Annotated in this window: 55 protein-coding genes, 2 tRNA genes and 1 riboswitch (2 of these 58 only partly in view); of the genes, 23 read left to right on the top strand and 34 right to left on the bottom strand. The window is 69.9% G+C overall.

Annotated features, from left to right (window positions below; genetic code table 11):
- The 4 genes from OG978_RS27340 to OG978_RS27325 form a co-directional block, all read right to left on the bottom strand.
- Positions 1–1,118, bottom strand: partial view of a glycoside hydrolase family 3 protein gene (locus OG978_RS27340; RefSeq protein WP_326767752.1) — the 5' portion only. The gene continues 424 nt to the left of window position 1, outside the view; the window shows 1,118 of its 1,542 coding nt (coding positions 1–1,118); it begins with the start codon at positions 1,116–1,118; its stop codon lies beyond the left edge, outside the window.
- An 8-nt stretch (positions 1,119–1,126) separates the two neighbouring features.
- Positions 1,127–1,957, bottom strand: coding sequence for a carbohydrate ABC transporter permease (locus OG978_RS27335; protein ID WP_326767751.1), 831 nt, complete (start codon positions 1,955–1,957; stop codon positions 1,127–1,129).
- On the bottom strand, positions 1,954–2,946 hold the full coding sequence (locus OG978_RS27330) for a carbohydrate ABC transporter permease (RefSeq protein WP_326767750.1): 993 nt from the start codon (positions 2,944–2,946) through the stop codon (positions 1,954–1,956). Before OG978_RS27330 ends, OG978_RS27335 begins: the two co-directional genes overlap by 4 nt.
- A gap of 99 nt (positions 2,947–3,045) precedes the next feature.
- Positions 3,046–4,329, bottom strand: a complete 1,284-nt coding sequence (locus tag OG978_RS27325) for an extracellular solute-binding protein (RefSeq protein ID WP_326767749.1) — start codon at positions 4,327–4,329, stop codon at positions 3,046–3,048.
- A 279-nt stretch (positions 4,330–4,608) separates the two neighbouring features.
- Between OG978_RS27325 and OG978_RS27320 the strand changes: the two genes are divergently transcribed.
- The 5 genes from OG978_RS27320 to OG978_RS27300 all read left to right on the top strand — a co-directional run bounded on the left by OG978_RS27320 (position 4,609) and on the right by OG978_RS27300 (position 11,349).
- Positions 4,609–5,373, top strand: coding sequence for a GntR family transcriptional regulator (locus tag OG978_RS27320; RefSeq protein ID WP_326767748.1), 765 nt, complete (start codon positions 4,609–4,611; stop codon positions 5,371–5,373).
- 225 nt (positions 5,374–5,598) lie between these two features.
- A complete protein-coding gene (locus OG978_RS27315; RefSeq protein ID WP_326767747.1) occupies positions 5,599–5,853 on the top strand; it encodes a DUF3311 domain-containing protein in 255 nt (84 codons plus the stop codon).
- Positions 5,850–7,484 (top strand): monocarboxylate uptake permease MctP, encoded by a 1,635-nt coding sequence (gene mctP, locus OG978_RS27310; protein WP_326767746.1) that lies wholly within the window; start codon positions 5,850–5,852, stop codon positions 7,482–7,484. The genes OG978_RS27315 and mctP overlap by 4 nt, the downstream gene beginning before the upstream one ends.
- Before the next feature lie 166 nt (positions 7,485–7,650).
- A riboswitch (cobalamin riboswitch) is annotated at positions 7,651–7,778 on the top strand.
- A 140-nt stretch (positions 7,779–7,918) separates the two neighbouring features.
- Positions 7,919–10,330, top strand: coding sequence for a ribonucleoside-diphosphate reductase subunit alpha (locus tag OG978_RS27305; protein ID WP_326767745.1), 2,412 nt, complete (start codon positions 7,919–7,921; stop codon positions 10,328–10,330).
- Positions 10,330–11,349 (top strand): ribonucleotide-diphosphate reductase subunit beta, encoded by a 1,020-nt coding sequence (locus OG978_RS27300; protein ID WP_326767744.1) that lies wholly within the window; start codon positions 10,330–10,332, stop codon positions 11,347–11,349. Before OG978_RS27305 ends, OG978_RS27300 begins: the two co-directional genes overlap by 1 nt.
- Positions 11,350–11,361: 12 nt before the next feature.
- Here the strand turns inward: OG978_RS27300 and OG978_RS27295 are convergent, their stop codons facing one another.
- A complete protein-coding gene (locus OG978_RS27295) occupies positions 11,362–11,574 on the bottom strand; it encodes a hypothetical protein (RefSeq protein ID WP_326767743.1) in 213 nt (70 codons plus the stop codon).
- Positions 11,575–11,655: 81 nt separating this feature from the next.
- Here OG978_RS27295 and OG978_RS27290 point away from each other — a divergent pair, with 81 nt between their 5' ends.
- The gene (locus OG978_RS27290; RefSeq protein WP_326767742.1) at positions 11,656–12,630 is read left to right on the top strand and encodes a GlxA family transcriptional regulator; all 975 of its coding nucleotides are present in this window, start codon (positions 11,656–11,658) and stop codon (positions 12,628–12,630) included.
- Between the two features lie 122 nt (positions 12,631–12,752).
- Positions 12,753–13,079, top strand: a complete 327-nt coding sequence (locus OG978_RS27285; RefSeq protein WP_326767741.1) for a hypothetical protein — start codon at positions 12,753–12,755, stop codon at positions 13,077–13,079.
- Positions 13,080–13,161: 82 nt separating this feature from the next.
- Here OG978_RS27285 and OG978_RS27280 read toward each other — a convergent pair whose 3' ends face one another.
- From OG978_RS27280 to OG978_RS27240, 9 genes are all read right to left on the bottom strand, one after another.
- Positions 13,162–13,899, bottom strand: coding sequence for a D-Ala-D-Ala carboxypeptidase family metallohydrolase (locus OG978_RS27280; protein ID WP_326767740.1), 738 nt, complete (start codon positions 13,897–13,899; stop codon positions 13,162–13,164).
- A gap of 172 nt (positions 13,900–14,071) precedes the next feature.
- The gene (gene def, locus OG978_RS27275) at positions 14,072–14,710 is read right to left on the bottom strand and encodes a peptide deformylase (protein ID WP_326767739.1); all 639 of its coding nucleotides are present in this window, start codon (positions 14,708–14,710) and stop codon (positions 14,072–14,074) included.
- Positions 14,711–14,816: 106 nt separating this feature from the next.
- On the bottom strand, positions 14,817–15,809 hold the full coding sequence (locus OG978_RS27270) for a tetratricopeptide repeat protein (protein WP_072483827.1): 993 nt from the start codon (positions 15,807–15,809) through the stop codon (positions 14,817–14,819).
- Between the two features lie 91 nt (positions 15,810–15,900).
- Positions 15,901–17,160: an HD-GYP domain-containing protein gene (locus OG978_RS27265; protein WP_326767738.1), complete on the bottom strand. Its 1,260-nt coding sequence runs from the start codon at positions 17,158–17,160 to the stop codon at positions 15,901–15,903.
- Complete coding sequence (locus tag OG978_RS27260) at positions 17,157–18,623, bottom strand: HD-GYP domain-containing protein (RefSeq protein ID WP_326767737.1); 1,467 nt, start codon at positions 18,621–18,623, stop codon at positions 17,157–17,159. Before OG978_RS27260 ends, OG978_RS27265 begins: the two co-directional genes overlap by 4 nt.
- A gap of 137 nt (positions 18,624–18,760) precedes the next feature.
- On the bottom strand, positions 18,761–19,081 hold the full coding sequence (gene rsrA / locus OG978_RS27255; RefSeq protein ID WP_326767736.1) for a mycothiol system anti-sigma-R factor: 321 nt from the start codon (positions 19,079–19,081) through the stop codon (positions 18,761–18,763).
- Complete coding sequence (locus OG978_RS27250) at positions 19,078–19,734, bottom strand: sigma-70 family RNA polymerase sigma factor (RefSeq protein WP_266729806.1); 657 nt, start codon at positions 19,732–19,734, stop codon at positions 19,078–19,080. Before OG978_RS27250 ends, rsrA begins: the two co-directional genes overlap by 4 nt.
- Before the next feature lie 273 nt (positions 19,735–20,007).
- Positions 20,008–20,679, bottom strand: a complete 672-nt coding sequence (locus OG978_RS27245) for an alpha/beta hydrolase family protein (protein ID WP_442817851.1) — start codon at positions 20,677–20,679, stop codon at positions 20,008–20,010.
- 67 nt (positions 20,680–20,746) lie between these two features.
- Positions 20,747–21,562, bottom strand: coding sequence for an SOS response-associated peptidase (locus tag OG978_RS27240; RefSeq protein WP_326767734.1), 816 nt, complete (start codon positions 21,560–21,562; stop codon positions 20,747–20,749).
- 78 nt (positions 21,563–21,640) lie between these two features.
- Between OG978_RS27240 and OG978_RS27235 the strand changes: the two genes are divergently transcribed.
- The 4 genes from OG978_RS27235 (at position 21,641) to OG978_RS27220 (ending at position 25,208) form a co-directional block, all read left to right on the top strand.
- Positions 21,641–22,354 carry a M50 family metallopeptidase gene (locus tag OG978_RS27235; RefSeq protein WP_326767733.1) on the top strand — a complete coding sequence of 238 codons (714 nt, stop codon included), beginning with the start codon at positions 21,641–21,643 and terminating at the stop codon, positions 22,352–22,354.
- A 103-nt stretch (positions 22,355–22,457) separates the two neighbouring features.
- A complete protein-coding gene (gene aroA / locus OG978_RS27230; RefSeq protein WP_326767732.1) occupies positions 22,458–23,774 on the top strand; it encodes a 3-phosphoshikimate 1-carboxyvinyltransferase in 1,317 nt (438 codons plus the stop codon).
- Positions 23,775–23,777: 3 nt separating this feature from the next.
- Entirely contained in the window at positions 23,778–24,794 is a 1,017-nt protein-coding gene (gene rsgA / locus OG978_RS27225) for a ribosome small subunit-dependent GTPase A (RefSeq protein WP_326767731.1), read from the top strand.
- 90 nt (positions 24,795–24,884) lie between these two features.
- Positions 24,885–25,208 carry a DMT family transporter gene (locus OG978_RS27220; protein ID WP_326767730.1) on the top strand — a complete coding sequence of 108 codons (324 nt, stop codon included), beginning with the start codon at positions 24,885–24,887 and terminating at the stop codon, positions 25,206–25,208.
- Here OG978_RS27220 and OG978_RS27215 read toward each other — a convergent pair.
- Positions 25,165–25,836 (bottom strand): TetR/AcrR family transcriptional regulator, encoded by a 672-nt coding sequence (locus OG978_RS27215; RefSeq protein WP_326767729.1) that lies wholly within the window; start codon positions 25,834–25,836, stop codon positions 25,165–25,167. The two genes, OG978_RS27220 and OG978_RS27215, sit on opposite strands and share 44 nt — an antisense overlap.
- A 121-nt stretch (positions 25,837–25,957) precedes the next feature.
- Between OG978_RS27215 and hisN the strand changes: the two genes are divergently transcribed.
- Positions 25,958–26,758: a histidinol-phosphatase gene (gene hisN / locus OG978_RS27210; protein WP_326767728.1), complete on the top strand. Its 801-nt coding sequence runs from the start codon at positions 25,958–25,960 to the stop codon at positions 26,756–26,758.
- 228 nt (positions 26,759–26,986) lie between these two features.
- Positions 26,987–27,391, top strand: coding sequence for a CBS domain-containing protein (locus tag OG978_RS27205; protein WP_326767727.1), 405 nt, complete (start codon positions 26,987–26,989; stop codon positions 27,389–27,391).
- 73 nt (positions 27,392–27,464) lie between these two features.
- Here the strand turns inward: OG978_RS27205 and OG978_RS27200 are convergent, their stop codons facing one another.
- Positions 27,465–28,916 carry a catalase gene (locus tag OG978_RS27200; RefSeq protein ID WP_326767726.1) on the bottom strand — a complete coding sequence of 484 codons (1,452 nt, stop codon included), beginning with the start codon at positions 28,914–28,916 and terminating at the stop codon, positions 27,465–27,467.
- Positions 28,917–29,077: 161 nt separating this feature from the next.
- Here OG978_RS27200 and OG978_RS27195 point away from each other — a divergent pair, with 161 nt between their 5' ends.
- From OG978_RS27195 to OG978_RS27180, 4 genes are all read left to right on the top strand, one after another.
- On the top strand, positions 29,078–29,497 hold the full coding sequence (locus OG978_RS27195) for a Fur family transcriptional regulator (RefSeq protein WP_326767725.1): 420 nt from the start codon (positions 29,078–29,080) through the stop codon (positions 29,495–29,497).
- A gap of 201 nt (positions 29,498–29,698) precedes the next feature.
- Positions 29,699–30,508 (top strand): ABC transporter ATP-binding protein, encoded by an 810-nt coding sequence (locus tag OG978_RS27190; protein WP_326767724.1) that lies wholly within the window; start codon positions 29,699–29,701, stop codon positions 30,506–30,508.
- Positions 30,505–31,374, top strand: a complete 870-nt coding sequence (locus OG978_RS27185; protein ID WP_326767723.1) for an ABC transporter permease — start codon at positions 30,505–30,507, stop codon at positions 31,372–31,374. The genes OG978_RS27190 and OG978_RS27185 overlap by 4 nt, the downstream gene beginning before the upstream one ends.
- Positions 31,375–31,406: 32 nt before the next feature.
- A complete protein-coding gene (locus OG978_RS27180) occupies positions 31,407–32,546 on the top strand; it encodes an ABC transporter substrate-binding protein (protein ID WP_326767722.1) in 1,140 nt (379 codons plus the stop codon).
- 63 nt (positions 32,547–32,609) lie between these two features.
- Here OG978_RS27180 and OG978_RS27175 read toward each other — a convergent pair.
- From OG978_RS27175 to OG978_RS27160, 4 genes are all read right to left on the bottom strand, one after another.
- Positions 32,610–32,683: transfer RNA gene (locus OG978_RS27175), tRNA-Met, on the bottom strand.
- Between the two features lie 112 nt (positions 32,684–32,795).
- Positions 32,796–34,907, bottom strand: a complete 2,112-nt coding sequence (locus tag OG978_RS27170) for a tetratricopeptide repeat protein (protein ID WP_326767721.1) — start codon at positions 34,905–34,907, stop codon at positions 32,796–32,798.
- A 213-nt stretch (positions 34,908–35,120) separates the two neighbouring features.
- A tRNA-Met gene (locus OG978_RS27165) sits at positions 35,121–35,194 on the bottom strand.
- A gap of 52 nt (positions 35,195–35,246) precedes the next feature.
- Positions 35,247–38,198: a UPF0182 family membrane protein gene (locus OG978_RS27160; protein WP_326770179.1), complete on the bottom strand. Its 2,952-nt coding sequence runs from the start codon at positions 38,196–38,198 to the stop codon at positions 35,247–35,249.
- A 137-nt stretch (positions 38,199–38,335) separates the two neighbouring features.
- On the opposite strand from OG978_RS27160, the gene OG978_RS27155 reads away from it, so the two are divergent.
- Positions 38,336–38,896: a PPA1309 family protein gene (locus OG978_RS27155; protein WP_326767720.1), complete on the top strand. Its 561-nt coding sequence runs from the start codon at positions 38,336–38,338 to the stop codon at positions 38,894–38,896.
- Between the two features lie 28 nt (positions 38,897–38,924).
- Here the strand turns inward: OG978_RS27155 and OG978_RS27150 are convergent, their stop codons facing one another.
- The 4 genes from OG978_RS27150 to OG978_RS27135 form a co-directional block, all read right to left on the bottom strand.
- On the bottom strand, positions 38,925–40,013 hold the full coding sequence (locus OG978_RS27150) for a YlbL family protein (RefSeq protein WP_326767719.1): 1,089 nt from the start codon (positions 40,011–40,013) through the stop codon (positions 38,925–38,927).
- A gap of 143 nt (positions 40,014–40,156) precedes the next feature.
- Entirely contained in the window at positions 40,157–40,327 is a 171-nt protein-coding gene (locus tag OG978_RS27145) for a hypothetical protein (RefSeq protein ID WP_326767718.1), read from the bottom strand.
- 128 nt (positions 40,328–40,455) lie between these two features.
- Entirely contained in the window at positions 40,456–40,917 is a 462-nt protein-coding gene (locus tag OG978_RS27140; protein WP_326767717.1) for a molybdenum cofactor biosynthesis protein MoaE, read from the bottom strand.
- 118 nt (positions 40,918–41,035) lie between these two features.
- Positions 41,036–42,178, bottom strand: coding sequence for an SDR family oxidoreductase (locus OG978_RS27135; RefSeq protein WP_326767716.1), 1,143 nt, complete (start codon positions 42,176–42,178; stop codon positions 41,036–41,038).
- Between the two features lie 193 nt (positions 42,179–42,371).
- Here OG978_RS27135 and OG978_RS27130 point away from each other — a divergent pair, with 193 nt between their 5' ends.
- Together OG978_RS27130 and OG978_RS27125 are read left to right on the top strand one after the other, a co-directional pair.
- Complete coding sequence (locus tag OG978_RS27130; RefSeq protein ID WP_326767715.1) at positions 42,372–43,832, top strand: zinc-dependent metalloprotease; 1,461 nt, start codon at positions 42,372–42,374, stop codon at positions 43,830–43,832.
- Complete coding sequence (locus tag OG978_RS27125) at positions 43,829–44,377, top strand: NUDIX hydrolase (protein WP_326767714.1); 549 nt, start codon at positions 43,829–43,831, stop codon at positions 44,375–44,377. Before OG978_RS27130 ends, OG978_RS27125 begins: the two co-directional genes overlap by 4 nt.
- 81 nt (positions 44,378–44,458) lie before the next feature.
- Here the strand turns inward: OG978_RS27125 and OG978_RS27120 are convergent, their stop codons facing one another.
- The 4 genes from OG978_RS27120 to OG978_RS27105 form a co-directional block, all read right to left on the bottom strand.
- A complete protein-coding gene (locus OG978_RS27120; protein WP_326767713.1) occupies positions 44,459–45,214 on the bottom strand; it encodes an AIM24 family protein in 756 nt (251 codons plus the stop codon).
- 19 nt (positions 45,215–45,233) lie between these two features.
- Entirely contained in the window at positions 45,234–45,914 is a 681-nt protein-coding gene (locus tag OG978_RS27115) for an AIM24 family protein (RefSeq protein ID WP_326767712.1), read from the bottom strand.
- A gap of 11 nt (positions 45,915–45,925) precedes the next feature.
- The gene (locus tag OG978_RS27110) at positions 45,926–47,542 is read right to left on the bottom strand and encodes a TerD family protein (protein WP_326767711.1); all 1,617 of its coding nucleotides are present in this window, start codon (positions 47,540–47,542) and stop codon (positions 45,926–45,928) included.
- Positions 47,543–47,649: 107 nt separating this feature from the next.
- Positions 47,650–48,273: a M48 metallopeptidase family protein gene (locus OG978_RS27105; protein WP_326767710.1), complete on the bottom strand. Its 624-nt coding sequence runs from the start codon at positions 48,271–48,273 to the stop codon at positions 47,650–47,652.
- Positions 48,274–48,492: 219 nt separating this feature from the next.
- Between OG978_RS27105 and OG978_RS27100 the strand changes: the two genes are divergently transcribed.
- Both OG978_RS27100 and OG978_RS27095 read left to right on the top strand, forming a co-directional pair.
- A complete protein-coding gene (locus OG978_RS27100) occupies positions 48,493–49,638 on the top strand; it encodes a ThiF family adenylyltransferase (RefSeq protein WP_326767709.1) in 1,146 nt (381 codons plus the stop codon).
- Positions 49,639–49,679: 41 nt separating this feature from the next.
- On the top strand, positions 49,680–51,074 hold the full coding sequence (locus OG978_RS27095; RefSeq protein ID WP_326767708.1) for an ABC1 kinase family protein: 1,395 nt from the start codon (positions 49,680–49,682) through the stop codon (positions 51,072–51,074).
- A 51-nt stretch (positions 51,075–51,125) separates the two neighbouring features.
- Here the strand turns inward: OG978_RS27095 and OG978_RS27090 are convergent, their stop codons facing one another.
- From OG978_RS27090 to OG978_RS27070, 5 genes are all read right to left on the bottom strand, one after another.
- Positions 51,126–51,341, bottom strand: coding sequence for a hypothetical protein (locus OG978_RS27090; RefSeq protein WP_326767707.1), 216 nt, complete (start codon positions 51,339–51,341; stop codon positions 51,126–51,128).
- A 169-nt stretch (positions 51,342–51,510) separates the two neighbouring features.
- Positions 51,511–51,834, bottom strand: a complete 324-nt coding sequence (locus OG978_RS27085) for a hypothetical protein (protein ID WP_326770178.1) — start codon at positions 51,832–51,834, stop codon at positions 51,511–51,513.
- A 32-nt stretch (positions 51,835–51,866) separates the two neighbouring features.
- Complete coding sequence (locus OG978_RS27080; protein WP_093549938.1) at positions 51,867–52,235, bottom strand: WhiB family transcriptional regulator; 369 nt, start codon at positions 52,233–52,235, stop codon at positions 51,867–51,869.
- 173 nt (positions 52,236–52,408) lie between these two features.
- On the bottom strand, positions 52,409–52,744 hold the full coding sequence (locus OG978_RS27075; protein WP_326767706.1) for a hypothetical protein: 336 nt from the start codon (positions 52,742–52,744) through the stop codon (positions 52,409–52,411).
- A gap of 165 nt (positions 52,745–52,909) precedes the next feature.
- Positions 52,910–55,099 (bottom strand): ATP-dependent DNA helicase UvrD2, encoded by a 2,190-nt coding sequence (locus OG978_RS27070; RefSeq protein WP_442817751.1) that lies wholly within the window; start codon positions 55,097–55,099, stop codon positions 52,910–52,912.
- Between the two features lie 263 nt (positions 55,100–55,362).
- Here OG978_RS27070 and OG978_RS27065 point away from each other — a divergent pair, with 263 nt between their 5' ends.
- The gene (locus tag OG978_RS27065; protein ID WP_326767704.1) at positions 55,363–55,617 is read left to right on the top strand and encodes a mycoredoxin; all 255 of its coding nucleotides are present in this window, start codon (positions 55,363–55,365) and stop codon (positions 55,615–55,617) included.
- Between the two features lie 75 nt (positions 55,618–55,692).
- On the opposite strand, the gene nudC is transcribed toward OG978_RS27065, so the two are convergent.
- Positions 55,693–56,341 carry the 3' portion of an NAD(+) diphosphatase gene (nudC, locus tag OG978_RS27060; protein WP_326767703.1) on the bottom strand. The gene runs 299 nt beyond the window's last position, so 649 of the gene's 948 nt are visible here — the last part of the coding sequence; its start codon lies off the right edge, out of view; it ends in the stop codon at positions 55,693–55,695.

Below are 56,341 nucleotides of genomic sequence, written 5' to 3'. Positions count from 1 at the left end.
CGCACCGCCCGGCGGGCGGCGACCAGGCCGATGTCGGAGCCGATTCCGGTGCCGGGCGCGATCCCCTCCTGCGTTGCCCCGCCCGGCCCCGAACCGGCCCCCTTGGCCCCCTTCGTCCACGACGCGAGGGCACGTACCCGTGCGGCCGCGTCCGCGAGCCGCTCCTCGGCGAGTTCACCGCTGCGCACCGCCCGGACCAGCGCGTCGCGCAGCCGGAGCACCGTGCCGTCGTCCTCCAGGCCGCCACCGACGCAGAGCGCGTCGGCCCCCGCGGCGATCGCGAGGACGGAGCCGCGCTCGATGCCGTACGTCGCGGCGATGGCCTGCATCTCCACGGCGTCGGTGACGATCAGGCCGTCGTAGCCCAGCTCTTCGCGCAGCAGACCGGTGAGGATCCGGGGGCTCACCGTCGCGGGGCGGTCCGGGTCCAGCGCCGGGAGCAGGATGTGCGCGCTCATCACGCACTTGGAGCCCGCCGCGATGGCCGCCCGGAAGGGCACCAGCTCACGGGCGTGCAGGGTCTCCAGGTCGACCTCGATGCGCGGCATCGCGTGGTGCGAGTCGATCGCGGTGTCGCCGTGCCCCGGGAAGTGCTTGGTGCAGGCGGCGACCCCGGCGGCCTGGAGGCCCTCGACGTACGCGGCGGTGTGCCGGGCCACGAGCTGCGTGTCGGCGCCGAAGGACCGTACGCCGATGACCGGGTTGCCCGGGTTGGAGTTGACGTCCGCGGACGGCGCCCAGTTGAGGTTGACGCCGCACTCGGCGAGCCGGCGGCCGAGCTCCTGGGCGACCGCACGGGTCAGGGCGAGGTCGTCGACGTGGCCGAGGGCGAGGTTGCCGGGGAACGAGGAGCCGGTGCGCACCTCCAGGCGGGTGACGTCACCGCCCTCCTCGTCGATCGCGACGAGGATGTCGTCGCGCTCGGCCCTGAGCCGGGCGGTGAGCGCGGCCACCTGCTCGGGGGTCCGGATGTTGCGGCCGAACAGGGCGACGGAGGCGAGGCCTTCGTCGACCCGGCGCAGCACCCAGTCCGGGGCGGTGGTGCCGGTGAATCCGGGCTGCAGGACGGCGAGCGCGTCGCGGGTGACGGTGTCCGTGGCGGATATCAGGGTGGTCATGGGCGGCGTTATCCCTTCACGGCACCGTCGGTGAGGCCGCTGACGGCCTTGCGCTGCAGGAAGACGAACAGGATGAGGATCGGGATGGCGAAGATCGAGGCCGCCGCCATGGTGGCGCCCCAGTCGTCGCCGAACTGGCTCTGGAACTGGGAGAGCCAGAGCGGCAGCGTCTTGGCCTCGGGGTCCTTGTTGAGGATCAGGACCAGCGGGAATTCGTTCCAGGCGGTGATGAAGCCGAAGAGCGAGGTGGCCATCAGGCCCGGGGCGAGCAGCGGCAGGATCACCTTGACGAACGCCTGCGGGCGGGTGCAGCCGTCGACCATGGCGGACTCCTCCAGTTCCTTGGGCACCGCGGCAACGTAGCCGCGCAGCGTGAGGATCGTGAAGGGGAGCACCATCACCATGTAGAAGAGCGTCAGCGGGACCAGGCTGTTGAGCATGTCCGCGTCGCGGACCAGCATGTAGATCGCGATGACCATGACTTCCCACGGCGCCATCTGCGCGATCATGAAGACCAGGATCATGCCCTTGCGGCCCTTGAACCGCATCCGGGCCAGCGCGAACGAAGCGAAGAGCGCGATGATCAGCGAGAAGGCCACGGCGACCAGGGTGACGGTGAGCGAATTCCTGACCAGGGTCAGGAAGTTCGGTGCGTGGTACGCCGTCTTGAAGTGCTCGAACGTGACGTCGGTCGGGAACCAGACCGGCGCCTCGGTGATGATGTCGCCGGTCGGCTTGAACGCCGTACTGAACATCCAGTAGACGGGGAAGACCAGGGCGGCGAAGAGGACGATCGCCGTCGCGTTGGGCCAGATGCGGCCGAACAGTGAGCGCTTCACAGCTCGTCCTCCTCTTGCTTGAGAACGATGCGGAGGTAGTAGGAGGTCAGCCCCAGCATGATCAGAATGGTCAGCAGCGAGATCGCCGCGCCCATGCCGTAGTGCTGGTTGCCGACGCCCTCGACGAAGGCGTAGACCGGCAGGGTCTCGGTGAGGCGGTTGGGGCCGCCCTCACTGATGGTGAAGATCTGCGGGAAGGCCTTGAAGATCCAGATGACTTCGAGGAAGGTCGTGGCGTAGAGGAAGGGCCGCAGGAACGGGAACGTCACCGAGGTGAAGCTCTTCCATACGCCGGCGCCGTCGAGCGAAGCGGCTTCGTACAGCTCCTTGGCGATCGTCGTGGTCGCCGCGTAGAGGTTGATCGCCACGAACGGGATGGACTGCCAGACGATCAGCAGGGTGACCACGAAGAAGGTGGAGAACTGCGATCCGGTCCAGTTGTACTCGGCCATCGAGTGCCAGCCGAGCTGGTCCAGCACGTAGTTGACCACGCCGAAGCGCGAGGCGAACAGCCACTGGAACACGGTGGACGCGGCCACGACCGGCATCGCCCAGGCGAGCACCAGGCCGACCATCAGGGTGAACCGCATCCTCTTGCCGAGGCGGGCGAGCAGCAGTCCGATCAGGGTGCCGAGGACCATGGTCAGGACGACGTTGACGCCGGTGAAGACGATCGTTCGGAGCGTGACTCTCCAGAAGTCCTCACCGGTGAGGATCTCCTGGTAGTTCTTGAAGCCGTTCCACTCGGTGACATGCTGGATCAGCTGTCCCATATTGAGGTTCTGGAACGACAGCAGGACGTTCTTCACCAGGGGGTACCCGAGGAGGACCGCCGTCACCGCGAGTGCGGGAATCATCAACAGGTACGGCGCTGCGCCGATGCCCAGCTTCCGCTTGCTGCCCCCGTGCTGCCCGACGGGTGGTTTCCCGTCCTGCCCGCGGACTGCGGCCGTCTTGGCCACATCCGAGGGATCGGTCTGCACTGCCATGCTCGCCATCTCTTCCAACAAAGCCCTACACGGAACGGTGCGTACAGCCGGGGCGGCGGGTCGGGACCCGTCGCCCCGGCGCGGGACGCGCTACTGCGACTACTGCTGCTGGCTGAGGCGCTTGTTGAGCTCGTCCTCGACCTGCTTGGCGGCTTCGGCGGGCGACTTACCCTGCAGGACCAGCGTCATGTAGGTCTTGATCGGGTTCGGGGGGTTCTCGACCGGCGCCCACTCCGGGATCAGCGGCGTGGTGCCACCGGACTTGGCGAGGGCGGGACCGGCCGCCTCGGCGGCGGGCTGGCCGACGGTGTACTTCTGCATGGCGTCGCCCTTCGGGGACCAGCCGGCCTCCTTGATGAGCTCGCCGTCGTTCTGTTCGGAGAGCGCGACCTTCAGGAACTCCTTGGCCAGGTCCTGGTTCTTGCTGCCCGCGGCCACGGCGAGGTTCGAGCCGCCGAGGAAGACGCCCTCGGGCTTGTCGGCCGTCTCACCGGGGATGGTGAAGAAGCCGATGTCGTCCTTGATCTCCGGGTTGGCCTTGATGGCCGTGCCGGCCTCGTAGCCCATCGCGATGATGGCGCCGGTCTTGCCCTTGGCGAAGACCTCGGCCTGCTGCGGGGTGGCCTCGTCCTTGTCCTTGGGGGCCTTGGAGAAGGCCTGGTACTGCTTGTAGACGTCCATGGCCTCGGCGACCTTCGGGTCGGCCAGGTTGGAGACGTACTTGTCGCCTTCCTTCTTCACCGGCGAGACGCCCTTGCCGACGAGCAGGCCGTCGAAGAAGTACCAGTTCTGGCCGGGCAGGTAGATCGGCTCGGCGTCGCCCTTCTTCTCGATGGCCTCGAAGGCCTTGAAGAGGTCGGCGCGGGTCTTCGGCGTCTCGGTGATGCCGGCGTCCTTGAAGACCTTCTTGTTGTACATGACGACGCGGTTGCCCACGTACCACGGCAGGGCGTACTGCTTGCCGTCGTAGATGGAGGGCTGGTTGACGCTGTCGGCCCAGGCGGAGCCGATCTCCTTCTTCAGGTCACCGAGGTCGGCGAGACCGCCGGTCTTGGCGTACGCCGGGGTCTGGGTGTTGCCGATCTCCAGGACGTCCGGCGGGTTGGATTCGGAGAGAGCGGTGGTGACCTTCTGCTGGATGCCGTTCCAGTCCTGGACTTCGATCTTCAGCTTGGCCTTGGTCTTCTTCTCGAACTCCTCGGTGACCTTCTTGGTCCACCCGTCCGGGTTCGAGCCGGACATCGTCCACACCGTCAGGGTCTGGCCCTTGTACGCGTCCGGACCGGCCTTCTTGCCGCTGTCGCCGCCGTCGTCGGACCCACACGCCGCGAGGCCGATCATCATGCCCGCGACGCCGATCGCCGCGATGAGCTTGCGCTTCACGCCAAACCCTCCTCAGGGATACTGCAACCCCGCCCACCGCGAAGACATTCGACGAGTACTGCTGGGGCTGGACCTGGTCTTTAATGGTTTAGACCAGCACGGGGAGCTTGGCCTAGACCTTTAGGGGTGTCAAGGGTGTATAAGAAGTGCACTCGCGTCCGTTATAGGACCGACACCTAAGGGAGGGCGACCAGCCGTGACCGGACCGTGCCACCATGTGAGCCGCGACAGACGGAGGAGCCGGTGACGGCAGCAACGCAAGCGTCGGGAAGGCGGACCATGGGTGCCGACGGGGGCAGTACGGAGAACGAGACGGGCACGGCCACGCGGACGGCGCGCGTCCCGAAGTACTACCGACTGAAGCGACATCTGCTCGACATGACGGACACCATGCCGCCGGGCACCCCCGTGCCGCCGGAGCGGACCCTGGCCGCCGAGTTCGACACCTCACGCACCACCGTGCGCCAGGCACTCCAGGAGCTGGTCGTCGAGGGCCGGCTGGAGCGCATCCAGGGCAAGGGCACCTTCGTGGCCAAGCCGAAGGTCTCGCAGGCCCTGCAACTCACCTCGTACACCGAGGACATGCGCGCCCAGGGCCTCGAACCGACCTCCCAGCTGCTGGACATCGGCTACGTGACGGCCGACGACACGCTCGCGGGGCTGCTCGACATCACCACCGGCGGCCGGGTGCTGCGGATCGAGCGGCTGCGGCTGGCCAGTGGCGAGCCGATGGCGATCGAGACCACCCACCTTTCGGCCAAACGCTTCCCCGCGCTCCGCCGTTCACTGGTGAAGTACGCCTCCCTCTACACCGCGCTGGCGGAGGTGTACGACGTACGGCTGGCCGAGGCCGAGGAGACCATCGAGACCTCGCTGGCCACCCCGCGCGAAGCCGGCCTGCTCGGTACGGATGTGGGCCTGCCGATGCTGATGCTCTCCCGGCACTCGCTCGACGGACAGGGCGAACCGGTGGAATGGGTGCGCTCGGTCTACCGCGGCGACCGGTACAAGTTCGTGGCGCGCCTGAAGCGGCCCACGGACTGAGCACGCGATCGCAGAAGGCCCCCGTGGAACACACCACCCCGCGGGGGCCTTTCACATACCTTGGTACGGACCAACTGTCGTACGTCTGGCGCGATTACGAACGTACGTACCTGCTCAGCGGACCGTTGCCGGACCGCAATGCGGACAGGGGGTGACGGTGACCGGAAGCCTCCCCTAGATTTCCTGCGCATTACAAGGTGATCAGCGAGGGGACGGAGTCGCCGCATGCCAGCAGCCCCAGAAGAAAAGCCACCGACCGTCACACCGGTCCGGGTGGTCATCGCCCTCTGTCTCATCGCGCCGTTCGTGGCGATGCTCTGGGTGAGTTCGTACGCGAAGGTGGACCCCACCTTCATCGGCATTCCGTTCTTCTACTGGTACCAGATGCTCTGGGTGCTGATCTCCACCGCGCTCACGGTCATCGCGTACAAGCTGTGGCAGCGTGACCAGCGCGCCCGCAAGGGAGGTGAGTCGGCATGAAGGACGGCGTGAACGGCGTCGCGCTCGGCGTCTTCATCTTCTTCTTCGTGGCCGTCACGGTCATGGGCTTCCTGGCGGCGCGCTGGCGCAAGGCCGAGAACGAGGCCAGCCTCGACGAATGGGGCCTGGGCGGACGGTCGTTCGGCACCTGGGTCACCTGGTTCCTGCTCGGCGGCGACCTGTACACCGCGTACACCTTCGTCGCCGTTCCCGCGGCGATCTACGCGGCGGGCGCGGCGGGCTTCTTCGCCGTGCCGTACACGATCCTCGTGTACCCGCTGATCTTCACCTTCCTGCCGCGGCTGTGGTCGGTCTCGCACAAGCACGGGTACGTCACCACCTCGGACTTCGTCCGCGGGCGCTTCGGCTCCAAGAGCCTCTCGCTGGCGGTCGCCATCACGGGCATCCTCGCCACGATGCCGTACATCGCGCTCCAGCTCGTCGGCATCCAGGCGGTGCTGGACGTGATGGGCGTCGGCGGCGGCGAGAACACCCACTGGTTCATCAAGGACCTGCCGCTGCTGATCGCGTTCGCGGTACTCGCCGCGTACACCTACTCGTCCGGGCTGCGGGCGCCCGCGCTGATCGCGTTCGTCAAGGACGGACTGATCTACCTGGTCATCGCGGTGGCGATCATCTACATCCCGATCAAGCTCGGCGGCTTCGACGACATCTTCGCCAAGGCGGGCGAGGCGTTCTCGCAGACCAACCCGGCCACCGGCAAACCGCGCGGCGCGCTCGCGCCGGGCGAGGCGGGCCAATGGGGTTACGCCACCCTGGCGTTGGGCTCGGCGCTGGCGCTGTTCATGTATCCGCACTCGATCACGGCAACGCTCTCCAGCCGCAGCCGCAACGTGATCCGGCGCAACACCACGATCCTGCCGCTGTACTCGCTGATGCTGGGTCTGCTGGCGCTGCTCGGCTTCATGGCCATCGCCGCCGGGATCAAGGTGGACAACGGGCAGCTGGCCATCCCGCAGCTGTTCGAGAACATGTTCCCGGACTGGTTCGCGGGCGTCGCGTTCGCCGCCATCGGCATCGGCGCGCTGGTGCCCGCCGCGATCATGTCGATCGCCGCGGCGAACCTCTTCACCCGCAACATCTACAAGGACTTCCTGAAGCCGGACGCGACCCCGGAGCAGGAGACCAAGGTCTCCAAGCTGGTGTCGCTGCTGGTCAAGGTCGGCGCGCTCGCCTTCGTCCTGACGATGGACAAGACGGTCGCGATCAACTTCCAGCTGCTCGGCGGCATCTGGATCCTCCAGACGATGCCGGCCCTGGTCGGCGGCCTGTTCACCCGCTGGTTCCACCGCTGGGCGCTGCTCGCGGGCTGGGCGGTCGGCATGGTGTACGGGACGGTGGCCGCGTACGGGGTCGCCTCGCCGACGCAGAAGCACTTCGGCGGCTCCTCCAAGGAGATCCCCGGCATCGGCGAGATCGGCTACATCGGCCTCACCGCGTTCGTGCTGAACGTGGTGGTGACGGTGGTGCTCACCTTCGTCCTGAACGCCGTGAAGGCGCCCGCCGGGATCGACGAGACCTCCCCGGCCGACTACACGGCCGACGCGGGCGACCCGGGTGTGAAGACGGAGCTCCCGCCGGCCACGGCGGGGGCGCCTGGCGGTCACTGAGACCCGCTCACGGCCCGTCATACCCCTCTCCGAAGGGGCGCGGCGGGCCGTCGGCGTGATCGGGCCCACCGGCCCGGGAAAGGGCCGTACGGCTCATTCTGTGGGCCCGGCCCGACCGGTGCGACACAACATGTGGGGGCTGCCTCATCGGGCAGCCCCCACATGTATGCTCGTCCTCGCTGTCGCCGCAGGGGAATCCGGTGCGAATCCGGAACTGTCCCGCAACGGTGTATTCAGTGCGCTTTTGTGCACCCCCGAGTCAGTCCGATGACCTGCCGGCAGCGCATCCGGCTCGACCGAACCGGATGCCCAGACGTCCGGGCCTCGCGGTTGGGCCGGTGGACGCCGTGCGGAGTGCTGCCCTGCCCCGGGTGTGCTTCCGTAGGGCTGCCCCGTTCCCCGCCGGCCCCGAGCCGAGCGAGGGAGAGCACCACGTGACCATCGCGCCAGCCGATCCGGCTTCAGTCGCCGCGTCCGCAGCAGCCGAGTCCGAGGCGGCCGCACAGGACGGACCGGGCACCGCACTGCTGCGGACCCTGACCGACCTGACCGCCGATCTGCCCGACACCGACCCCGGCCGGGTCGCCGCTGCCGCGCTGCGTGGCCGCAGCGCCCGGGCGGACGAGGCCGAGCTGCGGTCGCTGGCCACCGAGGCCGCCGCGGGGCTGATCTCCGAGGACCCCGCCTACTCCCGGCTCGCCGCCCGGCTCCTGACCCTCACCATCGCGGACGAGGCGGCCGGCCAGGGCGCGGTCTCCTTCTCCGCCTCGGTCGCCGTCGGGCACCGCGAGGGTCTGATCGCGGACCGGACCGCCGAGTTCGTCGCCCGTCACGCGGCCGCCCTCGACGCGCTGGTGGAGCGCTCGCTCGCCGACGGCGCGGACGACCGCTTCGGTTACTTCGGGCTGCGGACCCTGCACAGCCGCTATCTGCTGCGCCACCCGCACACCCGCCAGGTCATCGAGACGCCCCAGCACTTCATGCTGCGGGTCGCGGCCGGGCTGGCCGAGGACGAGTCGCAGCGCGCCGTGGACGAAGTGGCGTCGCTGTACGGGCTGATGAGCCGGCTCGACTACCTCCCCTCCTCCCCCACGCTCTTCAACTCCGGTACCCGGCACCCGCAGATGTCCTCCTGCTATCTGCTGGACTCCCCGCTGGACGAGCTCGACTCGATCTACGACCGCTACCACCAGGTGGCCCGGCTCTCGAAGCACGCGGGCGGCATCGGTCTGTCGTACTCCCGCATCCGCTCCCGCGGTTCGCTGATCCGTGGCACCAACGGGCACTCCAACGGCATCGTGCCGTTCCTGAAGACGCTCGACGCCTCCGTCGCCGCGGTCAACCAGGGGGGCCGCCGCAAGGGCGCCGCCGCCGTCTACCTGGAGACCTGGCACGCGGACATCGAGGAGTTCCTGGAGCTGCGCGACAACACGGGTGAGGACCAGCGGCGTACGCACAACCTCAACCTGGCGCACTGGATCCCGGACGAGTTCATGCGCCGGGTCGACGCGGACGGCCACTGGTCGCTGTTCTCGCCCGCCGACGTACCCGGGCTCGTCGACCTGTGGGGCGACGAGTTCGACGCCGCGTACCGGGCCGCCGAGGCCCAGGGGCTGGCCCGCAAGTCGATCCCGGCCCGCGAACTGTACGGCCGGATGATGCGCACCCTCGCACAGACCGGCCAGGGCTGGATGACGTTCAAGGACGCCTCCAACCGGACCGCGAACCAGACCGCCGAGCCGGGCACCGTCGTCCACTCGTCGAACCTGTGCACCGAGATCCTCGAAGTCACCGACGACGGCGAGACGGCGGTCTGCAACCTGGGCTCGGTCAACCTCGGCGCGTTCGTCGTCGACGGCGACATCGACTGGGAGCGGCTGGACGCCACCGTCCGTACCGCCGTGACCTTCCTCGACCGGGTCGTCGACATCAACTTCTACCCGACCGAGCAGGCCGGCCGCTCCAACGCGAAGTGGCGCCCGGTGGGCCTGGGCGCCATGGGTCTCCAGGACGTCTTCTTCCAGCTGCGGCTGCCGTTCGACTCCCCCGAGGCCCGCGCGCTCTCCACGAAGATCTCCGAGCGGATCATGCTCGCCGCGTACGAGTCGTCCTGCGACCTCGCCGAGCGGTCCGGACCGCTGCCCGCCTGGTCGCAGACGCGTGCGGCGCGCGGTGTGCTGCACCCCGACCACTACGACACCGAGCTGAACTGGCCGGAGCGGTGGGACGCGCTGCGTGCCCGCGTCGCGAGGACCGGGATGCGCAACTCGCTGCTGCTCGCCATCGCGCCGACGGCGACGATCGCCTCGATCGCGGGGGTCTACGAGTGCATCGAGCCGCAGGTCTCCAACCTCTTCAAGCGCGAGACGCTCAGCGGTGAGTTCCTCCAGGTCAACGCGTACCTGGTGGACGAGCTGAAGCAGCTCGGGGTGTGGGACGCGCGCACCCGTGAGGCGCTGCGCGAGGCCAGCGGCTCGGTGCAGGGCTTCGCCTGGATCCCGGAGGAGGTGCGGGCGCTGTACCGCACGGCGTGGGAGATCCCGCAGCGCGGTCTGATCGACATGGCGGCGGCCCGTACGCCGTTCCTGGACCAGAGCCAGTCGCTGAACCTGTTCCTGGAGACGCCGACGATCGGCAAGCTCTCCTCGATGTACGCGTACGCCTGGAAGCAGGGGCTGAAGACGACGTACTACCTGCGCTCGCGCCCGGCGACCCGGATCGCCCGTGCCGCCTCCGGCCAGGCCGCGGCCACCGCCCCCATTCCCGTACAGCAGGCTTCGGCGCCCGACGCGGACGCGATCGCCTGCTCCCTCGAAAACCCCGAGTCCTGCGAGGCCTGCCAGTAATGAGCTCCACCAACTCCGACAAGAACCTGCTGGACCCGGGCTTCGAGCTGACCCTGCGGCCGATGCGCTACCCGGACTTCTACGAGCGCTATCGCGACGCGATCAAGAACACCTGGACGGTGGAGGAGGTCGACCTGCACTCCGACGTCGCCGACCTCGCCAAGCTGTCCCCCGGTGAGCAGCACATGATCGGCCGGCTGGTCGCGTTCTTCGCGACGGGTGACTCGATCGTCTCCAACAACCTCGTGCTGACGCTGTACAAGCACATCAACTCCCCCGAGGCGCGGCTGTATCTGTCGCGGCAGCTCTTCGAGGAGGCCGTGCACGTCCAGTTCTATCTGACGCTGCTGGACACGTACCTGCCCGACCCGGAGGACCGCGCGGCGGCGTTCGACGCGGTCGAGGAGATTCCCTCGATCCGCGAGAAGGCGCAGTTCTGCTTCAAGTGGATGGACTCGGTCGAGAAGATCGAGCGCCTGGAGACGAAGGCCGACCGCCGCCGTTTCCTGCTGAACCTGATCTGCTTCGCGGCGTGCATCGAGGGGCTGTTCTTCTACGGCGCGTTCGCGTACGTCTACTGGTTCCGCTCGCGGGGTCTGCTGCACGGTCTCGCCACGGGCACCAACTGGGTGTTCCGTGACGAGACGATGCACATGAACTTCGCGTTCGAGGTCGTGGACACCGTCCGCAAGGAGGAGCCGGATCTCTTCGACGACGAGCTCCAGCAGCAGGTCACCGACATGCTGAAGGAGGCCGTGGCCGCGGAGCTGCAGTTCGGCCGTGATCTGTGCGGTGACGGGCTGCCCGGCATGAACACCGAGTCGATGCGGCAGTACCTGGAGTGCGTCGCCGACCAGCGGCTCACCCGGCTGGGCTTCCCGGCGGTCTACGGCTCCGAGAACCCGTTCTCGTTCATGGAGCTCCAGGGCGTGCAGGAGCTGACGAACTTCTTCGAGCGCCGGCCGTCCGCGTACCAGGTGGCGGTGGAGGGCTCGGTCGCCTTCGACGACGACTTCTAGGACCGAGGGGCGCTAGATCCTGGCCCAGCTTCTGAGGCAGGGGCGCCGCGCAGCCGTGACGGGCTGCGCGGCGCTCGCCGTTTCCGGGGGTCCGTCGCTCCGGGCCCGTTCCGCGGCGCGGAGCTCGCGGTCGATGCGGCGCTCGCGGGCGAGTCCGACGAGGGCGGGCAGCAGGACGAGAGCGATAAGTGCGGCTATGCCCAGGACGTTCTGGAATGTGTTCATGGCTCTACTCTCGTCCGCGCGGACGGATTGCGGCAGTGGCAGGACTGTCATGGAACATCGAATTACTGCCACACTGGTTCCATGCTGAAAAATGTCGCCGCTCTGCTGCTCGACGAGGTCCACCCCTTCGAACTGGGCGTGCTGTGCGAGGTCTTCGGCCTCGACCGCAGCGACCAGGGCCTGCCGGTCCACGACTTCGCCGTGGTCTCCGCCGAGGGCCCGGTGCTGCGGACCCATGCCGGCTTCACCATCAGTACGCCGCACGGCCTCGACCGCCTGGACGAGGCCGACCTCATCGCCGTGCCGGCCGGCAGCCACTTCATGGACCGGGAGTACCCCGAGGAGGTCCTCGACGCGCTGCGCCGGGCCGTGGACCGGGGCGCCCGGGTGATGAGCGTCTGCTCCGGCGCGTACGTGCTCGGCGCGGCCGGACTGCTGGACGGGCGCCGCTGTACCACCCACTGGCGCCACGCCCCGGAGCTGGCCCGCCGCTTCCCGCGGGCCGTCGTCGAGCCCGATGTGCTGTACGTGGACGAGGGCCAGGTCATCACCTCGGCGGGCACGGCGGCCGGGATCGACGCCTGTCTGCACCTGGTCCGGCAGGCGTACGGCCCCGATGCCGCCAACGCGATCGCCCGCCGCATGGTGGTGCCGCCGCACCGGGACGGCGGCCAGGCCCAGTACATCGAGCGGCCGCTGCCCCGCACCCCCTGCGACACCGTCGGCGAGACGCTCGTCTGGATGGAGCGCCACCTCGACCAGGAGATGACCGTCGAGCAGCTCGCCGCCCAGGCGCACATGTCACCGCGGACCTTCGCCCGCCGCTTCCAGCAGGAGACGGGCACCACCCCGTACCGCTGGCTGTTGCGCCAGCGGGTGCTGCTGGCGCAACACCTGTTGGAGACATCCGATGAAACGGTGGACACGATCGCCGGGCGCACCGGCTTCGGGACCGCCGCCGCACTGCGCCACCAGTTCGTACGCTCCTTGGGCACCACGCCGAACGCGTACCGCCGCACCTTCCGCGGCCCTGGCGCAGTGATCGAAGTAGCCTGATCCACACCCTCATCCACATCCGCAACAGATCTGACGTCGGATCAATCGACCAACCGCTCGCCACACCTGTCCATGGACCGCGGCCCGACCGACCCGAGAGGGTCATCGGCATGGACATGCGGATGACAGGACGAAGGACCATCGGGGCCGTGGTGGCCTCGCTCACCGCCGCGCTGCTGCCCTGGCAGAGCGCCTGGGCCGAGGACACCGCCTCCGCCGCGCCCCCGCCCGAAGTGCTGCCCTCGCTGCGGCAGTGGCAGCCCGGGGAGGGCGAGTTCACGCTGGCCGACCGGGCGCGGATCGTGCTGGACGGGGTGCGCGACAGCCGTACGACCGCCGACGCGCGCCGTTTCGCCGGCGAGCCGGCCACCGGAAGGGCCTCGGTTTCATGGGGTCACGCGGCGGCCCGGGCCGGCGATGTCGTGCTGCGCCAGGACCCGGGCGGCTGACGGCGACGGCCGCCTGACGCGCCACGAGGAAGGGCCCCGTACGCCGGTTCCGGACAGAACCGGCGTACGGGGCCCCCGTGTGTCAGACGCCGCAGTTCGGCGCCGACCAGTAGTGGCTGGGGCCCTGGTTGACGTGGACGTGGTCACCGTGACCCGGGTAGCCCGGGCCGAGGATCCCGTTGAAGCCGTGGTAACGGGCCTGCTTGGCGAAGGTGCACAGGGAGTGCGGTCCGGCACCCAGGTCGGCCGCGTCGCCGTACATGTGGCGGCTGTTGGACGCGCCGCCGACCGCGCTGTTGCAGGGCTGGGAACGGAACCCGCTGGTGATCCGGATGGACTGGTCACCGAGTGCGTGCCGCAGCGCCTCCAGCTTCCACATGGTGCTCAGGGCGTTGGCCTTGGCCGTGCCGGCCGCGACGGCACCACCCGCCCAGGTCGAGTTGCACTGGTTGAGCTCGGCGTACGTGAAGTGGGCCGGGGTGCAGTCGTTGTCCTGGAGCTCGTAGATCTTGGCCTGGGTGGCCGGGCCCGCGATTCCGTCGGCGGCGAGGCCATAGGCGGCCTGGAAGCGCTTGACGGCGGCGGTGGTGGCCGGTCCGTAGGAGCCGTCGATGGCGAGTACGGAGTTGTAGCCGGGGTAGCCGGCCACCCGGATCTGGAGCTGGACGACGTCGTTGCCGGTGGCGCCGGGGGCCATCGTGCGGGTCCAGGTGTAGCAGCCGTCGGCCTGGGCGGTGCCGGCGGTCACCACGGCACCGCCCAAGGCGAAGGCCATGGTCATGACAAGCCCGAGCAGGAGTCGTGCGGTGCGTCTGAGCATGAGGGGGGCTCCCTACCGTGACGGAGGTATGGGGAGAGAGCCTGTCGGACGAGTCGACGCGCGTCAACTGCCCGCGGATTAATGGCAGTTGACGGCCATTCGGGAGTGAAAACCGATGGGCCCGGTCCTCCCCGCGGGAGGACCGGGCCCATCGGCGACAGCGGCGGCGTGCTCAGTCGTTCGGCACGATCTCGTAGCGCGGCGTGTTCTCCGCCATCTGCCGCAGAGCGTCCTTGCGGTCCCGCTTCGAGAGCCGGTCGATGTACAGGTAGCCGTACAGGTGGTCCGTCTCGTGCTGGAGGCAGCGGGCGAAGTAGCCGTTGCCCCGGATCTTGACCGGGTTGCCCTTGGCGTCCTGTCCGCGGACCACCGCGTAGTCCGGGCGGGCCAGCGAGGCGTACGCCGTCGGGACGGAGAGGCAGCCCTCGTTGGAGTCGTCCAGGACCCGGTCCTCGGGCGCCAGCTCGTCGAGCACCGGGTTGCAGACCGCGCCCACGTGCCGCACGCCCTCGTCGTCCGGGCAGTCGTAGACGAAGACCTTGAGGTCGACACCGATCTGGTTGGCGGCCAGGCCGACGCCCTCCGCCGTCCGCTGGCTCGCGAACATGTCGTCGATCAGCCGGCCCAGCTCGTCGCCGAACTCGGTGACGTCCTTGCACTCCTTGTGGAGCACCGGGTTGCCCACGACCGTGATCGGACGGGAGGTGCCGCGCTCGCGGTATGCCGCCTCGCGCGCCTCACAGTCCTCGGTGTCCACGACGAAACCCTCGTCGTCGACGCTGATCTGCTCGTCCGTCTCCTGCTGCGCCATGTCCGCCGTACGCCTTCCTGAAAACCTGAAACCCGGTCATCCGACAGTTCCGGGGCCCGGGCGCCCGTGCACCGCGACCGGTGCCCGTACAGCCTACGGGCACCGGTCAGCAGACTTCTTCGAGATCCCGCCACTCGCGGCTGTCCGGGCTGTCCGCCACCCAGCCGTCCAGCAGCCCGCGCACCAGCCCGGCCGGTGCCGCTATCCCGCACTCCCGCTCGGGCACCCACAGCTCACCGGCGGTGCGGTGGCCCAGCGGGCCCGGATGCCCCGGCTCGCTGTGGTCGTGCGGGTCGAGGTGCTCGCCGTCGCCCTCGTCGCTCTCCATCCGGCTCTCCGAGCAGGCCCGGCAGAGCAGCCGTACGGAGGACGACCAGTCCTCGGCGGCGAACCCGGCGTCGGACGCCAGCTGCTCCAGCGCGTCCCGGTCCGCCTCGGTGGCCGCTTCGAGCAGCACCACCCAGGTGGGCACGGGGGACGGCGCCCACAGCTCGATCTCGTCGAAGACGGGGTACGAGGGGCCGGCCGCGGTGACCCGCTCGCCGTGCGGCACCCCGTCGTGCAGGACGACCTCGCCCCAGCGGCGGCCGGACGACGGCAGCGGAATGGAGAGCACCTCCATCCGGGCCGGATCGAGCCTGCGGCCCCAGACGACCTCGGCCTCGCCCTCCGGCGACAGCCGTACCGCGGCGCTGCCCAGCTCCATACCGACCGGCTCGCTGTTGGCCGCCGAGGTGTGCTGGCCGGCGCCCGGCACCTTCAGGCCGTACGCCTGCCAGGCCCGGCGGGCCAGCGGCCAGTCCTGCAGCGCGGTGGCGGCGATCCCGACGTTCCACCAGTCGGGAGCGCCGGATTCCTTGTCGAGCAGCGCGACGGCCCGCAGGCCGGCGGCTCTCGCCTGTTCCCAGTCATGCCGGAACTTGTGCAGCAGCGCCAGGTTGAACCATGACTCGGAGAGCCAGGGTTCCAGGTCCGCCGCACGTGTCAGCAGTGCACCCGCGTCCTCGTACCGGCCGTCGCCGATCAGCGTGAACGCGCGGTCCGTGGCCTGCCGCCAAGAGGCGGAGGGCCGATGCCGTACCTTCCCGAAGATCCTCACGATTCCCGCCTGTCCCGACTGGACACCCTCGTTTTCCGCTCTTCTTCGCATCCAACCATGCCGGGCCGGACGCCCGCTCATTACCCATGGGTTACCCGGGCAGGACCGGGGTCAGACCGCCCCGGGCGAGAACCCTGGCCAGTGATTCCACGACTTCGGGCTGATAGTCGTGAGCGGTCCCGAGCCTGAGTTGTTCCAGCGCGCCCAGCGGCCCGATGAGACTTTCCCCGCACAGGTCGTCGTATGCGTTGACGGCCCTGACGATCCTGGCGGACAACGGCTGCTCGCGGTAGGGGTCGGCCTGCCGTTCCACGACGACGGCGACCTCGGTGTCCACCCCGGTCTGCCGGACCACGGCCCCGCCGAGCAGCGCGATGCGGCGCTGCTCGGCGGCGGGCAGGGTGGCCGTCGCCCCGTCCGGGACCGGGTCGACGAGCGAGAGCTGGCCGATGTCGTGCATCAGGGCGGCGTGCTCCAGCACGGTCAGCCGGCTCCCGGAGAGCCCCAGCTCACGTCCGACGGCCCGGCAGAGCACCGCGACCCTGCGGGCATGCCCGTGCGGGGTGTATCCGGCGATCTCGGTGGACCTGGCGAGCGAGGCGATGGTCTGCCGGTAGGTGGTGCGCACGGCGACGAACCGGCGGAAGGAGACGTGGGTCAGCAGCAGCGGTACGCACAGCACCGGCAGCGCCCACAGCCCGGCGACGGCCACCCCGAGGGCCATCACGACCCCGGTCGCGCAGACCGCCGACCCGATGCCGCTGAGCCCGCGCAGCTCGTCCCTCAGGAGCGGCGGGTAGGGGTGGCGGGTGTGCGAGCGCAGCAGCAGCGCCGCGAGCACGGCGTCGCACAGGGCGGTCAGGACGAGGATCAGGAGCAGGACGAGCACGCAGTACGGGCCTTCGCCGGACCAGTTCGCGCTGCGGCCGCTGTTGTAGAGCGGCTGGAAGCACACGGCCGCGAAGGTGACGGTCAGGATGCGGCGGGCCACCCGGTCCGGTGCGGGTCCCGTGCCGCGCGCCACATGGGGCACACAGGCGACGAGCTGTGCCGCGACGAGTACGGCGATCACCTGGAAAACACCGTGCTCGGTCGGTTCGCCGCCGCTGCGGCCGAGGAGGGCGTACGCGAGTGCTCCGGCGGCTCCGAGCGGTGCGGGCTCGCGTTCGCCGGGCAGCGCGCCCCAGCGGGCCAGTTCGCCGACGGTGATGAGCACTCCGAAGGCGAGGGCGTGGCCGGGGTCGTGGATGCCGTGCCAGAGGGTGTGGCCGAGCCCGGCGACGGCGAGCAGGGCCGCGGCGGCGCGGACGGTGAGGACGGCGGGGGGCAGCTGTGTCCTGGCCCGGGTCATCCGCGGCGGTCCGCGGGCGAGTGCGGACCGGACGCGGCGCCGAGCCCGTCCGCCGGGGGCTGCGGCGGCGGTACGTGGTCGAGCCCGCCGGACGGCCGAGGGCGGCCCGGGGCGGCCTTCGCGCTCTCGCCCCGGGGCCCCGGGACCCCCGGCTCGTCCGCCGTCACGGCCCTCGTCACCGCCGACCAGCCGTGCCGATCGAGACCGCGCACCAGCGCCCGGACCATCTGCGGGTCGAACTGCGTGCCCGCGCACCGCTTCAGCTCCTCCAGCGCGGCCGGCACCGGCCTCCCCCGCCGGTAGGACCGGGTCGAGGTCATCGCGTCGAAGGCGTCCGCCACCGCGACGACCCGTGCGAACTCCGGGATCTCGCGCCCGCTGAGCCCGTACGGATAGCCGCTGCCGTCGAGCCGTTCGTGGTGGTGCAGGATCGCGGCCCGTGCCTCGCCGAGGAAGCCGATGCCGCGGACGATCTCGTGCCCGTACTCCGGATGCAGTTCGATCACCTGGCGTTCCTCCGGCGTGAGCGGCCCGTCCTTGCGGAGCACCCGGGTGGGGACCCCGAGCTTGCCGACGTCGTGCAGGATGCCGGCGAACCGGACGACCTCCAGGCGGTCCTGGTCCATGCCCAGTTCGCGGGCGATGAGGACCGAGGCCCGCCCGACCCGTTCGCTGTGGCCGCGGGTGTACGTGTCCTTGATGTCGACGGCCTGCACCAGCGCCCTGATGGTGGCGCGGTGGGCGGCGTGCTCGCGGTGGTACTGGGCGAAGACCCAGCAGGAGATGTACATCGGCAGCAGGACGATGAGCGCGGAGAGCGGCCCGTACGGGCCGCGCCACAGGACCGCCATCATCAGCCCGGCGAGTCCGTGCACCAGGTGCGGCCCCAGCGAGCGGGGCAGCAGCCCGCTCCAGGCCCGCCGCAGGGGCAGCCGTTCGGCCACGGCCAGGATGGAGCCGTCCAGTGCGGTCAGGACGAGGCTGAAGGCCAGGGCGGCGGCGCAGGCGGGCAGGATCGCGTAGGGCAGGTCGGGGAGCCGGTCGGGACCGGTACCGGTGCCGCCGAGCGTGGCGGTGCCGCCGAGCATCGCGTGGACGGCCGAGGCCGCCCAGACCGTGACGGCGAGCTGCGCGGCCCGCCAGACGCGCCGTGCGGTGGCGGGCGGTTGTTCCACCCGGCCGACGAGCGATCCGGGCACGGCGACGAGTGCGGCCGCGGCGGGCGGCAGCAGGAAGGCGGCGGCCAGCAGCAGCGGAAAGAACGATCCGGCACGGATCCGCACGGAGCTGCCGAAGAAGGGGCAGCGCCCGGGGAGTTCACAGGCCAGATAGAGCCCGGTGAGCAGTGCGACGGTGCCCCACGGGGTCCCCACGCCGCTCCGCAGCGCGGGAAGCACACAGAACAGAGCACCCACCACGACCGCCGCGATGTACGCGCGCGCCGCCCCGCGTGTGGCTCTCACCCGCTCGGCCCGCCCCCCAACATGGTCAATGGAGGCGCCAGGCTAGCGAGTTGTGCGACCGGCCGAGCATCAATGAGCCCGATTAGCACATTCGGGTGATTCGGTGGCGGCGGCCGGTACGGCCCGGCCGCCGGGTGTCACTCCTTGGCGGCGGTCGGCTGTTCGCTTCCCGCTGCCGCCACATCCTGCTCGGGCACGGCCTGCCCCGAGCGGATCAGATCGATCCGGCCCATCACCTTGGACCGCAGATCACTCGGCACGTCGTCCTGGCCGCAGCAACGCTTCACCAGCTTCTTGACGGCCTGTTCCAGGCCGTACTTCTCCAGGCACGGGGAGCACTCCTCGAAGTGCACCTCGAACTTGGTGCAGTCGCTGTCGGGCATCTCGTGGTCGAGAAACTCGTAGAGATGATCGAGGACCTCTGAGCAGTCCGTCTCGTGCGGCTCTCCGCAGCTCATGAGCCCGAGCCTTTCCGATCGTCCGACTCTCCGGCACCGGCCGGGACGAGCCCGCGCTCGCGGGCGTAGTCCTCCAGCATGCCGCGCAGTTGGCGGCGGCCCCGGTGCAGTCGGGACATCACCGTACCGATGGGAGTCCCCATGATGTCCGCGATCTCCTTGTAGGCAAAGCCCTCGACATCGGCGAGATACACGGCGATGCGGAACTCTTCGGGGATCGCCTGCAGAGCGGACTTCACGTCGGAGTCGGGCAGGTGGTCCAGCGCCTGCGACTCGGCGGAGCGCAGACCTGTCGACATGTGCGACTCGGCGCGCGCCAGCTGCCAGTCCTCGATCTCCTCCGCGGCGCTGCGCTGAGGTTCGCGCTGCTTCTTGCGGTACGAGTTGATGAACGTATTGGTGAGGATGCGGTACATCCACGCCTTGAGGTTGGTGCCCTCACGGAACTGGTGGAAGGAGCCGTACGCCTTGGCATACGTCTCCTGGACCAGGTCCTCGGCGTCCGCGGGGTTGCGCGTCATGCGCAGCGCGGCCGAGTACATCTGGTCGAGGAAACCGAGAGCGTCCCGCTCGAAGCGCGCGTTGCGCTCGGCGGACGTCTCCTGTGCGCGGCCGTCGTCGGTCCCTGTGTCGGTCCCAGTGACCGGACCCACCTCCTCCAACGCTGTGGCGGAGCCGAAACCGGACCCGCTCGAATCGGAGAATAGTCGACCTTGCTTCGAGACGGGCTGTCGATCCGATCCGCCCTGGGCCCGCTCGGGAGTGGTCTTGGCCGCATGCAGGACCGTCCACTCCAGGTCAGCGGCGTTCGAGCGGCGCGGGCAGATGGTCGAACCCATGCGACGGACTCCCTCTCCACGTACGACGTTGATGTACCGATGACACCGACAACAGTGGCCCCTCGCTCAACATTCCCGGGGCTCACGTCACACGAGGGCGGCCAGCCATCCGGTCACGGCGGCGGTCAGGATCTCCATCGCCTCGTCCTGGCCGGGACCGGCCTTCTTCGGCACGGCGAACCCGTGGTCGCCGTACGGCACCTCGGCGATCTCGTACTCCCCCGGCGGGAATTCGGCGGGCCGCCCGAACGGATCGTGGCCGCCCTGCACCACGAGCGTGGGTACGCCGGAGCCGAGGAGCTCGTCCTTGCGGGACTTCTCCGGCTTACCGGGCGGGTGCAGCGGGAAGCTGAGCGCGAGGACGGCGTGGGCCCCGAGCTCCGCGGCCGTCCGGCAGGCCACCCGGGCCCCGGCGCTCCGCCCGCCCGCGACGACGGGCAGCCCGGGTGCGGTGAGCGCGGGCCACAGCCCCCGCCACCCGGTGTCCAGGGTCTTCGGGGCGGGCGCCAGCCGCTTCCCGGCGACCCGCCACGGCTGCTCCACCAGGGCGACGGTCACCCCGTGGGCGGGCAGGGCGGCGGCCAGGGCCCGGAGGTCGCGGGCCTCGATGCCACCGCCCGCGCCGTGGCCGAGGGCGAGCACGAGGCGGGCGGGCGCGGCGGTCGTGGCCTTCGTCGTGTTCGTCGCGCTCCCGGCCTTCGTCGTGCCCGTCGCGGGAAACCAGGTGATCCTGGCCGGCCCGGCATCGGTGTCGACCATTTCGGCCGCCTCGGATCGGCGGCCCGTCTCTGTAGTACTCACGTACCCCATCCTCCCCGCCGGGAGTTCAGAACAGGGTGCCCACTTCCGGCGCGGCCAGTTCTTCCAGCAGTTCGGGCCCGTTGTTGCGGACGTTGCTGACGGCCGTGGCCACCGGATAGGCCCGCATCAGCCCGCCCGGCGGCGGTGCGAGCAGCGCCTTCAGCTCCTCGACATCGGTGCGCGACGGGTCGAGCCAGGCATCCCAGCGGTCCGGGGTCAGCATCAGCGGCATCCGGGGGTGGATGTCGGCGAGCGCGGCCGGGCCGTCCGCGGGGGCGACGGCGAGCGGGGTGGTCTCCGCCTCGGTCGTGATCACCGTGCAGGTCACCCACCAGGCCATCGGGTGGTCGTCCGGCAGGGTCCGGTCGCGCCAGAACTCGTACAGCCCGGCCATCGCGAAGACCGATCCGTCGGCGGGTGTCACGAAGTACGGCTGCTTGCGCGGGCGCTTCTTCCTGCCCTTCTCCTCCAGCTGCCGCTCGTCCGCGCCGGTGACCCACTCGTAGTAGCCGTCGGCGGGCAGGATGCAGCGCCGGGAGACGAAGGGACGACGGAAGGACGGCTTCTCGTGGACGGTCTCCGCGCGGGCGTTGATCATCCGCGCGGCGCCCTCCGGGGACTTCGCCCAGGACGGTACGAGTCCCCATTTCAGCGCGCGCATCTGGCGAACCGGACGCTGATCGTCTGCGTCTTTCACGGGACGCTCCAGTACGGCGTAGACCTCCTTGGTGGGCGCCACGTTCCAATCGGGCGCCAGGGCCTCTGCCGGTTCCCACTTCTCGACCTGGAAGAGTCCGGTCAGGTCCTCGGGCCGCCGACTCGCTGAATACCGTCCGCACATAAGTGCCAGACTGCCACGACCGTCACACCGGCAGGACGCCGATACCGCAAGCCGACACCGCAAGGAGCCGCCCACGCCATGGACAGCACCGAACTGGGCAATCTGTGGGACCGCGTGTTCGGCACCCAGCCCGCCCCCGAGCAGTGGCTGGTGGTGGTGACCGGCACTCTCGCGCTGATCGCCGTCGTGCCGAACCCGATATGGCGGCTGACCCGCAACGCGATCACCATCGCGCACGAGGGCGGCCACGGGCTGATCGCGCTGCTCACCGGCCGGCAGCTGTCCGGCATCCGGCTGCACTCGGACACCAGCGGCCTGACCGTCAGCCGCGGCAAGCCGACCGGTATCGGCATGATCCTCACCGCGGCCGCCGGCTACACCGCCCCGCCGCTGCTGGGCCTGGGCGGCGCGTGGCTGCTGGTCGACGGCAGGATCACGTTGCTGCTGTGGGTGGCCACCGGACTGCTCGCGGTGATGCTGGTGATGATCCGCAATGTGTACGGGGCACTGACGGTGATCCTCACCGGCTCGGCCTTCCTGGTGGTGTCCTGGCTGGCCTCGCCGGCCTGGCAGTCGCTGTTCGCGTACTCCGTGGTCTGGTTCCTGCTGCTCGGCGGCGTGCGCCCGGCCTTCGAGCTCCAGTCCAAGCGGCGGTACGGCGGTGCGCCGGACTCGGACGCGGACCAGCTGTCACGGCTGACGGACGTACCGGCCGCGCTCTGGCTCTTCCTCTTCCACGCGGTGTCGCTCTGCTCGCTGATCGGCGGCGGGCGCTGGCTGCTCGGCATGTGAGGGCCGACAGCGGCCTGCGGCACCTACCACGCTTGCATTACGCCCCGGTTTCGGCCTATTTGATCGAGATTCGGGTTTGCGGTGAGCCACTAAAGTGAGGTCCATGACCGAAAGCTCCGTGCACCCCGCCCTCTGGCCCGCCCCGCATGCGACCGGACCCGTCGACGCGACCGTCACCGTGCCCGGATCGAAGTCGGTCACCAATCGCGCGCTCGTCCTCGCCGCGCTCGCCGCCGAGCCCGGCTGGCTGCGCCGCCCGCTGCGCTCCCGTGACACGCTGCTGATGGCCGAGGCGCTGCGCGCGATGGGCGTCGGCATCGAGGAGGGTGTGGGCCCGGACGGCACCGGCGAGGCCTGGCGGGTCATCCCGGCCGGGCTGCACGGCCCCACCACGGTCGACGTCGGCAATGCCGGAACGGTCATGCGCTTCCTGCCGCCGGTCGCGGCCCTCGCCGACGGCCCGGTCCGCTTCGACGGCGACCAGCGTTCGTACGAGCGCCCGCTGACCGGCGTGATCGACGCGCTGCGGGTACTCGGCGCCCGGATCGACGACGAGGGGCGCGGCTCGCTGCCGATGACGGTGCACGGCGGCGGCGCGCTGGACGGTGGACCGGTGGCGATCGACGCCTCCTCGTCCTCCCAGTTCGTCTCGGCGCTGCTGCTGTCGGCGCCGCGCTACAACCAGGGGGTGGAGGTGCGTCACACCGGCGCCAGGCTCCCCTCCATGCCGCACATCCGGATGACCGTCGACATGCTGCGGGCGGTCGGCGCGCAGGTCGACGAGCCGGAGACGGGCGGCGAGCCGAACGTCTGGCGGGTCTCCCCCTCCGCCCTGCTCGGCCGTGATCTGACCATCGAGCCCGATCTCTCCAACGCCCAGCCGTTCCTCGCGGCCGCGCTGGTCACCGGCGGCCGGGTCACGATCCCCGACTGGCCCGAGCGCACCACCCAGCCGGGCGACGCGCTGCGCGAGATCTTCACCGCGATGGGCGGCAGCTGCGAACTGACCGAGCGCGGCCTCACCTTCACCGGATCGGGCCGTATCCACGGCATCGACGTCGACCTCGGCGAGGTCGGTGAGCTCACCCCCGGCATCGCGGCCGTCGCGGCGCTCGCCGACTCCCCGTCCACCCTGAGCGGTGTCGCCCATCTGCGGCTGCACGAGACGGACCGGCTGGCCGCGCTCACCAAGGAGATCAACGAGCTCGGCGGCGATGTCACCGAGACCGCCGACGGCCTCCACATCCGGCCCCGGCCGCTGCACGGCGGTACCTTCCATACGTACGACGACCATCGGATGGCAACCGCGGGGTCGATCATCGGCCTTGCCGTCCCCGGAGTGGAGATCGAGAACGTGGCGACAACCGCCAAGACCCTGCCGGACTTCCCGCAGATGTGGACCGGAATGCTCGGGGCCTGAGACATGCGCCGCTACGGCAAGAACCCCGACGAGGACGACATCCGGTTCCGCCCCAACCCGAAGGGCAACCGGCCTCGCACTCATACCCGCCCGAAGCACGAGGACGCCGAGGATGGCATGGTCCTCACCGTCGACCGGGGCCGCCTCACCTGTCTCGTGGACGGCCGTACGGTCATGGCGATGAAGGCCCGTGAGCTGGGCCGGAAGGCCGCCGTGGTGGGGGACACCGTCTCCATCGTCGGCGATCTGTCCGGTGACAAGGACACCCTCGCCCGCATCGTCCGCATCGGTGAGCGCCGCTCGGTGCTGCGCCGGACCGCGGACGACGACGATCCGTACGAGCGGGTGGTCGTCGCCAACGCCGACCAGCTGGCGATCGTCACCGCCCTGGCCGATCCGGAACCCCGTCCGCGGATGATCGACCGCTGTCTGGTCGCCGCGTACGACGGCGGGCTCTCGCCGCTGCTGGTCCTCACCAAGTCCGATCTGGCCTCCCCGGACAAACTGCTGGAGGCGTACACGCCGCTGGGCGTCCCGTTCATCGTGACCAGCCGCGAGGAGCTGGAGAACGGCGACGCGGCCGAGCGGGTCCGCGAGCAGCTGCACGACCGGGTCACCGCCTTCGTCGGGCACTCCGGCGTCGGCAAGACCACGCTGGTCAACGCGCTGGTGCCGAAGGACCGGCGGCGTACGACGGGAGTGGTCAACGCGGTCACCGGCCGCGGCCGGCACACCACCACGTCGGCGCTGGCGCTGCCGTTGCCCGACTATCGCGGCTGGGTGATCGACACCCCCGGTGTGCGCTCCTTCGGGCTCAACCACATCGACCCGTCCCGGGTGATCCACGCGTTCCCGGACCTGGAGCCCGGCACCGAGGAGTGCCCGCGCGGCTGCACCCACGACGGCCGTGAACCGGAATGCGCCCTGGCCGCCTGGGTCGCTGACGGCCACGCCGATCCGGCCCGGCTGGACTCGCTGCACCGGTTGCTGTCCACCCGGGAGCGGCGCGAAGGCGATTGACCGGGGCACGTTTGCGATCTGCTGTCACCGGTAAATGCATAATCACACTCAGTGTGGCAAGCCGGTCACCGACGTGGGAGGGCACTGACGATGGCGTGGCTGCTGGTCGTGGTCGCAGGACTTCTGGAGACCGGCTTCGCCGTCTGTCTGAAACTCTCGCACGGCTTCACCCGGCTCTGGCCGACCGTCGCGTTCTGCGTCTTCGCCCTCGGCAGCTTCGGTCTGCTGACGTTGTCGCTGAAGAAACTCGACGTGGGCCCCGCCTACGCCGTGTGGACCGGTATCGGCGCGGCGGGCACCGCGATCTACGGCATGGTCTTCCTCGACGACGTGGTCTCCACCCTCAAGCTGGTCTCGATCTCCCTGGTGATCATCGGGGTAATCGGGCTCCAGCTCTCGGGCTCGTCCCACTGACCGCGCGTCGCGCCACCTCGTCCGGCGCCCGCTCCACCACGTGGCGCACCAGCGGCGCCGTCTCTCCCTCCACCCCCGAAGGACCGGGCACCAGCGCGTAGCTCAGGGCGAGCCGCAGCGCGATCTCGCAGGTCACGGCCAGTGCCTCCAGGTCGCGTGGTGACCGTTCCGCACCGAGGACGGCCACCGCGCGTTCGCGGGCCCGGCGGAGCAGTTCGGCGGGGGTCGGCGGCCCGGGACCGGCGCTCCGCAGGCCGGGCACCGGGGGCGCGCACCAGGCCGCAGGGGGTCCCAGGCGGGGTAACCACTCACTCCAGCAGCCCGTGAGCAACGCCCTGACCAGCACGTTCGTACGTACGGCCCGGACCGTCCAGGCGGCGGTGGCGGCCAGCTTGTCCTCCGTACCACCGACCGATCCCAGCGCCTTCTCGACACCGGCCAGATAGCCGTCGACGGCGTCCCGGACCAGGGCACGGGCCAGGCCGTCCTTGCCGCCGAACTCATTGTGGAGGGTCTGCCGGGAGACCCCGGCGGCGGATGCCACGTCGACCATGCGCACCGACGTCCAGGGCAGGGTCGCCAGCGCCGAGAGGGCGGCGTCCAGCAGTATTTCTCGCGCTGTGGGCATCGTCGCCTCCCGCGCCGAGGGCTCCACGTCCCAGCGTTGACGCGCTCCCGGGGACTGTCAATGGTCCGCGCGGCTCCGAAGTCCTGTAGCCCTGTTCACCTGCGGTCGATACTGTGACGGCATGCCCGATTACCACGATGATCTGCGCCTTGCCCATGTGCTGGCGGACGCCGCCGACGCGGCGACGATGGACCGGTTCAAGGCTCTCGACCTCAAGGTCGAGACCAAGCCGGACATGACGCCGGTGAGCGAGGCCGACAAGGCCGCCGAGGAACTGATCCGCGGCCACCTCCATCGGGCCCGCCCGCGCGACGCGATCCTGGGCGAGGAATTCGGGATCGAGGGCACCGGCCCCCGACGCTGGGTCATCGACCCGATCGACGGCACCAAGAACTACGTACGCGGTGTGCCGGTCTGGGCGACGCTGATCTCGCTGATGGAGGCCGGGGAGGACGGCTTCCAGCCGGTGGTCGGCGTGGTGTCGGCCCCCGCGCTGAACCGGCGTTGGTGGGCGGCCAAGGGGGCGGGGGCGTTCTCCGGCCGCAGCCTGACCTCGGCAACCCGGCTGCAGGTGTCGAAGGTGGAGCGGATCGCGGACTCCTCGTTCGCGTACGCGTCGCTGAGCGGCTGGGAGGAGCAGGGCCGCCTCGACGGATTCCTGGATCTGACCCGGGCCTGCTGGCGCACTCGCGGGTACGGGGATTTCTGGCCGTACATGATGGTCGCCGAGGGATCGGTGGACATCTGCGCGGAGCCGGAGCTCTCGCTCTGGGACATGGCCGCCAACGCGATCATCGTCCAGGAGGCGGGCGGCAGGTTCACCAGCCTGGACGGGGTCTCCGGTCCGGGCGGCGGCAATGCCGCGGCCTCGAACGGACTGCTCCACCACGAGCTGCTCGGCTATCTGAACCAGCGCTACTGAACCAGCGCCACCGACCCGGATCACCTCGCCGGATCACGTCACCGAGGGGCGTCGCGCACTGCCGCACGCCCCTCGGGCGGCTTCACGCCCCTCGGGCGGCTTCACCCCCCTTGGGCGGCTTCACCCCCCTTGTTCCGTCCTCGCATCGGTGCAACTCTGAGAGTCCCCCCGCTTGTGAATTTGTGAATCGGCTCACACAGTCGTTTCGCCAAGGAGGTGGCTCCCTTCATGCTCGTCCGTGACGCCATGAGCACGCTGGTCCTCACCATCGGGCCCGCCCATACGCTCCGCCAGGCCGCCCGGCTGATGTCGGTCCGCCATGTCGGGGCCGCGGTCGTCCTCGACAAGGACAACAGCGGGCTCGGCATCCTCACCGAACGCGACATCCTCAACGCGGTCGGCTCCGGCCAGGATCCGGATGTCGAGACCGCCGCCACCCACACCACCACCGATGTGGTCTTCGCCGCGCCCGCCTGGACCCTGGAAGAGGCTGCGGAGGCCATGACACACGGCGGGTTCCGCCACCTGATCGTGCTGGATGCCCACGGGCCCGTGGGCATCGTCTCCGTCCGCGACATCCTGCGCTGCTGGGCGCCCACCAGGCGCCGCCACCACGCGGAACTCATCGGCTGAGCCCCGTGAACGACCGGTGGGCCGGCCTCCCCCGAAGGGGAGACCGGCCCACCGCCGACGGCAGCCGCCCGGATCAGCCGCGAAGGGCCTGGACCGCGGCCTCCAGACGCTTGCCGAAGTCGCCGTCCGCCTGGCGGAAGTTGTTGACCGCCCGCTCGGCGATGTCGTCGCGCGACACCTTGGCGATGAACCCGGCGAGGTTGTCGATCAGCCGGGCCTTCTCGTCCTCGGAGTAGAGCCGGTAGAGGTTTCCGGCCTGCACGAAGTCGTTGTCCTCGGCATGGCTCGGGGCCGCGTGCGTGGCGACCTCGCCGGTGACGGTGGTGGGCTCCCACAGCGGGCGGTCGGTCTGGGCCGGACCGCCGAAGCTGTTCGGCTCGTAGTTCTTCGCGCCCTTGTGACGGCCGTCGTACAGGTAGCCGTCACGACTGTTGGTGCGCGCCTCGGTGGCGTGCGGGCGGTTCACCGGCAGGTGGTCGGCGTTGATGCCGACGCGGTAGCGGTGGGCGTCGCCGTACGCGAAGAGACGGCCCTGGAGCATCTTGTCGGGGGACGGACCGATGCCCGGCACGAAGTGCGCGGGGCTGAAGATCGACTGCTCGGTCTCCGCGAAGATGTTCTCCGGGTTGCGGTTGAGCTCCAGCTTCCCGATCTCGATCGGCGGGTAGTCCTCGTGCGGCCACACCTTGGTGAGGTCGAACGGGTTGAAGCGGTACGTGGCCGCCTCGGCCGCCGGCATGATCTGGACCTGCACCGTCCAGGACGGGAAGTCGCCGCGCTCGATCGCCTCGCGCAGATCGCGCTGGTGGCTGTCCGGGTCCTCGCCGGCGAGCTTGTTGGCCTCGGCCTGGGTGAGGTTCTTGATGCCCTGGTCGGTCTTGAAGTGGTACTTGACCCAGAAGACCTCGCCGGCCTCGTTGTTCCACTGGTACGTGTGCGAGCCGTACCCGTTCATGTGACGCAGCGTGGCCGGGATGCCCCGGTCACCGAAGAGCCAGGTCACCTGGTGGGTGGACTCGGGCGACAGACCCCAGAAGTCCCAGACGTTGTCCGCCTCCTGCGAGCCGGTGTACGGGTCGCGCTTCTGGGTGTGGATGAAGTCCGGGAACTTGATGGCGTCCTTGATGAAGAACACCGGGGTGTTGTTGCCGACGAGGTCGTAGTTGCCCTCTTCGGTGTAGAACTTCAGCGCGAAACCGCGGGGGTCGCGCACCGCGTCGGCCGAGCCGAGGTTGCCCGCGACGGTCGAGAAGCGCAGGAAGGTCTCGGTCTGCTTGCCGACCTCGGAGAGGAACTTCGCCCGCGTCCACTGCGAGACATCGCGGGTCAGCGTGAACGTGCCGTAGGCGCCGGCGCCGCGGGCGTGCACGATGCGCTCCGGAATGCGCTCACGGTTGAAGTGCGCGAGCTTCTCCAGCAGCGACTGGTCCTGCACCAGGACAGGACCGCCGACGCCTGCGGTCTGGCTGTTCTGGTTGTCGGCGACCGGCGCGCCGGCCTCCGTGGTGAGCGGTCCCTGCGTCACGTGCGCCTCCTGCGTCGTTCCTGCACATTCGTCTTGTCCTGCACAGCCTGTCCCTTGGCGTATGCCGATGCCGATCCTACAATGGACTTAGTCCAAGTCAAGTGGACATCCAAAGTCACACCCGTTCGGGACCTGGTCCCTTCACTGTTAGGCTTGTTTCTATGAGTGACCTGTTGGAACGACTTCGCGGACGCGGCTGGCGCATGACTGCGCAGCGGCGCGTCGTGGCCGAGGTCCTCGACGGGGACCATGTGCACCTGACGGCCGACGAGGTCCACGCGCGGGCCGTGGCCAAGCTGCCCGAGATCTCCCGCGCCACCGTCTACAACACGCTGGGCGAGATGGTGACGCTCGGCGAGGTCATCGAGGTCTCCACGGACCGCCGCGCCAAGCGGTACGACCCGAACGCGCACCGGCCCCACCACCACCTCGTCTGCGCGAGCTGCGGCACGATCCGCGACGTGCACCCGGCCGGCGACCCGATGGCGGACCTGCCGAGCGACGAACGCTTCGGCTTCACGGTGTCCGGCGTCGAGGTCACCTACCGAGGCATCTGCCCCAACTGCGCGGCGACAAGCTGAGCCGAACGAGCGACGAAGGCCCCGGTGCGAGCATCATTCGCACCGGGGCCTTCCGCGTGAATCCCCGCAGCGGACGACACACCTCCCCGCCACCAGCACGTGCGCACCCCCTTCCCGAATCTGACGGGTAGTCATATCGTCTGCGGCGATCACCTCCGCCCCGCGGCGGATCCGCACCTCGATACGCGCGAGGAGAGACCCGTGGGAGTTCCGCACCCGACCCCACCCGCAACCGCAGCCACCAGTCCCAAACTCCGCGCCGACGCGCTCACCCGCTCGTTCGGGCGCGGCGCCAAGGCCCTGTCCGCCCTCGGCCCGCTCGATCTCTCCGTATCGCCGGGCGAGTTCACCTGCATCGTCGGCCCGTCCGGCTGCGGCAAGTCCACGCTGCTCAGGATCGCCGCCGGACTGCTCCGCCCCAGCTCCGGCGAGCTGGCCATCCGTACGACCTCACCCCGTCCGGCGGCGATGATCTTCCAGGACTACGGCATCTACGACTGGAAGACCGTGCTCGCCAATGTCCGGTTCGGTCTCGACATCCAGCGCGTACCCCGCAAGGAGGCCGACGCCAGGGCGCGCGACTGGCTGGCCCGGATGGGGCTCTCCGACTTCGCGGGGGCGTATCCGGCCACCCTCTCCGGCGGGATGCGGCAACGGGTCGCGATCGCCCGCGCCCTCGCCGTCGAACCCGAGATCCTGCTGATGGACGAGCCGTTCGCGGCGCTCGACGCCCAGTTGCGCACCATCCTCCAGGACGAGCTGCTCGACCTCACCCAGACCACCCGCACCACCACCCTCTTCATCACCCACAGCCTCGAAGAGGCGATCGTGCTCGGGGACAGGGTGCTGGTGATGTCCGCCAGACCGGGGCGGATCATCGCCGAGCGCCGCCCGCCGTTCGGCCGGCCGCGCACCGGCGAAGTCCGGTCGGCACCCGAATTCACCGCGCTGAAAAGCGAGTTGTGGGAACTTCTGCGTGGCGAGGTGCACAGGGAGGCGGTCGCTCCATGACCATCACCATGAACGCCACGAAGCCCGACGACGGCGTCCTGATCCGCAGACCGGGCCCGCAGGAGCTGCATCCGGTACGCACCCACCGCAGGCGCCGCACCCTGGAGATCGCGCTCGCCGTCGCCGTACCGCTGCTCCTCGTGCTGCTCTGGCAACTGGCCGCCGCACAGTCCTGGATCGACGACCGGGTCTACCCCGCCCCCTCCACCATCCTGGCGGACGGCCTGGACCGGGCGGGCGCCGGTGAGCTGTGGCCGGATGTATGGGCCACGCTCAAGCGGGTCCTGGGCGGCTATGCAATCGGCACCGTCGCGGGATACGCGCTCGGCCTGCTGATGGGCTCGCTCTCCCTCGTACGGGCGGCGCTGGAGCCGTTGCTCGACGCCCTGTACGTCGTGCCGAAGCTGGCCCTGCTGCCGGTCTTCCTCAATATGTTCGGCCTCGGTGAGGGACCGCAGATCGCCCTGGTCGCCGCGACCGTCTTCTTCTTCGTCTGGATCTCCACCATGGCGGCCGTGCTCGCCGTCCCGGTCGGGCACCGTGATGCCGGTCAGGTCTTCGGCGCCTCGCCCTGGCAGATGTTCCGCCATGTGCTGCTGCCCGCCTCGCTGCCCGCGGTCCTGGTCGGGGCACGGATCGCGGCAGGAGTGGCGGTGCTCGTCATCGTCGCCTCCGAACAGATCGCCGCGGCCGACGGACTCGGCCATCTGATCTTCGACTCCCGGGCGCTGTTCCAGAACGACGTGATGTTCGTCGGCATCGTGTGTGTGGCGGTCCTCGGTGTCGTCTTCTCCGAAGTGGTGCGGATCGCCGGGCGGCTGCTCACGCCGTGGGCCCCGCGCGACCGCGGCCGCGGTCGGTCCTGAACGGCTCCCCACGCTCTTCGTACGGAGGCACTGTGCGTACCCACACCCTTTTCACCCGCACCGTCGTGCTCGTCACGGCATCCCTGCTCGGCGCGGCAGGCTGCGCCGGGCAGGAGTCCGGCGGCGACAGCGCCGCCGCGCCGCGCACCGTCCGGCCCGTCGCGGGCTGTGGCGCCGGCAGCTGGACCGACCCGGCCGAACTCGCCCCAGACCGGAAAGCGGCCCGCTGCGACAAGGGCGCCCCGGCCGCCCAGCCCCTGGCGGAGCGGCGGAAGATCACCGTCGCCACCGGCACCCTGAGCGCGGAGTACGTCGCTCCGCTCCAGGTCGCGGTGGCGAAGGGCGAGTTCGCGAAAGAGGGGCTGGACGTCGAACTGAAAGTGCTGCCCACCCCGGACGCCCTGCCGCTGCTCGCCAGGGGCGAAGTGGACGCCCAGTGGGCGGCTCCCGAGGCAGCCGTGATGAACGGCATCAACGGCGGCTTCGACATCAAGTGGGTCGCGGGGAACTTCTCCCCCGACCCCACCTCCAAGAGCGGCCTGTGGGTGCGTCTCAAGGACGACGAGAGCGCCGATCACGTCGAGATGGCGGGGCGGAAGCTGGGCACCATGATCGGCAAGGGTTCGGTCATCGCGTACCCGATGGACACCTCCCTGAAGAAGCACGGCGGCGGCCTCGACAAGATCAGCTTCCAGCAGCTCGGTTCCGCGGATGTGCTGACCGCACTGCAGAACGGCGGCGTGGACTCGGCCTGGCTGCTCGACCCGATCTGGCGCAAGGTGGACGGCGACAAGAAGTACGCGTTCCTGGGAGGCCAGCCCGTCGGCGAGCCGCTCGGCGGCCTGCTCTTCGGCCCGACGCTGCTGAACAAGGACCCGGACGCGGGTGTCGCCTTTCTCCGCGCCTACATCCGGACGGTGAACACCTACTTCGCCGGGGACTACAAGTCCGATCCCGGCTTCGTCACCGAGCTGGCGAAGCTGACGAAGACCGACGAGGCCACGCTGCGGTCGACCCCGTCGATGCGGATGGACTGGGAGATACGGAAAGGCACGACGGACCGGCTTCAGGAGGCGTACGCCGATTCGGGCGTCTCGAAGGGCGCCTCGGTGCCGGAGACGACGGCCGTCGACCGGGCGATGTACTCGGAGGCGGTGGGCCACAAGCTCTGACTCACTTACGGCGCACGCACAGAAGGCCGGATCCTCTGAAAGGATCCGGCCTTCTGTCTTCAGTAGCGGGGACAGGATTTGAACCTGCGACCTCTGGGTTATGAGCCCAGCGAGCTACCGAGCTGCTCCACCCCGCGTCGTTGTGTTTAGAACTGTACGTCACCGCTCCGGACCAGCGCAAATCAGTTCCGGAGCCCCGCGGGGACGGGCCGCCGGGGCACCGCTCGCACGATGCCCCGGTCGGCTTCTCTACGCGGTCAGCTCCTGGTGCAGCGCCTCCCGCAGCCGGGCAGCCCGCTCGGCGACCTCCGCCGGGCCCAGCTCGACCGCCCGCGCACACCAGCGCTGCCCCTCGGTGAGCTCGCCGCGGCGGGCGGCCAGCAGGGCAAGGCGCAGGGCGGCCCGCCCGTGCCCGTCGTTCGCGGCGCGGCTCCACCACAGCGCGGCCTCGCGCTCGCTGCCCTCGCGGGCCAGCAGCAGCCCGAGGTTGAAGGCACCGTTGCGGCTGCCCGACTCGGCGGCCTCGCGGTACCAGCGGGCGGCGCTGTCCACGTCGCCACGGGCCGCCGCGAGCATCCCGACCCGCACCTGGGCACGTCGGTGCCCCTGCTCGGCGGCCCGCTCGTACCACTCCTCGCACTCGGTCTTCTCCGGCATCGGCTCGCCGAGCGCGGGGGGCCCGGGCGGCGGCTGCCGCGAGTCCAGCACGCCGGCCAGCCGGAAGGCGGCCTCCGCGCTGCCGCCGCCCGCCGCGCAGCGCAGATGGCGCTCCGCCTCCTGCTCCTCACCACGGTGCAGCAGGGCCATGCCGACCTGGAGGGCGGCCTCGGTGTGGCCGGCCGCCGCAGCACGCTCGTACCAGACCAGTGCCGCACGGTCCTCGTCGCGCCCGGCGTACAGGATGCCGAGGTTGAACGCCGCGTCGACGCTGCCCGCCTCGGCCGCCTTGGAGAACCAGGGCTCGGCGCCGGTCGCGTCGCCCGCCTGGAGCAGGAGCACGGCCAGCGCGTTGGCGGCCTCGCGGTGGCCCGCGTACGCGGCGCGGCGGTACCACTGCTCGGCCTGCGGCGTACGGTCCTGGGCCGCGCAGAGCAGGCCCAGGTTGTAGGCGCCGTTGACGTCGCCCGCGTCCATGGCGGCGCGGTACCAGCGCTCGGCGGTCTGCTGCTCACCACGGGCCGCGTGCAGGGCACCCAGGGCGTTGGCGGCGTTCCCGTCGCCGTCCTGGGCCGCGCGCAGCCACCACACGGCGGCACTCTCCTCGTCGCCCGCGTCACGCAGCAGGAAGCCGAGCGCGCAGGCGGCGCGCGCCTCGCCCGCCTTCGCGGAGATGAGGTACCAGCGGCCGGCCTCCTTGGGCTCGCCGCGCTGTTCGAGGATGGCGCCGAGGTGCAGGGCGGCACGCCGGTGGCCACGCGCGGCGGCCTGCCGGTACCACTGCTCGGCCTCGCCCACGCGCCCGGTCGCCGGACCCGCCACCGGGCCGTCGTCCTTGCGCACCGCGGAACGGACGGGCTCATCGGGACGGTCGCCCGTGCCGGGACCCAGCCCCGGGCGGCCGAAGGCGTCGTGCGGGTCGTCCGCGGCGTTGCGGTCCAGCATGCGCGCGAGGCGGTAGGCGGCCTCCCGGTGCCCCTGTTCGGCGGCGGCACGCAGCCAGCGCTCCGCGCCGACGTCGCTGCGGTGTTCCAGCAGGTCGGCCAGAGCGTACGCGCCCAGCGCGTGGCCCTGTTCGGCGGACTGCCGCAGCCAGTACTCGGCGCCGGGCTCGTCGCCGCGCTCGCGGTAGTGGCGGCCCAGCGCGTGCGCGGCGGCGGCGGATCCCGCGACGGCGGCGATGCGCCACCAGCCGGCCGCGTCGTCGGTGTATCCGCGCTGATGGAGGAGGACGCCCAGGTTGTTGGCCGCGGCCCGGTCACCGTCCGCGGTGGCCCCGCGCAGGTAGGGCTCGGCGCCGTCCAGATCGCCGCGGCGCAGCAGCAGGGCGCCGAGGACGCTCATCGACGCGGTGTCCCCGGCGTCGGCGGCGCGACGGTGACGCGCCTCGCTCTCGGCGCTCTCCGGACACTCGGCGCTCCCGGGGGATTCCGTGGCCCCGACGGTCTCGGTGCTCCCGTCGGCCCCAGCGTTTGCCGTGTTCTCTGTGAACTCCGTGCTCTCGACGGTCGCGGCACACCCCGCAGTCTCGGCAGTCTCGGTCGCCTTGATGATCTCAGGTGTCTCAGGTGTGTCAGTGGTCTCGTTGCTCTCCGTGGCGGAAACGCCAAAAGCCGCATTCGTCGCGCTATCCGGTCGATGAACGCGACGCTGCACAAACCGCCCTGTCTCCAACAGAGTTGCCCTGTCCCCCATAAATACCATCGTCGCACCACCTGCAACCCGCGTACACCTGGTATATCGCGGCCAGTGAGGTCACTTCAGCGTTTTGTCGACATGCCCACAGAGAGACAAGTCAAACACGTCCGGACCCAACTCGTGCCCCGCGAACCGCACTTCACGCACCTTGCACAAAAAAGTCACCATGACACAACGAAGGCCCGGATCCTCGAAAGGATCCGGGCCTTCGTCTTTCAGTAGCGGGGACAGGATTTGAACCTGCGACCTCTGGGTTATGAGCCCAGCGAGCTACCGAGCTGCTCCACCCCGCGTCGTTGTGGTGAAACCGTACCACGACGCGGGGATGAGTCTTTACCGAGTTACTCAGCCACCACTGTCAGCACCGGACTGTCTATCCTTTTTGTCCGAACTGTTCGCATTCTCTGCACCGTTCGCACTGCGCGCGCTGCCCGACTTGGGCTGGGCGGCCGCCGCACGCTGCAGCGCGTCCTGCAGATCCGCCTGGGCCTTGCCGTAGGCGGTCCAGTCCTGCTCCTTCAGGGCCGCCTCGCCTTCCGAGTAGGCCTTCTGCGCGTCCGCGATCGCCTTCTTCAGCGCCGCGTCACCGGTGGCCGGTGGCTGCGTGGTGTCGCCCGGGGGCCGGGTGGTGTCCGTCGGCGGCTCGGTGGTGCCGGAGTCGGTCACCCCGAAGACCGCGTTGAGCGCCTCCCCGAGGCTGTTCTCGAAGACGGTCTTCGACCCGTACGAAGCGGCGACCTTGCGCAGCAGCGGATAGTTCTGCGTGCCACCGCGCGTGTACACCGGCTCGATGTAGAGGAAGCCCCCCTCCAGCGGCACGGTCAGCAGGTTGCCGTACTCGATGTCGGAGTCGGTTCCCTTCAGGTTTCTCACGAACTCGGCGACGTCGTCGTTGCCGTTGAGCTCGCTCTGTACCTGACCTGGGCCCTTCACCGTGGTGGTGACTCTCAGCAGCCTTATCGTGCCGTAGTCCTTGCTGGCCGCATCCGCGTCCACCGCCATGAACGCCCCGAGGTCGGGCCGCCCCTTCGGGGTGAAGGTCGTCGTCAGCGAGAACTTCTGGGCCGTCTGGTCCGGCATCTTTATGCTCAGGTAGTACGGCGGGACGGCACCGGACTCCTTGTTGGTCGGGTCGTCCGGGACCTGCCACGCGTCACTGCCGCTGTAGAACTGCGCGGGGTTCGTGACGTGGTAGCGGGTGAGCAGCTCGCGCTGCACCTTGAACAGGTCCTGCGGGTACCGCAGGTGGTCCATGAGGTCCTGCGGGATGTCCGCCCTGGGCTCCACGGTCCCCGGGAACGCCTTGCGCCAGGTCTTGAGGACCGGGTCCTCGGTGTCCCACTCGTAGAGCTTGACCTTGCCGTCGTACGCGTCGACGGTGGCCTTCACCGAGTTGCGGATGTAGTTGACCTGGTTCTGCTGGGCGACGACCGCGCGCTGGTTGGTGGTCAGCGAGTCGGCCGTGGTGTCACCGAGCGTCGTACGGGAGGCGTACGGGTAGCCGTTGGTGGTGGTGTACGCGTCGACGACCCACTGGATGCGGCCGTTCACCACGGCCGGGTAGGCGTCGCCGTCGATGGTCAGCCACGGGGCGACCGCCTCGACACGCTCCTTGGGCGTGCGGTTGTAGAGAATCCGCGAGCCCTCGCCGATGGCCCCCGAGTAGAGGATCTGCGGCTCGCTGAACGAGACCGCGTATGCGGCGCGGTTGAAGGCGTTGGAGAGGCTGACCCCGCTGTTGCCCTTGTAGCTGGTGGTCTTCTCGCCGTCCTCCTCGTAGTCGAGCTCCTTCTGGGGCCCGCCGACGATGGAGTACTGCTCGGTCTTCTCGCCGTAGTAGATCTGCTGCTCGTACTTGCCGAGCTCACCGCTCGTCGGCAGGCCGGACTCGGTGAAGTCCGGGGAACCCTTCGGGTTCTTGCCCGTCGTCGTGCCCCGGGCCGCGATGGCGCCGTAGCCGTGGGTGTAGGTGAAGTGGTCGTTGATCCAGTTGCGCTTGGGGATGCCGTCGAGGTTGAGCTCGCGCAGACCGATGACCGTGTCCTGGTCCTTACCGGCGGCGTCCTTGTAGCGGTCGACGTCCAGCGTCTTGGGGAACTGGTAGTAGTTCCTCTTCTGCTGGAGCTGCTGGAAGGCCGGGGAGACGACGTTGGGGTCCATCACCCGGTAGCTGGCGGCCTCGTTCGCGCTGGCGCGCAGCTTGGCGTCGTCGTCCGTCGTGCTCTTGCCCGAGTAGTCGTCGACCTTCGCGTCGTCGATGTCGTACGCGTCACGCGTCGCTTCGATGTTCTTCCGGATGAACGGGGCTTCCTTGGCCTGCTCGTTCGGCTGGACCTGGAACTTCTGCACGATCGCCGGGTACAGCCCGCCGATCAGGATCGCCGAGAGCACCATCAGGCCGAGACCGATCATCGGGAGCTGCCAGGTGCGACGCCAGAGCGTCGCGAAGAACAGCACGGCGCAGATCGCGGCGATGCAGAACAAGATGGTCTTCGCCGGCAGATAGGCGTTGGCATCGACGTACCGCAGGCCCGTCCAGTTGTCCGTGGCCTTGAAGTCGCTGGACTTCACGGCCAGGCCGTACCGGTCGAGCCAGTACGCCACGGCCTTCAGCGCTACGAAGACACCGAGCAGCACCGACAGATGGCCGGTGGCCGCGCCGGTCGCCCGCGCTCCGGGGCTGGTGATGCGCAGCCCGCCGTACAGATAGTGGGTCATCGCGGCGGCGATCAGCGAGAGCACCGTGGCCGCGAAGCCGAAGCCCAGCAGGAAGCGGTACCAGGGCAGATCGAAGGCGTAGAAGGACACGTCCAGATGGAACTGGGGGTCCTTCTGCCCGAACGCCACGCCGTTCACATACATCAGCCAGGTACGCCACTGGCCGGAGGCGGATGCTCCGGCGATCAGTCCGACGAGCGCGGTGATCGCGAGCAGCACCCACTTCTTGTACGGGGCGAGGCTCATCCGGTAGCGGTCCAGGCTCTGCTGTTCCAGGGACATCGCGCTCAGCGGCGGCCGGAGCCGGTGCGCGAGCCAGATGTTCAGGCCGACGGCGACAGCCATCAGGAGTCCGAAGACGAGGAACAGCCCGATCTTGGTCCACAGGGTGGTGGTGAAGACGGACGAATACGAGACCGACCGGTACCAGAGCCAGTCCGTCCAGAACCCGGCGAACATGACGAACGCCATGGCGAGAACCGCCAGGACGCCCAGTGTCATGAGCAGGGTACGGGCGCGCCGGGACGGGCGGCCGACTCTGATCCGTGGCCCGGTCGGGCCTCCGCCGCGGTCCGGCATCTGGAAAGCCAACGTGCGCACCTCGAAGTTCGCGGGTCGTGTGAAGCGGGCCCAGCGATCGTAGAGCCCACCTATGCAACTTACTGAGGCTTTACCTAGTTCCCGTTCCCGGGGCGGAAGGAGGCAGGATATTGACCATGCCCAACGTTTCCCCCTCAGGCCCTCCGATGGCCGCGAGCCCGCTCACCGTCGCCGTGCTCGAAATCGACGAGTACATCTCCGGTCTCGGCTGGGACCAGCCGGCCCGGCTCTTCGCCCTGGTCGACACCGCCCGGCTGCGGGTCCAGGAGCCCGGTCTCGCCGCCCAGCTCGGTCTGGACAGAGCCGAATCCCCGACTTCCTCACTGACCCCCATCGAGCAGGACGAGCTGCCGCCGGGCACCGCCCTGGACGAGTTCCTCGCCACGATCGCCTGGCCCGACGCGGTGATCGGATGCGCGATGACGGTGGAGCGGCTGATGCTGCCGCCGTCCGCGGAGGCCTCCGTGCCCGAGGGGCTCAGCGACGCGCAGCTGACCAAGTGGGTCGCCAAGCACCCGGAGCGTCAGGAGGTGCGGATGACCGTGGCGGTCCTTCGGGACGGCACGCGTGAGTCGGCCGTACGGCTTCGCGCGAAGGACGCCCCGAGCGAGGTGCGGACCGGCGCCGGTCTGGTGCCCGGGCTGGCCGACGCGCTGGCCGCGACCTTCGAGGCCTGACCCGGCGCGTCCCCCGCAGGGGGCGCGGTCAGCCTGCCGAGCAGCTCGGCAGCCCGGCCGTGTCCCCCACCCGGATCTTCTCCAGCGACTTCTTCGCGTCGTCGATCGTCTTCACCCTCACCAGCGTGAGTCCGCTCGGGGTGTCGGAGGCGGCGGACTTGCAGTTCTCGTCCGGCGTCAGGAAGTACTTGGCGCCGGCGTTGCGCGCGCCGACCAGCTTCATGTTGATGCCGCCGATCGGGCCGACCTTGCCCTTGTCGTCGATCGTGCCGGTGCCCGCGACGAACTCTCCGCCCGTGAGCTTGCCCGGCGTCAGCTTGTCGATGATGCCCAGCGAGAACATCAGACCGGCACTCGGGCCGCCGACATCGGCGAGCTTGATGTCGATGTCGAACGGGAACGTGTGGTCCGTCCCGGCCTGGATGCCGACGATCGCGCGGTTCTCCTTGGGGGCCTTCACGGTGGTGATGACGATCTTCCGGCTGCCCTCGGGCTCCTTGCCGGCCTTCTCGGCCGCCTGTGCCGTGCGGGCCGGGATGATCGTGAACGTGACCTTCTCGCCGGGGTCGCGTCGGGTGACGAGCTTCGCGACGTCCTCGGGCTGCTCGACGGGCGTGCCGTCGACCTGCTTGATCACATCGCCCGCGTGCAGCTTGCCCTGGGCGGGGCTGCCCTTGACGACCGTGGAGACCACGACGCGCGACGACACCGGGATGCCCAGTTCGGTCAGCGCGGCGACCTTGGCGCTCTCCTGGGACTGGCTGAACTCCTCGGCGTTCTCCTGCGTCGACTCCTGCTCGGTCTTGCCGTCGGGGTAGAGCGTGTCGTGCGGTACGACCACGCTGTCGTGGGCCAGCCAGCCGTAGACGGACTCGACGAGATTCATGTCGTAGTCGGCACCGGTGACTCTGACCGTCGTCATATTGAGGTGGCCGGACGTCGGGTACGTCTTGTGCCCGGAAATCTGCAGGACGGGTTCGCCGTCGACCTTGCCGAGGGTGTTCACGGTCGGCCCGGGAGACATCTCCGAATACGGCACTTTGATCAGCACGCCTGCGCAGAGCAGCGCGATGAGGACCAGGGTGGAGGCGAGCATCGTCGCGGTGCGGCGTGGCATGGAACGACAGTACGGGAAGGGTCTGTCAGTGCACTGCCGGGGCCGGTCCGTACGGGGCGGGGAGCCGGGCGCGGGCCGCGCCGGAGGGCGTCGGCAGCCGGAGCCGCGATGCGGATTGGCGACTGCATACGCGCGATGAAGCCTTAGACGACATCGGAACCGGAGTGCGACTTCTCCATCGCCTCACGGAACCTGGCATAGCCGGCGAGTTCGGTGACATCGCCGGTCGTGCGATTTCTGGCGGCCCAGCTTCCCCATATCGCAGCGCCGAGCGCAGCAAAAAGCGGAATCAACAACCAGGCAAGTGCTGCCATTACGACCTCCCTACCCCATGAGCGACCGCAACTGACCGATCAGCAGATTAACCGTCTGGAGAACCAACGCTCACGGCAGGGGTGGGGTTACGCAAATCGGACCGGACGGCCTCCCGGCCGGCTTGCGCTCAGCAGGCGCCGACCCATTCCTCGGTGCCGTCCGAGAAGCGCTGGTGCTTCCAGATCGGGACCTCGTGCTTGAGGTCGTCGATGAGCTTGCGGCAGGCGGCGAACGCCTCCGCGCGGTGCGGGCAGGAGACGGCGACGACCACGGCGAGATCGCCCACTTGGAGGTCACCCACCCGGTGGACCGCGGCCAGCGCCCGGACCGGGAAATCCGCGACGACCTTCTCGGCCACCCGGCGCATCTCGTCCTGCGCCGAGGGGTGGCAGGAGTACCCGAGCGCGCCGACGTCCTGACCGCCGTCGTGGTTGCGCACCGTGCCGACGAAGAGCGCCGTGCCGCCCGCGGCGTCGTCCCCGACGGCCAGGAAGACCTCGTCGACCGACAGCGGGGTGTCGCGAATCTCCAGCAGCCGGACGGGGTCGCCTGCCGCCTGCTCGCCGGGGTGGTCGTAGGTGGGAGCCATGAGGCCCATGGTGCCGTACGGCACCGACAACGCGGAATAGCGTTTTCCACCGGCGGGCCGCCCCTGACCTTGGATCCTTCTACAGAAGTACACGGGAGGAGGTGGTCCGGGGCGGCTCTCAGATGCGGCGGCGGGCCTTGCGCGCGCGGCGGACCAGGGCGGCGGTGCCGAGCAGTGCCACGGTCGCGCCGGCGGCGCCCGCCGCGGTGGCGTCCTTGCGGCCGAGACGGCGTCCGGCGACGGTGTGCCGGCCCTCGACCTCTTCGAGGAGCGCGGCGAGCACTTCCTCGTTGGTCCAGCTCGGGCGCCATCCCACGTCGTGCAGCCGGCTCACGCTGACCACCCAGGGGTGCATCGTGTACGCCAGATCGCCCGCCGGGGACGGGGTGAGGCCGATCCGGTGCAGCCGGGCGGCGGCGCCCAGGGCCACGGCGGAGGGCAGCTCCATCCGGCGGACGCCGCTGAGCTCCTCGACCTCCTCCTGCTCCAGCCAGCCGTCGCAGCCGACCGCGAACTCGCCGTCGATCTTCTCCAGCGCGGCGTACTCCAGCGCCGTGACCAGGTCTTCGACGTGGCAGAACTGCCACGTCGGACGCGATCCGGCGACGACCAGCAGGCGCGGCGACTCGAAGTAGCGGGTCAGCGCGGTGTCCGTACCGCCGACCAGGACGGTGGGCCGGACCACGGTCACGTTGAGTCCGGGGTGGGCGCGAGGCGCGCGGCGGCCGAGCCGTTCGATCTCCAGGAGGTCGCCGACGCCGGTGGCCTCGGCCGTGGCGCGCAGTTCGGCGTCCTCGGCGAGCGGGATGTCGTTGTCGGGCAGCGCCCCGTAGACCATCGCCGAGGTGCACAGCACGACCCGGTGGACGCCGACGGCCGCGGCGGCCGTCAGCACGGTCTGGGTGCCGCGCACGTTGTAGGCGGTGCGGGCGGCGGGGTCGGTCTCCAGGTCGAGATCGAGTGCAAGATGCACAACGACATCTGCGCCGCGCAGCTTCTCCGCGATGGCGGGGTCGCGGACGTCGAGGATGTGCCAGGTCGCCTCGGAGACCTCTCCGCGGCGTTCATCGATGGCGATGACCTGCTTGATCTCCTCGGATGCCGCGAGGCGTGCGGTGAGCAGCTCGCCCACGCCCCCCGCGGCTCCGGTGACCGCGACGACGGGGCCACGGCTCCTGGAGCGGCTCTTTTCGGGCTTGTTCTCGGTCGAGGGGGCGGGCAGGTTTCGCGCTGCGCGAACCTGAGGATCTGGGGAACTCACCGGGCGTCTCCAGCGGTTGTCTTCAGTACGTACCCGAATGACGTGTGCGTACCAGGTGGCGTCCATCCTGCCGCAGGCCGGGAGCCGACGGAGCACTGAGGCCCTAAGCGGACTTTTGGTGTCTACGCTGGATGGTGATGTCGGGCAGTCGCCGTCGGTTCGAGCCGGCGGCCCTACGAGCCGAGGAAACCCCGTGAGTGACACCCCATTCGGATTCGGCCTTCCGCCGGAGGAGCCGGAAAACGGCGACGAGGGCAAGAAGAAGGACCCCACCGGAGGTGGGCAGGGCTCGGGCGGGTCGGCGAACCCGTTCGGCTTCGGGCCCGGCGCGGGCGGGGACAACCCGTTCGCGGCGATGTTCGGCTCGATGAACCCCAATGACCTGGGCGCCGCCTTCCAGCAGCTCGGCCAGATGCTGAGCTACGAGGGCGGTCCTGTGAACTGGGACATGGCCAAGCAGATCGCCCGCCAGACGGTCTCGCAGGGCACGCCGGACGGCACCAAGGACGCCAGCGTCGGCCCGTCCGAGCGGTCCGCGGTCGACGAGGCGCTGCGCCTTGCCGACCACTGGCTGGACGGCGTGACGTCGCTGCCCTCCGGTTCGGTCTCGACCGTGGCGTGGAGCCGTGCGGAGTGGGTCGAGGCGTCCCTTCCCGCCTGGCAGAAGCTGGTCGACCCGGTGGCGGAGCGCGTCGGTCTCGCCATGGGCGATGTGCTGCCCGAGGAGATGCAGGCGATGGCCGGCCCGCTGATCGGCATGATGCGGTCGATGGGCGGCGCCATGTTCGGCCAGCAGATCGGGCAGGCCGTCGGTGTGCTGGCGGGCGAGGTGGTCGGTTCGACCGACATCGGCCTGCCGCTGGGCCCGGCGGGCAAGGCCGCGCTGCTGCCGCTGAACGTCGAGCGGTTCGGCAAGGACCTCAGCGTGCCGCAGGACGAGGTGCGGCTGTATCTCGCCCTGCGCGAGGCCGCGCACCAGCGCCTCTTCGCCCATGTTCCGTGGCTGCGCTCGCACCTCTTCGGCGCCGTCGAGGGGTATGCGCGCGGTATCAAGGTCGACACCAGCAAGCTGGAGGACGTGGTCGGCCAGTTCGACCCGTCGCAGCCCGAGCAGCTCCAGGACGCCCTTCAGCAGGGCATGTTCCAGCCGGAGGACACGCCGGAGCAGAAGGCCGCCCTGGCCCGGCTGGAGACGGCTCTCGCGCTGGTCGAGGGCTGGGTGGACGCCGTGGTGCACGAGGCCGCGAAGTCCCGTCTGACCTCGGCGGACGCGCTGCGCGAGACGATGCGAAGGCGCCGTGCCTCCGGCGGTCCCGCCGAGCAGACGTTCGCCACACTCATCGGCCTGCAGCTGCGTCCGCGGCGGCTGCGTGACGCCTCGCGCCTGTGGGCGTCCCTCACCGACGCGCGCGGTCTCGACGGGCGCGACGCCCTGTGGGAGCACCCCGACATGCTGCCGACGGCCCAGGACCTGGACGACCCGGACGGCTTTGTGCACCACGAGCAGCTGGACTTCTCCGAACTGGACAAGATGCTCGGCGAGGCCGCGAAGGGCCCGCAGAAGCCCGCCGCGGACGCGGACGGCAAGGATGCGCCCGGCACCGGGGAGGCCGAGGGCCGCGAGGACGACGGCAAGGGTGACACCGACCGGTGAGCCTGTACGACGACGCCGTTCTCGTACTGAAGGGGTACGAGAACCCGGCGGGTCCGGACCAGGGCGAGCTGCGCCAGGGTTATCTCGACCATCTGGCACAGCATCCCGACGGCATGTGGAAGGCCTGCGAAGCGGGCCATCTGACGGCCAGCGCACTGGTCATCGACCCGGAGCACGGCCGGGTCCTGCTCACCCTCCACCGCAAGCTCCGGATGTGGCTGCAGATGGGCGGTCACTGCGAGCCGCAGGACGCGTCGCTCGCCGCGGCGGCGCTGCGGGAGGCGACCGAGGAGTCCGGCATCACCGGCCTGACCCTGCTCGCGGGCGGCCCGGTGACGCTGGACCGCCACCCGATCCCCGCGCCCTGCCACTGGCATCTGGACGTGCAGTACGCGGCGGTGGCGCCCTCGGGCGCGACGGAGCAGATCAGCGACGAGTCGCTGGACCTGCGCTGGTTCGCGTACGACGAGGTCGCCTCGGTGGCCGACGCATCGGTCGTACGGCTGATGGAGCGGACCCGCGCCGCGCTGGAGCAGCGCCGGTAGGAATGACCTGCGACACGGGTGAGGGGCGGTCTCCGCGGAGACCGCCCCTCACCCGTGTCGTGCGTGCCGGTGCGCTGTGGCTCAGTTCCAGGAGTTGTTCTGGTTCTGACCGTGGGCACCCTGCTGGCCCATGCCGTACTGGGCCCGGATGCCCTGGCCGACCTCGTGGTTCTGCGGGGGCAGCACCTCGCTCGGCTGGACCAGGGCGAAGCCCTGGCCGAGGAAGCTGAGCTCCCAGCCCTCGCCGGTGTTCCCACGCCGCCGCCAGACACCGGAGGAGTGTGTCTGAGCCTGCATCTGCACCCGCAGCGAGCTGGACCAGGCGACGATCGCGTCGGCGTCGGCGTTGACGTACTTGTCCGGCGTGACCTGCATCATCAGCGGCTGGCCCGAGGTCATCAGAGCGACCTTGCCGGTGCCGGAGATGTTGAGCTGGTACTTCCCGGTGCCCGAGATGCCGTACTGGCTGTCCACCGCGATGACCTCGGTGTGCAGCGAGGAGTCCAGCGCCAGGACGTAGGCGCTGTCCACCGTGATGCCGTCCCGGTCGACGTCCACCACGTGGATGTACTGCGCGAGGTTGGCGAGGTAGACGGTGCCCTGCCCGGAGCAGCGCATCAGGTCGAGGCCCTCACCGGTGTTCGCGCGGGCGCGGCGCTGCCCGTGCGACTGGTATTCGCCGTCGAACTCCATCAGACCCTGGTACGCGACCATGGCGCCCTTGCGGGCGAGGACGTCGTCGTGGCCGGTCAGCGAGACCCGCAGGAGCTGCGGGTTCTGGACGGTGTACCGGTCCTGGGACTGCTGTTCCGTGTAGCTGAAAAGCGGACTCTGCATGGTGTGTTCTCCTCCCCCGTCAGTTCCGGACCCGCAGGCGGTCGGTACTGTCCTCGCTCGGCTGCACGACGACGATGCCCTGGCCGGAGAACGCCATCTGGTACGCCTCGCCGCTGCCCCGCCCGATGAGCGAGGAGGCCTTGAAGCTGCGCTTTCCCTTCACCTTGAGGTTCGGGGACCACGCCACGAGGGCGTCCGGGTCGACGAAGGTCTCGTCCTCGCCGCGTCCGCAGTCGACGACGATCGGTGTGCCGCGCGAGGTGATGGCGACCCAGCCGGTGCCCGAGATGCAGACGTTCCACACGCCCTGGCCGGCGAACTTGGCGAGGCCCTTGACCCGCTCCACACCCCAGGTGAGATGACCGTCGAAGGCGAGGACGTTGGTGCCGTTGACCGAGAGGGAGTCGTTGTTGAGGTTGATGACGACCACATCGGCGCCGTAGTCGGCGAGGTAGAGCAGTCCGTCGCCGGCGCACTTCATGATCGGTGCACCCTCGCCGGTGATCCACTGGGAGGCGATCTGCCGGACGGCGGGCGGGTTGGGTTCGTACTGGATGAAGCCCTCGTACGCGACCATCGAGCCGGTACGTGCGTAGAGGTCCTGGCCGGTGGCCATGGCGACCTTGAGCATCGTGCGGCCGTGGTTCTCCATACGGGCCGTGACGGGGGTCGGGGCGTAGCCCGCGAGTTGCTGATTCATGACGGGCTCCCTCAGACCTCGTAGGGCTGGACGACGATGAAGTTGCCGGGAGCGCCCCGGAACTGGAGGTTCACGGTCTCCCCGCTGTGTCCCGGATACGCGTTGCGGCGCAGCCGGACCTGGCTGGAGATGATCACCTGGGACGCTGCCGACCAGGCCACGACGGCGTTGCAGTCGGCGAAGGTGGTCGGCGTGACGGGCAGGACGACGGGGACGCCGTGGGTCTTGACGATGACCGTGCCGGTGCCCTGGAACTGCATGGTGAACAGGGCGCCGCCGGGGATGCCGTGGCCCTCGATCCTGCGGACCTCGTGCTGCAGCGACTCGTCGAAGGCGAGGACGTTCTCCGCCGAGACGCAGATGCCGTCGCCCTGGAGCTCGATGGCGTGCAGATGGGAGCCGTCTTCGGCGAGGAAGACCTGTCCGCGGCCGGTGCAGCGCATCAGCTGCATTTCCTGGCCGGTGGCGTTGCCGACCATGCGGCCGGCGAAACCGGCGCCCTTGTAGCTGAAGTCGACCTTGCCCTGGTACATCACCATGCTGCCCTGGCGAGCGAGCACGGGCGTACCGCCCATGGTGAGGTCGACCCGCATGAGCTGCTGGTTCTGCGGCGTCCAGCGCTGACCGGTGGCGGTCTCCTTGTACGGCTGGAGTGCCGCCTGGAGACCGGCACCGGCCGCCGGCACCCCTTGCGGCACACCGGGCTGCTGCATGCCGGGAGGCTGCTGGCCGAACGGGGCGGGGGACTGCTGGCCGTACGGGGCGGCGGGGGGCGCCTGGCCGGGGACCTGCCCGAACTGCGGCTGCTGGGGCGGCTGGCCCGGCTGCCCGTACGGAGCCGGGGCGGGAGCGGGCGGCGGCACCGTGCCGCCCTGCGGTGCCAGCGGTGCCGCCATCGTCGGCGCCGCGTGCATCTGCTGCTGTGCGGGGGGCGGGGCCTGCGCTGCCGGAGCACCGAAGGACGGAGCAGGCTGCGGGGCCTGGGGCGCCTGCGGTGCGGCCGGGGCTCCGAAGGACGGGGCGGGGGCCGGTGCGGCCGCCTGGGCGGGCGGGGCGAACGACGGAGCCGCTGCCTGCGGCTGAGGTGCGGCGGGCGCCTCCTCGGCGACCTCGCCGCCGAAGTTCTTCAGCAGCGCTTCGAGGCCGCCGTCGAAGCCCTGGCCGACCGCGGCGAACCGCCAGACGTCCTTCAGATAGAAGTCGCCCAGCATCACCGCGCGCTCGGTGGTGAACTCCGAACCGTTGAAGGCGTACCTGACGACTTCCTCGCCGCCCGCGACGATCCGGATGTATCCGGGGCCGATCTGGGACATCTGCCCGGCCCCGTCGACCGTCGCGGTGAACGACAGCTTGTGGATGTTCGCCGGAATGCGGTCCAGGGTGACGCGGAACGACTCGGTGTCACCGGCCTGGGTACCGAGGAGCTGAATGGACTCCTCGGGCGATTTAGGCTGATTGAAGAAGATGAAATACCGGTCGTCGGAGAGCTGCTCATTGGCATCGAGGCCGAAGCAACTGATGTCAAAGGTCAGTCCCGGACCGGCGATCTGCACACCTACGTACAGATCCGTCCCCGGAGTGAGATCGCTGATCTTGGCCTTGTGGCCGCGTTGGAATTCCCTGGCCATGCGTAACGACCGTCCCCCATCCCGAATGTGAATGCGTCGCGCCAGGCTAACCGCAAAGTCCGACATCGAGCTAAGTCGGTACACACCCGGTACAGAATCGGTGGACGTCACTCACCGCGTGCGGCGGGCAGATGAGGCAGCCGGTCGGCCGCCACCACGCCCTCCAGGTAACCGCGTGCCCGCTCGGTACGGGGATACGCCTCCAGCAGCCGCCAGAAGCGCGGACCGTGGCCGGGGACGAGCAGGTGGGCCAGCTCATGGACCAGTACGTAGTCGACGACGTACTCGGGCATGCCCTGCAACCGGTGCGACAGACGGATGCTGCCCTCCGCCGGGGTGCAGGAGCCCCATCGGGTGTTCTGATTCGTCACCCACCGCACCGACGCCGGCCTGGCCCGGCCCTCGAAGTACTGGGCGGACAACCGCTCGGCCCGCTCGGCCAGTTCGCTGTCGCCGAAGATGCTCCTGCTCTCCTGCGCCGCGAGCTTGTCGAGCATCACGCTCACCCAGCGCTGTTCCTCGGCCTCCGACATCCGGGCCGGGATGAGCACGATGGTGCGGTCGCCCTCCCGGTAGGCGGAGACCGTTCTGCTGCGGCGATTGCTCCTGCGGACCTCGACCGCGCTCGTTGCCGAGGCGCGGGGCGGACGGTCTGCCGCGCTGCGCTGCTGGGTTCCGGCGCTGCGCGCGGGGGTCTCCCCGGCGAATCCGGGTGACGGGTCGGCGGGCACGCCACGACGTTACCCGGTGTCGGTGGGGGAAGTCCCGCCTCCGGGACGGTTCACGCTTGATCCACTCCACGGCATGCACCATTTGAACGACTAATACCCCATGCCTGTGGATAACTTTCTGCACGCTTCGACGCCTGCCTGCATTCTGACAACGGACCTCGCGAAGATCCGGGTCGCGGCCCGCGCACAGGAATCAAGAAACACAGACCGGGGGTAGCCGTGCATCCGATGTTGAAGCCCGCACTGCGCCGCGCATGGCGCAGCCGGGGCACCGTCCAATTCGGCGTGACTCACGCCCATGCGGTGAAGTTCGGCCCGCTCGATATCGCCACGGGCAGTTTTCTGGAACTGCTCGACGGAACGCGCGGCCTGCCGCTGCTGCGCGAGGAGGCCCGCACACTCGACCTGTCGGACCATCAAGTGGACACCTTGGTGGACCGTTTGGCGAACGCGGGGCTGATCGACGATGTGCGGTCCGCCGGCCCGGAGACCGATGCGTTACGCAACCGGCCCGACGCCCTGGACCGGCACCGCCCCGATCTGGCGTCGCTCTCCGTCGTCCATCCCGAACCGGGCGGCGGGATGCGGCGGCTGGCGGCCCGCCGGGCGATGCGCGTCCAGGTACGGGGGGCCGGCCGGGTCGGTGCCGCGATCGCGGCGGTGCTGTCCGGGTCCGGGGTGGGCCGGGTGGAGGTTCTGGACGGCGGCCACACCGAGCCGTGGGACGTCTCGCCCGGCGGGCTTCCGCCGGCGGCCGTCGGGGAGCGCAGGGACACCGCCGCCCGGCAGTTGGTGCGCAGATCCGCGGCGGGTCCCGCTCCCCGGGCGGCGGAGACGGCGGGTTCCCGGGCCGGTGGCGAGCCGGGGCTTTCGCTGATCGTGGTGGCCCCTCGCGACGGCCTCGCGGCGTACGTCCCCGACCCTCGGCCGGCCGAACCGTGGATCGCGTCGGGGACCCCTCATCTCTATACCGGGGTGATGGAGGCGACGGGATTCGTCGGGCCCCTGGTCCTGCCCGGGGGTACGGCCTGCGCCGGCTGCCTGGCACTGGACCGCGCGGGCCGTGACGAGGACTGGACCAGGATGCTGTCCCAGTGGCGGTCCGGGCGGCGAACTGCCGTGCAGGCCTGTGACCTGGGGCTGGCCACGGCGGTTGCGGGGCTCGCGGCCGCTCATGCGCTCTCCTTTCTGGACGGGGAGCTGCCCGCGAGCACGGGGACCCGCTGGGAGGCCGCGCTGCCGCTGTTGGACTGGCGGACCGAGCGGATGGGAGCGCAGCTCGGCTGTCCCTGCGGAGCGGCTGGGCACACTGAGAGGGAGCGCTCCTCCGGGACCGACGCGACGCAGGACACAATGGCCGGGTAACCGCCGCACGCGGTACGGCAGTCTGGGATTTGGAGGGGCTCATGTCTGATCTACCCCGGGGGGCGGTCACCCGTACCGCCAAGTTGGCCGCCCTGCCTCTGGGCTTCGCCGGCCGCGCGACGTGGGGTCTGGGCAAGCGGATCGGCGGGAGATCGGCGGAGCTGGTCGCCCGGGAGGTGCAGCAGCGCACCGCGGACCAGTTGTTCAAGGTCCTGGGCGAGTTGAAGGGCGGGGCGATGAAGCTCGGGCAGGCTCTGTCCGTCTTCGAGTCGGCACTGCCCGAGGAGGTCGCCGGACCGTACCGGGCGGCGCTCACCAAGCTGCAGGAAGCCGCACCGCCCATGCCCAGTGGCACCGTCCACGCGGTGCTGGAGGAGCGGCTCGGCGAGGACTGGCGGGAGTTGTTCCTCGAATTCGAGGACAAGCCGTCGGCCGCCGCCTCGATCGGTCAGGTGCACCGGGCGGTGTGGCACGACGGACGGAACGTCGCGGTGAAGGTGCAGTATCCGGGCGCCGGGGAGGCGCTGCTCTCGGATCTGACCCAACTCAGCAGATTCGCCCGCCTGCTCGGCCCGTTGATTCCCGGAATGGACATCAAACCGCTCATCACGGAGCTGCGTGACCGGGTCTCGGAGGAGCTGGACTACGAGCAGGAGGCACGGTCGCAGCGGGATCACGCCGAGGAGTTCGCGGACGACCCGGATGTCGTGATCCCCGGTGTGGTGCACCAGTCCGACCAGGTGTTGGTGACGGAGTGGATGGACGGTGTTCCGCTGGCCGACGTGATCGCGGAGGGCACGCCGGAGCAGCGGGACCGGGCCGGTCAGTTGCTGGCGCGCTTCCTCTTCTCGGGGCCCGCGCGCACCGGTCTGCTGCACGCGGACCCACATCCGGGCAACTTCCGGCTGCTGCCCCCGGACGAGGAGACCGGCGATGACGGGCAGTGGCGGCTCGGAGTGCTCGACTTCGGGACGGTGGACCGGCTGCCGGGCGGTCTGCCGCAGACCATCGGGGACTCCCTGCGGCTGACGCTGGCGGGCGATGCGGAGGCGGTGTACGAGCGGTTGCGCGAGGAGGGGTTCGTCAAGGACTCGATCGACCTCGACCCGGATGCGGTGCTCGACTACCTACTCCCGATCATCGAGCCGGCGCAGGTGGAGGAGTTCAGGTTCACCCGGAGCTGGCTGCGCAATCAGGCGGCGCGGATCGCGGATCCCCGCTCCCCCGCGCACCAGCTCGGCAAGCAGTTGAATCTGCCACCCGCCTATCTGCTGATACACCGGGTGACGTTGAGCACGATCGGGGTGCTGTGCCAGCTGGATGCGACGGTGCGGCTGCGCGACGAGCTCGAATCCTGGTTGCCGGGTTTTCTGTCGGCCGACGAGCAGGTGCCCGCGGTGCAGGAGTTGGCGGGCGACGCGCCCTCCGGCGCGTAGGTCAGGGCGTCACGGCCGGCTGTGTTCCCGCCGGGCAGGTCACCACCGGGGTCACCACCAGGCGGAGTCCAGACGGCTCTCGATCGCCCTGATATGGGTGCGGGCGCACTCTTCGCAGAAGTACTGGCGTCTGCCGTTCTCCACGGAGCAGATCCAGGTCGGCGCTGCGGCCTCGCTGTCGGCGGAGGTACCGCACAGGGCACAGGTGACGACTGCGGTGTCCTTCTGCGCGGGTTGCTGAATCCGGTGATGGGTCTCCTCGTCCACATCGTGACGATAGCGCCGTCGCCGCCCCGCCGCGCGGCACCACCACACAGCACGACCGCGGGGCCGACCCGTTCGGACCGGCCCCGCGGAAGGGGTACTGACTATGGGTACTGGTTGCTGCCGGGCAGAGCGGCTGCCCGGCAGCGGGTGCTGCTGGTGTTCGGCCTGACTAGTGCATGACCGCCATGGCCAGCGCTCGGCGGGCGCGCATCGAGGCACGCTCGGCCCGGCGCTGCATCCGGCGCGCGGTGACCAGGCGCACGGCCTGGCGCTGCGAGTCGGCCTCCCTCAGGCGGTCGTGCATATGAGCACGAGCCAGGGCTTCTGGGATGAGTTGCATCTCGCGGGTCCTGTTCTGACGCGAGTCGTTCGCGCCGATGATCGTGACGTTCGGTGTTGCGGAGCCGACGGGCTCATTGGTGGGGATGGACATTGCTGCCTGATTTCGGGGATCGTGGGTGTGGGGACGGTCGATGGTTCCGATGCGCTTCATGGGTTTGGGGGCCGTGACCCCCAGTCCGGCGGTCACGCCGCGACCGGGTTCTTGCGCGGACGGCCACGCGGCCGCTTGCGAGCGACGACGACGCCCTGGATGAAGAGCTCACCGCCCCAGACGCCCCACGGCTCACGACGCTCCTTGGCGCCCGCGAGGCAGGCCTCGACGAGCGGGCAGGTGCGGCAGAGGGACTTGGCGTACTCGACGTCGGCGGGCGACTCCGCGAAGAAGACCTCCGGGTCGTAGGAGCGGCACGGGACGGGCACGCCGAGGTTCTCGATGGCGTCGTCGAGCGCGGTGAGCGCAGTGAGGGGGATCAAGGTGGAGTCCTCCGTGAGGCCGGGCGGCGGGATCGTGTCGGAAGGCGGTACGGACGGGGCGTGCGCTTCGAGTTGCACGGTGGGTGGTGTCCTCGTCTGGTCGTTCCGGCCTGTTGGCCGGGTGGCGGCTGGTACCGGGTGTTGCTTGTCCCGAGGCTCCTTCGCGCTGTCTCGTCCGTTCGGACAAAACAAAAGGGCCGCGGATCCCGAGTGGGGTTCCGCGGCCCTGAAGGCGCCGGCCTGATGGTGGATCAGGCTGGATCACTCCAGGGTTCAGGCCCACGGAAGGCCCACATCGTGTGGTGCTGCATCGTCTGCTTCTTGGCGCCGGATTCCGCTCCCGCACCGACGGCCGCAAAGGCATAGGCCTGGGCCTGTCCCTTCGCTACTGCTGCTGCCGGTGCCTGAGCCGGTCGCTCATTGCGCTCCCGCACGGGGAGGCTCGCCGGAGACAGCGGACGGGCGGCAGAAATGCCGGACAGACCGGTGCCACGGAGCGAGGACTCGGAAGAGCAGGCGAGGCCGAGCGAGCAGGCGGAGACGACCGAAAGATCGGTCATTTTGTTGGTCTTGATGATGCTGATCACTTCAATCGCCTCCTCTCGGCGTCTCGGGCGGACCGGCGGGCCGATCCTACGTATTCGGATAAGTACAGCACAGGACCAGGGCTTCAGAGAAGTCGCTGTTCCCGTGGTTAAGAACCTATGGTGATGACTGGGGCAGGCGCAAACTATTTTTTCGACGAGTTTTTCTCACACCTCGTCAGCCGCCTTCCCGAGCACCTCTTCTACCGTCTCACCTGTACAAATGGCCAGGACAGCGGTTCCGAACCGGCCCAGCTTCCGCGCGCCGACCCCGGAGATCACCGCCAGTTCGCCCTCGCTGCCCGGTACGGCCTCGGCGATCGCCATCAGTGTCTTGTCGGTGAACACGCAGTACGCGGGCTGACCGATCTCCTTCGCCCTGACCGCCCGCCAGTCGCGAAGCCTCTCGTACAGCGCCTCGTCCATGTCGGAGGGGCAGTCCTCGCAGCGCATCAGCTTCATCTCGCCGGCGTCGGTGAGGGTCTTGCCGCAGACCCGGCACCGGGCAGGGCCGCGACGGCTGCGCTTGGCGACCGGTCCCGGGCCTCGTTCGATCCCGCCGCCGGCCGCGCCGCGCGTGCCGAGAGGCACCGAGCCCGGGCGCAGGCCGTTGAGGAAGCGGCTCGGGCGTCGTCCGGCGCGGCCGCCGGGCGAGCGGGAGAGCGACCACGACAGCGAGAGGTGGAGGCGGGCACGGGTGACGCCGACGTACAGCAGCCGGCGCTCCTCCTCGATCTGCTCGTCGGTCTTGGCGTAGGTGATCGGCATCATGCCCTCGGTCAGGCCGACCAGGAACACGGCGTCCCACTCCAGGCCCTTCGCCGAGTGGAGCGAGGCGAGGGTGACTCCCTGGACCGTGGGTGCGTGCTGGGCGGCGGCTCGCTCGTCGAGCTCCGCCACCAGGTCGGAGAGGGTCGCGCCCGGCCTGGCCCGTTCGAAGTCCTCGGCAAGCCGGACGAGAGCTGCCAGGGATTCCCAGCGGTCGCGCACCGCCCCTGAACCCGCAGGGGGCTCCGTGGTCCATCCCTTGGTGGAGAGCACCGCGCGCACTTCCGCGGGCAGTCCTTCCGCGTCGTCGAGCAGGGAGTCGTTGCCTCCGGCACGGGCGGCGCCGCGCAGGGCGACGCCCGCCTCCCGCACCTCCGCCCGTTCGAAGAAGCGCTCCGCGCCGCGCAGCTGGTACGGCACGCCCGCGTCCGCCAGGGCCTGCTCGTAGACCTCGGACTGGGAGTTGACCCGGTAGAGCACGGCGATCTCGCCGGCCGGGACTCCCGCGGCGATCAGATCGCGGATCCGGCGGGCGGTGCCCTCGGCCTCCGAGGGCTCGTCCGCGTACTCCGTGTAGGCGGGCTCGGGGCCGGGCTCGCGCTGCGAGACCAGTTCGAGCCGGTGCTCCGCGGCGCGGCCGCGGGCCTGGCCGAGCAGTCCGTTGGCCAGATGGACGACCTGTGGCGTGGAGCGGTAGTCCCGGACGAGCTTGACCACGGTCGCGTTGGGATGGCGGGTGCGGAAGTTCAGCAGGTGGTCGGGGGTGGCTCCGGTGAAGGAGTAGATCGTCTGGCTGGCGTCGCCGACGACGCACAGGGTGTCCCGGTCGCCGAGCCAGAGGTCGAGCAGCCGCTGCTGGAGCGGGCTGACGTCCTGGTACTCGTCGACGACGAAGTGCTGGTACTGGCGGCGGACGTGGTCGGCGATGTCGTGGCGGTCCTGGAGGATGGCGACGGTGAGAAGCAGCACGTCCTCGAAGTCGATCACCGAGCGGTCGCGCTTCAGCTCCTCGTACGTCGCGTAGATCTGGGAGATCTCGGCCGGATCGCGCGGGGCGTCGCGCTGGGTCTTCGCGACCACGGCCGGGTAGTCGGCGGGCACGGTCTGGGTGACCTTGGACCACTCGATCTCGCTGGTGACGTCCCGCAGCTCGTTGCGGTCGAGCCGGATGCGGCAGCGGGCCGCGGCCTCGGCGACCAGCTGGACCTTGCGCTCCAGCAGCCGGGGCAGGTCGCCACCGACCGCTTTGGGCCAGAAGTACTGGAGCTGGCGCAGGGCGGCGGAGTGGAACGTCCGTGCCTGGACCCCTCCCGCACCGAGCTGGCGCAGCCGTCCGCGCATCTCACCGGCGGCCCGGTTGGTGAACGTGACGGCAAGCACACTCGTCGGCTGAAGTATCCCGGCGCGCACCCCGTACGCGATGCGATGGGTAATCGCGCGCGTCTTGCCCGTACCGGCTCCGGCCAGCACACACACCGGGCCGTGCAGGGCCGTGGCGACCTCGCGCTGCTCGGGGTCCAGGCCGTCGAGCACGGCGTCGGCCGACTCGGGGACCTGCGGGAAAAGGGAGGAATGCGTTGCTGCTGTCACCCCGCCATGCTGCCAGGTCGGGAGAGGCGGACGCGGAGGTTGTCCACAGGGGGGCCGCATCTGTCGTACTAATGCGGGGTGGCGGCCCGGCTGATGCTGGGGAGCGTGTCCCGGTCGGCGCGGGGTGGCGGCGGGAATGGTGGTTGCCTCGCGTACGTTCCCTTTCCGTGCGGCGACGCACGGTCCAGCTTCTCCGCGTGACGGATGAGACGGATGCGACAGACGAGTCTGAGAAGACTGACGAGACCAAGGAGCGCGAAGACATGGCGGGCACTGTGACGATGTACAGCACCACGTGGTGCGGCTACTGCCGTCGGCTGAAGAGCCAGATGGACCGCGAGGGCATCACGTACAACGAGATCAACATCGAGCAGGACCCGCAGTCCGCGGCCTTCGTCGAGAAGGCCAACGGGGGCAACCAGACCGTTCCCACCGTCCTGGTGGTCGGCTCCACGGGTACCGAGGCCGTCATGACCAACCCGTCCCTGGCGCAGGTGAAGCAGGCGCTCGCCGTCTGATCCCGCCGCTCCCGCAGTACGGGAACGCCCCCTCCGGTGTTCGACCGGAGGGGGCGTTCCCGTACGGGTCCGGGGTCAGCCGACGCTGCCCGGCTTCGGCAGCGGCTTGCCGTACCAGAGCTCGATCAGGCGGGCCGCGATCGAGATGCCGAACGGGGGCAGGATCTCGCCCGATTCGAAGGCGGCCTTCAGGTCCTCGCGGGAGAACCAGCGGGCCTCCTCGATCTCCTCGCCGTCCACATTGATCTCGGCCGAGGTGGCCCGTGCCATGAAACCGAGCATCAGACTCGACGGGAACGGCCAGGGCTGGCTGGCGATGTACTCCACCTCACCGACCGTGACCCCCGCCTCCTCGAACACCTCGCGCGCCACGGACTGCTCGATCGACTCCCCCGGCTCGACGAAGCCCGCGAGCGTCGAGAAGCGGCCCTCGGGCCAGTGCACCTGGCGGCCCAGCAGGGCGCGGTCCTGATCGTCCGTCACGAGCATGATCACCGCGGGGTCGGTACGCGGGTAGTGCTCGGCTCCGCAGGCCGGGCAGCGGCGGATGTGGCCGGCCGCCGCGATGACCGTGCGCTCGCCGCAGCGGGAGCAGAAGCGGTGCAGGCGCTGCCAGTTCTCCAGGGCCACCGCGTGCACCATCAGGCCCGCGTCGCGCGGGCCGAGCAGCAGACCGGCCTCGCGCAGGCCGGCCGGACGGGCCGGCTGGTCCATGCGGCCGGGC

It is taken from the genome of Streptomyces sp. NBC_01591 (genome assembly GCF_035918155.1).
Lineage (GTDB): Bacteria > Actinomycetota > Actinomycetes > Streptomycetales > Streptomycetaceae > Streptomyces.
This window is presented reverse-complemented; position numbering and strand designations above follow the sequence as displayed.

Coding starts and splice junctions, on each gene's coding strand:
- OG978_RS27215 (WP_326767729.1), bottom strand. CDS start 25,836: ATGCCCACAGCGCGAGAAATACTGCTGGACGCCGCCCTCTCGGCGCTG.
- OG978_RS27195 (WP_326767725.1), top strand. CDS start 29,078: ATGAGTGACCTGTTGGAACGACTTCGCGGACGCGGCTGGCGCATGACT.
- hisN (WP_326767728.1), top strand. CDS start 25,958: ATGCCCGATTACCACGATGATCTGCGCCTTGCCCATGTGCTGGCGGAC.
- OG978_RS27295 (WP_326767743.1), bottom strand. CDS start 11,574: ATGAACACATTCCAGAACGTCCTGGGCATAGCCGCACTTATCGCTCTC.
- OG978_RS27145 (WP_326767718.1), bottom strand. CDS start 40,327: ATGGCAGCACTTGCCTGGTTGTTGATTCCGCTTTTTGCTGCGCTCGGC.
- OG978_RS27205 (WP_326767727.1), top strand. CDS start 26,987: ATGCTCGTCCGTGACGCCATGAGCACGCTGGTCCTCACCATCGGGCCC.
- OG978_RS27185 (WP_326767723.1), top strand. CDS start 30,505: ATGACCATCACCATGAACGCCACGAAGCCCGACGACGGCGTCCTGATC.
- OG978_RS27280 (WP_326767740.1), bottom strand. CDS start 13,899: ATGCTCAGACGCACCGCACGACTCCTGCTCGGGCTTGTCATGACCATG.
- OG978_RS27110 (WP_326767711.1), bottom strand. CDS start 47,542: ATGGCCAGGGAATTCCAACGCGGCCACAAGGCCAAGATCAGCGATCTC.
- mctP (WP_326767746.1), top strand. CDS start 5,850: ATGAAGGACGGCGTGAACGGCGTCGCGCTCGGCGTCTTCATCTTCTTC.
- OG978_RS27065 (WP_326767704.1), top strand. CDS start 55,363: ATGGCGGGCACTGTGACGATGTACAGCACCACGTGGTGCGGCTACTGC.
- OG978_RS27320 (WP_326767748.1), top strand. CDS start 4,609: ATGGGTGCCGACGGGGGCAGTACGGAGAACGAGACGGGCACGGCCACG.
- OG978_RS27155 (WP_326767720.1), top strand. CDS start 38,336: ATGCCCAACGTTTCCCCCTCAGGCCCTCCGATGGCCGCGAGCCCGCTC.
- def (WP_326767739.1), bottom strand. CDS start 14,710: ATGGCGCAGCAGGAGACGGACGAGCAGATCAGCGTCGACGACGAGGGT.
- rsgA (WP_326767731.1), top strand. CDS start 23,778: ATGCGCCGCTACGGCAAGAACCCCGACGAGGACGACATCCGGTTCCGC.
- OG978_RS27115 (WP_326767712.1), bottom strand. CDS start 45,914: ATGAATCAGCAACTCGCGGGCTACGCCCCGACCCCCGTCACGGCCCGT.
- OG978_RS27265 (WP_326767738.1), bottom strand. CDS start 17,160: ATGACCCGGGCCAGGACACAGCTGCCCCCCGCCGTCCTCACCGTCCGC.
- OG978_RS27150 (WP_326767719.1), bottom strand. CDS start 40,013: ATGCCACGCCGCACCGCGACGATGCTCGCCTCCACCCTGGTCCTCATC.
- OG978_RS27095 (WP_326767708.1), top strand. CDS start 49,680: ATGTCTGATCTACCCCGGGGGGCGGTCACCCGTACCGCCAAGTTGGCC.
- OG978_RS27300 (WP_326767744.1), top strand. CDS start 10,330: ATGAGCTCCACCAACTCCGACAAGAACCTGCTGGACCCGGGCTTCGAG.
- OG978_RS27140 (WP_326767717.1), bottom strand. CDS start 40,917: ATGGCTCCCACCTACGACCACCCCGGCGAGCAGGCGGCAGGCGACCCC.
- OG978_RS27245 (WP_442817851.1), bottom strand. CDS start 20,679: ATGGTCGACACCGATGCCGGGCCGGCCAGGATCACCTGGTTTCCCGCG.
- OG978_RS27315 (WP_326767747.1), top strand. CDS start 5,599: ATGCCAGCAGCCCCAGAAGAAAAGCCACCGACCGTCACACCGGTCCGG.
- OG978_RS27285 (WP_326767741.1), top strand. CDS start 12,753: ATGACAGGACGAAGGACCATCGGGGCCGTGGTGGCCTCGCTCACCGCC.
- rsrA (WP_326767736.1), bottom strand. CDS start 19,081: ATGAGCTGCGGAGAGCCGCACGAGACGGACTGCTCAGAGGTCCTCGAT.
- OG978_RS27330 (WP_326767750.1), bottom strand. CDS start 2,946: ATGGCAGTGCAGACCGATCCCTCGGATGTGGCCAAGACGGCCGCAGTC.
- OG978_RS27235 (WP_326767733.1), top strand. CDS start 21,641: ATGGACAGCACCGAACTGGGCAATCTGTGGGACCGCGTGTTCGGCACC.
- aroA (WP_326767732.1), top strand. CDS start 22,458: ATGACCGAAAGCTCCGTGCACCCCGCCCTCTGGCCCGCCCCGCATGCG.
- OG978_RS27120 (WP_326767713.1), bottom strand. CDS start 45,214: ATGCAGAGTCCGCTTTTCAGCTACACGGAACAGCAGTCCCAGGACCGG.
- OG978_RS27085 (WP_326770178.1), bottom strand. CDS start 51,834: ATGAAGCGCATCGGAACCATCGACCGTCCCCACACCCACGATCCCCGA.
- OG978_RS27240 (WP_326767734.1), bottom strand. CDS start 21,562: ATGTGCGGACGGTATTCAGCGAGTCGGCGGCCCGAGGACCTGACCGGA.
- OG978_RS27170 (WP_326767721.1), bottom strand. CDS start 34,907: ATGGTATTTATGGGGGACAGGGCAACTCTGTTGGAGACAGGGCGGTTT.
- OG978_RS27290 (WP_326767742.1), top strand. CDS start 11,656: ATGCTGAAAAATGTCGCCGCTCTGCTGCTCGACGAGGTCCACCCCTTC.
- OG978_RS27220 (WP_326767730.1), top strand. CDS start 24,885: ATGGCGTGGCTGCTGGTCGTGGTCGCAGGACTTCTGGAGACCGGCTTC.
- OG978_RS27160 (WP_326770179.1), bottom strand. CDS start 38,198: ATGCCGGACCGCGGCGGAGGCCCGACCGGGCCACGGATCAGAGTCGGC.